A 51,871-nucleotide genomic window follows, 5' to 3' on the forward strand; every position below is an offset into this window, starting at 1 on the left:
CTTGATTTCGTCAACCAGGGCTTCTCAGAAGCGAACTTCCTCGCCGCCAGCGGCGCACCGCCCTCGTTGTTGAGGCGTATATAGGCCCCACCCTCTCAAACTGTCAACGCCAATCTGCTCCCCGTTTGAACTTTTTACGACACAAAGCGCATAACCCAGCAAAACCTTGCGGAAGGTCGGAGCGGGCCGCAACTTATCCCCAGCGGGGCCCACGCCGAGCCCTAATGCAGCCCCAATCGAGGTCTCTCTCTTACCTAACGCAGGTCAATTTCCGGCCTCGCGCGCGTTCCTTGATTGGGGGACCGCTTCTATAAGGAGCGCCAACGGGGGGAGCTTTCGTTGACTTACACCGCCGCGGCAGGCAATTGTCGCGGCCATAAGTTTGAACCGGTGCGATCAGGGACGGGATAAGCCACCGCTCTTCATGCAGGATGTGGACAAAGCCATAGCCGAACTCGGCAATGAGTCGCCGCTGATCGCGGACGGCCGCAGTGGACCGCCCGATCGGCGCGAGGTCTCTGCGCGTTGGCTGTCGGGCACTTTCCTGACGGGCGTGACCTCCAGCGTCCTGATGGGCGTGGCGCTGTTTGCCGCCCTCGACGGCCGCGAGCAGCTGGCAACCCCGCCCGAGATCGCCGAACTTGCGGCCATGAGCACGGGTAGCGACGACGGCGGCCAGAACGCCAAGGCCGATCGCCTCGTCCAGCCGCGCCAGATCGCCCGGGCGAAAGACCGCCGGCGCATGGAAGTCTCCATGTCCAGTCGTATCGGCGACCGCGACGTGGTCCGCACCGTTCCCTTCGTCCAGATCAAGATGGCGCTCGCCGCCGGCTACAAGACCAGCCGCTCCTATCCGCCCTTCGATCCGCTCGACGTCTTCGCCGAGGACGGCGCGGCCCAGACCGCAGCCCCCGCCGGACAGATCTACGGCGTGAAGGTCGAAAGCGAGATGAGCCTGAAGACGGTGGATTTCCCGATGGAGTCCGCCGCCTTCGACGAAAAGAGCGATCTCTCTGCCGACGAGGTGGAAGAAGTCGTGCGCACCACCGGCGCCATCCTCACCGATGGCGACGTGCAGGTGGCCGCCCTTCACTATGTCGACCCCGAGCGATTCGGCGATTCGCTCGCCACGCAGGCGCTGACCGGTTCCTATGGCGTGCGCATAGTTCCGGAGAACGTCTCGGTCACCAAGCGTAGTGCTGCCGACGATTCGGCAATGGCCTATGCCGAGGAGATCATCCCCTTCTCCGCCGAGCGCGAGATCGAGGATGCGCTGGCCGATTCAGGCTACACCGGCCAGGACGCCGCCGACATGGCCGAGGCCATTTCCAAGATGATGAACGGCTCGACGCTCAAGGCCGGCACCGTGCTTCGCGTCGGGCTGGAAGTGCGCGGCGACGAGGCCTGCATCGTGCGCACCAGCGTCTATGACCGCACCCAGCACATATTGACCATCGCGCTGAACGATCAGCACCAATATGTGACGACCAACGAGCCCGACCCCAATCCGGAACTGCTGACCGCCTTCGACGATTCGGCGCCGACGGTTGCGCGCGGCAATCTGCCGAGCGTCTATGACGGCATCTATCGGGCGGCCTTCTCCTACGGCATGTCCAAGGACATGACCAAGCAGCTCATCAAGCTTTTGGCTTCGGATGTCGACTTCCAGTCGCGCCTCAATTCGTCCGACCGGCTCGAAGTGCTTTTCTCCGAGCCCAATGGCGACGACCAGGCTTCCGACGATTCGCAACTTCTCTACGTGTCCGCCACCTTCAGCGGCACGACGCGGAACTTCTACCGGTTTCAGCTGAACGACGGCAGCTTCGACTATTTCGACGAGGAAGGCCGCAGCTCCAAGCAGTTCCTGCTGCGCAACCCCCTGCCCAACGGCACCTTCCGCTCGGGCTTTGGCGCGCGGCGCCATCCTATCCTCGGCTACACGCGCATGCATACCGGCGTCGACTGGGCAGCCCCCACCGGCTCGCCTATCATCGCCGCGGGCAACGGCGTCGTGGAAAAGGCCGGCTGGGCCGGTGGCTATGGCAAGCAGACCATCATTCGTCACCCCAACGGCTACGAGACCTCCTACAACCACCAGAGCGGTTTTGCCTCCGGCATCGTGCCCGGCGCCAAGGTGCGGCAGGGCCAGGTTATCGGCTATCTCGGCTCGACGGGCCTGGCGACCGGCCCGCACCTGCACTACGAGCTGATGGTCAACGGCACCAAGGTTGACCCGATGCGTGTACGCCTTCCGCTCGGCAAGGTGCTGAAGGGCGATGACCTCGTTGCATTCAAGGGCGAGCGCGAACGCATCGACGACCTGCTCAAGGAAGACAAGAAAACCGCCTCGCTGAAAGTGGCAAGCGCCAAGACCAGCGAGTAGAGCGCTTCAGCTCTTGCGATCCGGCCATGAAGGCTGCGTGAGCCAGGCCACCGCCACCGATGCCGCGCAAAGTGCGGCCGACACCCAGGCGATCACCTCAAAAGCCCGATTGGTCGCCTCGACCCGCAGGGCCTCGGTCTCGGGAGCCAGCGCTACTTGCGGCGCCGCGCCGAACTCCACGCCCGCCACCGGAGCGCCGAGCACGCCGGAAAACACCAGACCGGCAACCGCGCCAAGTGCGGCAACCGCCATCAGGCCGGCAGCGCGGGCAACCGCATTGTTCACGCCCGAGGCCAGGCCGGTATCGTCGTCCGAAACGGCCAGCATGACCGCCGCCGAAAGCGGCGAGACGATAATCGCCATGCCGAGCCCGTTGAGCAGAAGCACCGGAAAGGTGATCTCCCACAGCCGCATCATCGGCATGGTCAGCCCCAGCAGCGCATAAGACACGGTCATGATCGCCGCCCCCAGCGTCAGCGGCAGGCGCGGGCCCCAGCGATCCGCCAGCCGCCCCGAATATCCCGACAGCAGCGCGATGAACAGCGACAGCGGAAGGAACAGCAGGCTTGCCTGCCACTCCTTCGCGCCCCAGCCGGTGATCACCGTCATCGGCAGGAAGAACAGCACCGCGGTGAAGGCGAAGAATAGGAGCAGCGTGTAGACATTGGCGCCGGAGAAGATGCGTGAGCGGAAAAGCTGGAGTTTCACCATCGGCTGCCGCGTATGGCTTTCCCAGAGAATGAAGCCAGCAAAGAGCAGTGCTCCAATCAGCAGCCAAGCGCCGGGGCTGAGCAACTGCCCCTCGCTGGGAACGCCGAAGCTGGTCATCCCCCAGGCCAATATGCCCAGGCTAACGGTCGCCAGAATGGCGCCCGGTATGTCGAGCCGCCGCTTGGCCGAAGGCCGGTCGGCCGGCACGCGGGTCAGCAGCATCGCCAGCGTCACGATGCCGATCGGCACGTTGATGGCGAAGATCAGGCGCCACATCCAGGGTTCGCCGAACGACAGCACGACACCGCCGATGAACGGTCCCATAGCTGTAGCCAGCGAGGAATAGGCAGCCCACTGCCCGATCGCGGCGCCGCGTATGTCGGTCGGGTAGGCCTTGGCGATGATGGCGAGGCTGCCGGGCACCATGAAGGCCGCGCCGATTCCTTGCGCGGCGCGCATCAGGATCAGCGTCTCGGCATCGGCCGAAATCGCGCAAAGCAGCGACGTGACCATGAAGATGGCTATGCCGCCGGCAAAGATGTTGCGCACGCCAAAGACGTCGCCGGCCACCCCGCCGAGCAGCACCAGCGCGGATAGAAAGAGCATGTAAGCGTTGCTTATCCACTGCGCATCGATCAGCGTTGCGCCGAGATCGCTGCGGATGACCGGCATGGCGAGCGAGACGACGGAGCCGTCGATGAAGCCCATGCTCGATGCGAGGATCGCCGAGAGCATGACGAACCGGCGGCCTTGCGGCGGGCAAAAGGTTCGGGCCACCGCCGGCGCGGTGTCCATGGTCGAATCGGATGATCCCCGTGCAGACATCGCCGAAGTCTATGTCGGCGCAATTGTCGCTACTAGCCCCGCCATCCAGGCCTTTTTCGGCCTGGCGGCGTAGGAAAAACTCTATTCGGTGAACTCTACCGGCACGCCGGGGCTGACCAGCTTTGCGAGCTGCTCGGCATCCCAGTTGGTCAGGCGCACACAGCCATGGCTTTCGGTCTTGCCGATCTTGGATGGATCGGGCGTGCCGTGGATGCCGTAGGTCGGCTTGTCGAGCGCGATCCACACCGTACCGACCGGGCCGTTCGGCCCCGGCGGGATGGTGAGGATCTTGTCGTTGTTGCCCTGCTTGAAGTTCAGCTTGGGATTGTAGGTGTAGTTGGGGTTCAGCGCCACGCGGGTCACCGCATGGGTGCCCGTCGGCGACGGCGTGTCAGACGAGCCGATGGTAGCCGGGTAGGCTACAACCAACTTGCCGGCATCGTCATAGGCGCGGACCTGCTTGCGCGCCTTGTCGGCGATGATGCTTGCAACCTTGCTCGCGGCCTGCCGCTTCGTATTCGCCACCCGGATGATGGTGCCGGGGCGATTGAAATTCGCCCCCGGATTGAGCGCCTTCAGGTAGCCCTCGTCCATATGGAAGCGCGCGCCCAGCATTTGGAGCACCGAGGTGTAGCTCAGGTGATCGAGCTGTGCCTTCTGGCTGTAGTCGGAAGGCACCGACGCGACGAACGGGCCGGCCGCGTCTTCGGGCGTGATCGTGTAGTTGACGAACGGATCGCCGCCGGTGGCCGCGAGCTGCGCCTTGATCTCGGCCGTATCGGTCGATTTCAGGCTGACGCCGGTGATTTCGCGATAGGCAAGCAGGGCCTTGTCGACATTGCTGCCGAACTTGCCGTCGACGACGCCCGGCGAAGCCCCTGCCCTGTCCATCAGGATCTGGATGGAGGCCACGTCCTCGCGCGCCGTAAACGTCGTGGGCGGTTCGGTCACTGCGTTATCGTCGGCCGAAGGCGCCTCGATGATGGTCAGCTGCTCGGAATTGTCCGGCTGGCTCGCATCCGGATCGCCGAGCGGCGCACGCGTCACCGGTTCGCGCCGCACCACCTGCGGCCGCTGCGGATAGTTCGGATAGGACTGCTCGTCCGGGAATGCGCCGGGCGGCGGCGGGAAATGGTCCTGCCCCAGCGAATAATCCTGGTTGTCGTCCTCATAGGCCGGCGCGTCGGGATAGCGCTCGCGATAGCGACCGCGCGGCTGGCTGTCGGTCTCGTAGGAATAGTCGTCATAGTTGCGCTCGCGCGGCTGCGGGCGCACCGCGCGCTGGCCGTTGCGGCTGCCGATCACGCCACGCGGCGGCTGAACGGCGATGATCTCTCCGGTATAGGAATCAACGATGATGCGGTTGCCCTTGCCGTCGAAATAGACCTGGACGTCGCCCGACTGCGCCAGCTGCACGCCTGCATCGGCTCGTTTGCTGATTCGCGCCGCCTCGACGACGCGCATGTCAGGTGCCGCGGCTTCGGCGGCATAGGCCCAAAATCCGGCCGCAACCGCCGCAAGAAAACCAATCCTGCTGATCATATTCGCCAAATTTCCCCGGTACGAAGCTGCTCCCTCGGCAGCCCTCCGCATATAATTCGATTGTCCAATCGCCCGCCTAACGGTTCTCACATGAACCGGGCATGAAAATGGCCGCCCGGAGGCGGCCATCTGTCTGCGATTATCCGCCTGGCCTCAGGCGGCCTTTTCTTCTTCCACCGGCTTTGCCGCCTTGGTGCGGAAGTTCAACCTGTCGGAGCCGGCGGTGATCTTCACCGTCGATCCGTCGAGGATGTCGCCCATCAGGATCTTCTCGGCCAGCGGATCCTGCAGTTCCTTCTGCATCACTCGCTTCAGCGGCCGCGCGCCATAGGCCGGGTCGTAACCCTTGTTGGCCAGCCACTCGATCGCCTCGTGATCGAGCTGCAGCGTGATCTTGCGGTCGACGAGCAGCTTCTCCAGCCGCTTGAGCTGGATCTCGACGATCTTGTCCATGTCCTGACGGCGCAGGCGGTGGAACAGGATCACCTCGTCTATGCGGTTGAGGAACTCCGGCCGGAACGACGACCTGACCACGGCCATGACCTCGTCGCGGACCTTGTCGACATCCTCATGCTCGCCAAGGCCGACCAGATATTCGGCACCCAGGTTGGAGGTCATGATGATCAGCGTGTTGCGGAAGTCGACCGTGCGGCCCTGTCCGTCGGTCAGGCGACCGTCGTCCAGCACCTGCAAGAGCACGTTGAAGACATCCGGATGCGCCTTCTCGATCTCGTCGAATAGCACGACTTGATAGGGCCGGCGCCGCACCGCTTCGGTGAGCACGCCGCCTTCCTCATAGCCGACATAGCCCGGAGGCGCGCCGATCAGCCGGGAGACCGAGTGCTTCTCCATGAACTCCGACATGTCGATGCGCACCAGCGCGGTGTCGTCGTCGAACAGGAAGGAAGCCAGCGCCTTGGTCAGCTCGGTCTTGCCCACGCCCGTGGGGCCGAGAAACATGAACGAGCCGATCGGCCGGTTCGGGTCCTGCAAGCCGGCGCGGGCACGGCGAACCGCCTTGGACACGGCCTGCACAGCCTCGCCCTGGCCGACGACGCGCTTGGCCAGCTCGTCTTCCATCCTGAGCAGCTTCTCGCGCTCGCCTTCCATCATCTTGTCGACCGGAATGCCGGTCCAGCGGGAGACGATGTGGGCGATCGTGTCGGGCGTCACGGTTTCCTGCACCATGCCGCCCTTGCCGTCCTTGTCCTGCGACTCGGCTTCCTGCAGCTGGCGTTCGAGATCAGGGATCTTGCCATAGGCAAGCTCGCCGGCGCGCTGGAACTCGCCCTTGCGCTGGGCAATCGCCAGTTCGTTGCGCGCATCCTCGAGCTGCTTCTTGAGGTCGGCGGCCAGGCCGAGCTTCTGCTTCTCCGCCTGCCATTTGGCAGTCAGAGCGTCGGATTCTTCCTCCAGCGAGGCCAGATCAGTCTCGAGCCGGGCGAGCCGGTCCTTGGACGCCTCGTCTTTTTCGACGCGCAGCGCCTCGCGCTCGATCTTCAGCTGCATGATGCGGCGGTCGATCTCGTCCAGCGCCTCGGGCTTGGAATCGACCTGCATCCTCAGCCGCGACGCGGCCTCGTCCACCAGGTCGATCGCCTTGTCGGGCAGGAAGCGGTCGGAGATGTAGCGATTGGACAGGGTCGCTGCCGAAACCAGCGCCGAGTCCGAGATCCGCACCTTGTGGTGCTGCTCGTACTTCTCCTTCAGGCCGCGCAGGATCGAAATTGTGTCCTCCACGGTCGGCTCGTCGACGAACACCGGCTGGAAGCGGCGGGCAAGCGCCGCATCCTTCTCGATATATTTGCGATACTCGTCGAGCGTGGTTGCGCCCACGCAGTGCAACTCGCCGCGCGCCAGTGCGGGCTTCAAGAGGTTCGACGCATCCATCGCGCCGTCGGCCTTGCCGGCGCCGACCAGCGTGTGCATCTCATCGATGAACAGGATGATGCCGCCGGCAGCCGAGGTGACTTCCGAAAGCACCGCCTTCAGGCGCTCCTCGAACTCGCCGCGATATTTCGCGCCGGCAATCAGCGCGCCCATGTCGAGCGCCATCAGCTGCTTGTCCTTCAGCGATTCGGGCACGTCGCCATTGACGATGCGCAGCGCGAGGCCTTCGGCGATCGCCGTCTTGCCGACGCCTGGCTCACCGATCAGCACGGGATTGTTCTTGGTACGCCGCGACAGCACCTGGATGGTGCGGCGGATTTCGTCGTCGCGGCCGATGACCGGGTCGAGCTTGCCGGCGCGGGCGTCGGCGGTCAGGTCGCGTGCATATTTCTTCAGAGCGTCATAGCCCTGCTCCGCGCTCGCCGAATCGGCGGTGCGTCCCTTGCGGATCTCGTTGATCGCCTGGTTCAGCGCCTGCGGCGTCACACCGGCCTTGGCGAGAATCTCGGAGGTCTTGGCCGACTTCTCCATGGCGAGCGCCTGCAGCAGGCGTTCGACCGTGACAAAGCTGTCGCCGGCCTTCTGGGCCAGGTCCTCGGCAGTCGAAAAAACCTTGGCGAGCGGCTGGGCCATGTAGAGCTGGCCATTTCCGCCCTCGACCTTCGGCAGCGCGTCGAGCGCTGCTTCGACGCCGAGCTTGGCGTCGCGGACGCGGCCGCCGGCGCGCTCGATCAGCGACGCGGCAAGGCCTTCGTCTTCATCGACGAGCACCTTCAGGATATGCTCAGGCGTGAACTGCTGGTTGTTTCGGGAAAGGGCAAGCGTCTGGGCCGACTGGATGAATCCCCGCACCCGCTCGGAATATTTCTCTAAGTTCATATCTGTCTCCTTCCATCACCGGCCCGCTTTGCGGCACCGGATCAGATTGCGGTGACGAACCCCCTCCGGAGAGCCGGGCTCATTTCCAGCCAGATATGGGTATGCGCGGAATTTCCTCAAGACGGATTTTCTGGCCGCGCAAACAAAAACGGCGGAGACCTGATTCTCCGCCGTTCATCGTTCTGATTATCCGTACCGGATCAGCCGTTGGCGGCTGCCAGAGCCGTGTCGTCACCCGAACCATCGGTTGCCGCAGCTTCGCCGCCGGCAGCTTCGGCCGCCTGCTCGCGGCGCGGACGACGGCCGCGACGCGGTGCTGCGGCCTTTTCCTCGGACGGCTCTGCGGTCTCGGCCGTGCCGCCGTTAGCTTCCGCCGCCGTTTCCGGCTGCGGCTGATCGACGGGCTGGGACTGTGACTGCACCTGCATGGGGCTAGGGCGGCGCCCGCGACCACGGCCGCGGTTGTCGCCACGATGGCCGGCATTGTCAGCCGGCACTTCGTTGCTGAGCGCGACCTCGGCGGGCATGCCTTCAATCACCGGCTGCGGGCCCGAACCATTGTTCACGACCGGCGCTGCGACCTGCTCCGGCGCCGCTGCCGGGGCGCTTTGCTGCTGCCCACCGCTTGGTTGAACGCTGCCGGCATTGTTGCCGTCAAACTCTTCGCGATCCTGATCGTCGTCGTCGAAGTCGTCGTTGCGATTGTTCTGGAACTGCTGCACCTGCGCCTGTGCGGCTGCGATGATGCGGTTGTAGTGCTCGGCGTGCTGCAGATAGTTTTCCGCCATCACGCGGTCGCCGGCGCTTTGCGCGTCCCGGGCGAGGGTCGCGTATTTCTCGGCGATCTGCTGGGCGGACCCGCGAATCTTGACGTCCGGACCGTTGCTCTCGTAGTTGCGCGTAAGCGGATTAGGTCCTTTGCGGCCATTGTTGTTGTTATTGTTATTGTTGCCGCCGCCGCCATTGTTACGGCCGCGCATACGCCTGTTCTGCTGTTGTGGCCTCATCCGACTCTCTTCATTTTGAAAAAGTTCCGCGAGCGGGGCGCGTCAGCGGCCAGCCGTCTCGTGGTGTTCCGACGGTATTCGCCCGCATTGCTTGCGTTGGCGTCACGTACCATTCCGTTCCGGTCTCATGTCACTTGCCGGGTGATCCCCGCACGAAGCAAAAGCGTCGTCTACGCAAGAAGGCAGTTTTGTTCCAAGGGAACCGAATCGATAACAGCACTGCCTGCTTCGTCTCATCCGGTATTTCGAACCTAGCGGCATTCCCGAGAGTTGCCAAGTACTTTTTCGATCTACTACAACGCTTTGATTCGGCGCTGGAAAAACAACGTCCGATCATTTCCCGCAAGGTCATTTCCAGCTGCGAGAAGTTCAAATCCGGCCAGGCCGAAAATGTCCGTTACACTTGTTCTCTGATCGAACCCGATTTCCAAGGCGACTTTGCCGCCAGCTTCCAGATATGCCGCAGCCCCGGCGGCGATCACGCGATAAGCGTCGAGACCATCATCCCCACCATCAAGGGCAAGAACCGGATCGAAGCCCCGCACTTCGCGCTGGAGAGCGCCAATATCCGTGTTCTTTATATAAGGCGGGTTTGAGACGATTAAATGGAAACGCCCGGAAATTTTTGAGAACCAGTCAGATTCGACCGTTTCAAAGCGATCGGAGAGCCCAAGCTGCTCGGCATTGCGCCGCGCGGTCGCCAGCGCGCCCGGGGCGACATCGGCGCCGACGGCCGTTGCCTGCGGTACCTGGCTCAGAAGCGCGAGCGGGATGGCTCCCGTTCCGGTGCCGAGATCGAGGATGCGGCAAATGCCCTCCCGCTCCGCCGTCTCGTGCACGAAAGGCAGCACCAGATCGACGAGTGTCTCGGTATCGGGGCGCGGCTCGAGCGTCTCCGGCGACAGGAAGAGCTTCAGGCCATAGAACTCGCGGAAGCCCAGGATGCGATGCACCGGCTCGCCCGCAATGCGGCGGGCAAGCGCTGCTTCGATTTCGGCCAGGACGGATGGCGTGAGCTCGCGGTCGGGTGAGGTGATCGCGTCGGTGCGGGTCGTGCCGGTAAAATGTTCGACGATCAGCCGCGCATCGAGTCCGGCGTCTTCGATACCGGCGGTGGCGAGCCGGAGCCGCGCGGCGCGCAGCAGTCCGCCCAGGGTAGCCGGGGTAGCCGTCGCGCCGGTCTCGGTCATATGCGTTGCCTTGCTCAGCTTTCCGAAAACTCGGCCAGGAGCTTCGACTGGTGGTCGGAAATCAGCGCGTCGACGATCTCGTCCATCTCGCCCATCATCACCCGGTCGAGCTTGTAGAGCGTCAGGTTGATGCGGTGGTCGGTCACGCGGCCCTGCGGAAAATTGTAGGTACGGATGCGCTCGGAGCGGTCGCCCGACCCCACCTGCGCCTTGCGCGATTCGGAACGCTCGGCATCGGCCTTCGAGCGTTCCATGTCGAACAGGCGGGCACGCAGGATCTGCATGGCGCGCGCGCGGTTCTGGTGCTGCGATTTTTCCGCCTGCACCACCATGATGCCGGTGGGCAGGTGGGTAATTCGCACCGCCGAATCGGTGGTGTTGACGTGCTGGCCGCCCGAGCCCGAGGCGCGCATCGTGTCGATGCGGATGTCCTCCGCCCGGATCTCGATGTCCACCTCTTCGGCTTCCGGCAGCACGGCCACCGTCGCCGCCGAGGTGTGGATGCGGCCGCTGCCTTCCGTTTCCGGAACGCGCTGGACGCGATGCACGCCCGATTCATATTTCAGCTTGGCGAACACGCCCTTGCCCGAAACGGTGGCGATGATTTCCTTGAAGCCGCCCACCTCGCCCTCGCTGGTCGAGGCCACTTCCATGCGCCAGCCCTGCTCGGCCGCGAAGCGCTCATACATGCGGAACAGATCGCCCGCGAACAGCGCGGCCTCGTCGCCGCCGGTGCCGGCGCGGATTTCGAGGATGGCGTTCTTCTCGTCGGCCGCGTCCTTGGGCAGCAGCAGGATCTGGATCTCCTTCTGCAGCCCTTCGATCTTGTCCTCCACCGCCGGCAATTCGCCTTCGGCTAGCGCGCGCATCTCGGCATCGGTGCCCTTGTCGGAGAGCATCGCCTCGAGGTCGACCACCTCCTGCTCGGCCGCGCGCAGCTCGCGGATCTTGCCGACCATCTCCTGGATGTCCGCATATTCCGAAGCCATCTTCACATAGGCATCCGGATCGGGGCCGGCCGCCATCTGCGCTTCGAGCATGTCGAAACGCTTGACTACCTGGTCCATGCGGTCGCGGGGCAGATTGATCATAGGCATTGATACTCGACTGGATTCACGTCAGCAGGCCGTCCTCACGTGAATCTCAAAGCGGGATGGCGTGGTCGTCGGCAAAGGTCTGCAAGAGCGCGCGCATCGGCAGGTCTACGCGCGGCCCGCCGAGATTGTCCTCGAGGAACGCCTTGATCTCGTTCACCGGCAACTCGGTCAGCATCGCCTTCACCGGGCCGATCGCGGCCGGCGACATCGAGATGGCGCGGTAGCCGAGCCCGATCAGGGCCATGGCCGAAATCGGCTTGCCGGCAAGCTCGCCGCACAGCGTCACCGGCGTATGGTTGCGCCGGCCGGCATCCGCGATGTGCTTCAGCACGCGCAGGAACGGCACCGACAGCGGATCGAACCGGTCCGCAAGCTGGGTGTTGCCCCGATCCGTCGCCATGACGAACTGGAACAGGTCGTTCGAGCCGACAGAGACGAAATCCACCGACTTCATCAGCTCGTCGATCTGCCACAGCAGCGAAGGCACCTCGACCATGGCGCCGACCTTGAGGCTGGTCGGCAACAGATGCGCAAAGCGGGAGAGATGGCGCACCTCGCGGTCGATGATTTCGCGCGCCTGCGCGATTTCGCCAAGCTCCGTCACCATAGGCAGCATCAGCTTGAGCTCGCGCCCGCCGGCCGCTTTCAGCAGCGCGCGAACCTGCGAGCGCAGCAGGCCAGGCCGGTCGAGCGTCAGGCGGATGGCGCGCCAGCCGAGTGCGGGGTTTTCCTCATGCGCGGTGTTCTTGAAGTAGGGCAGCACCTTGTCGCCACCGATATCGATGGTGCGGAAGGTCACGGGCTTGCCCTCCGCAGCGTCGAGCACGTCTCGATATAGCCCCTCCTGCGCCTCGGCGCGTGGGAAGGTCGAAGCCACCATGAACTGCAGCTCGGTGCGGAACAGGCCGATGCCGCCCGCGCCGGCTTCCGCCAGCTGCGGCAGGTCGACCATCAGCCCGGCATTGATCAGGAGGTCGACATGCACGCCGTCCTTGCTCTTGGAAGGCTTGGTGCGCAGCTCGCGATAAAGTTCCTGCCGGCGGGCGCGGAACCGCACCTTCTCGGCATAGGCAGCCTCGACATCCGCCTGCGGACGCAGGTGCAGCGTGCCGTCCTCGCCGTCGACGATGATGGCGTCGCCGTTTTCGGCCATCGACACCGCGCCCTTGGCCTGACCGACCACCGGAATGCCCATGGCGCGCGCGACGATGACGACATGGCTGGTGGCCGCGCCGTCCTCAAGAACCAGGCCGCGCAGCTTGTCGCGCGGATAGTCGAGCATTTCGGCCGCGCCCATCGAGCGCGCGATGATGATCGCGTCCTTGGGCAGCATGGCAGCGACGTCTTCCGGCGCGCGGCCCATCAGCTGGCGCAGCAGCCGGTTGGCGAGATCGTCGAAATCGCTCATCCGCTCGCGCAGATAAGGATCGGTCATGTGGATCATGCGCGCGCGGGTGTCGCTCTGCACCTTTTCCACGGCCGCTTCTGCCGTCAGGCCGTTGCGGATCGCCTCTTCCAGCCGGCGCACCCAGCCGCGGTCGTTGGCGAACATGCGGTAGGCTTCCAGCACCTCGCGGTGCTCGCCCTCGAAGGCCACTTCGCGGCGCTCCAGCATGTCGTCGATCGACAGCCTGAGCGAGCCGAGCGCCAGCTCGAGCCGGCGCAGTTCCTGCTCGCTGTTCTCGTTGAACAGGTTCGTCACCACGATGCGCGGCTCGTGCAGCACTACGTGGCCGAGCCCGACGCCATCGTTGAAGGCGTGACCCTTGATGGTCGCCGAACGCCGCAGGTCGAGCTCCAGGCCACCGTAGCGTGACAGCCGCGCCAGATCGCCGGTGGCGATCATCTCGGCGATCACCATGGCGGTGGTCTCCAGCGCCTCGACCTCCTCGTCGCGATAGTGGCGCTTGGTGCGGTTCTGCACGACCAGAACGCCCAGCGTGCGCCCTGCCCTCAACACCGGCACGCCGAGGAAGGCATGGTAGATCTCCTCGCCCGTTTCGGGGAGGTAGGCGAAGGCCGGGTGTTCCTGCGCGTTGGAAAGGTTGAGCGGTCTTGCGCTTGCGGCGATGGTGCCGACCAGGCCCTGGCCGAGCCGCAGCTGGGCAAGGTGGACCGATCCGGGATTGAGGCCTTCGGTGGCGTAGAGTTCGAGCACCGAGTCGGCGCGCAGCACGTAGAGCGAGCAGACTTCCGCCACCATGTTCTGGGCAATGTCGCGCACGATACGGTCGAGCCGCTCCTGCGGCTCGAGCGGCTCTGCCATGAGCTCGCGGAGCCGTTTCAACAGAACGCGGGGACCGCCAGCCGTGTCACGCATCAGGCGTCGCTCCAAAATATTGTTGGCCGGCGTGCATTGTGCCACACGCCGGTTAACACGCGGGACGAAAAATCGTCTGTCTACTGCTTATCGAGCCCGTAGACGGAATGCAAAGTACGAACGGCGAGTTCAGTATAGGGGCCGTCGATCAGGATCGAGATCTTGATCTCGGAAGTGGTGATCGCACGGATGTTGATGCCCTTGTCGGCCAGCGCCTTGAAGGCGGTGGCGGCAACGCCAGCGTGGCTGCGCATGCCGATGCCGATGACCGACACCTTGGCCATGCCCTCGTCGTGCTGCACGGCGTCGAAGCCGATCTCGGAATTGATCTTCTCGAGCACGGCCAGCGCCTTGGAGACATCGCCCGACGGCACGGTGAAGGTCATGTCGGTCGACTTGCCGTCCTCGGAGATGTTCTGGACGATCATGTCGACATTGATGTTGGCTTCGGCCAACGGACCGAAGATGCCGGCGGCGACGCCCGGCCGGTCGGCGACGCGGCGCAGCGAAATCTGGGCCTCATCCTTGGCGTAAGCGATTCCGGTGACGACCTGCTGTTCCACGATTTCTTCCTCGTCGCAAATAAGCGTTCCGGGCGGATTGTCGAAATCCCCCATTCCAGGCGCATTCGGGTCCTCGAAGGAGGAGCGCACGAAGGTGCGCACGCGGTGCACCATGGCAAGCTCGACCGAGCGCACCTGCAAGACCTTGGCGCCGAGCGAGGCCATTTCGAGCATTTCCTCGAAGGAGATCTTGCTCATGCGCCGCGCCTTGGGCTCGATGCGCGGGTCGGTAGTATAGACCCCGTCGACATCGGTGTAGATATCGCAGCGGTCGGCCTTCACGGCGGCGGCGATCGCCACCGCGCTGGTGTCGGAGCCGCCGCGGCCGAGCGTGGCAATGCGGTTGTCGGGCCCAATGCCCTGGAAGCCGGCGATGACGGCGACCTGGCCCATCTTGAAGCGCTCGACCAGGAACGAACCGTCGATATCGAGGATGCGGGCGGCGCCATGGGCATTGTCGGTGCGGATCGGGATCTGCCAGCCCTGCCAGGAGCGGGCGTCGACGCCGATGTTCTGCAAGGTAATTGCCAGTAGACCTGCGGTGACCTGCTCGCCCGAGGCGACCACGGCGTCATATTCGCGCGCGTCGTGCATCGGCGAGGCTTCACGGGTCCAGGCAACCAGCTCGTTGGTCTTGCCGGACATGGCCGAAACGACCACGGCAACCTCGTGGCCGGCATCGACCTCGCGTTTGACATGGAGGGCCACATTGCGGATGCGGCTGATGTCGGCGACGGAAGTTCCGCCGAATTTCATCACAATACGCGCCATGGAAACCGGTCGCCCTTCACACTGTCCCCAGGGCCTGTCACAGGCACCGGAAAATCCAAACGATAGCGCCGCGGAATCCGGGGCGCCAAGTCGCGGCCTCCATAGCCAAAAGCTCGCTGTTTCGCAAGTCGCGCATTGCCGCGGCCGATATGCGGCAAAGCATTGCACGGGCAGTCACCGCAGCGCCCGTCACCTCCCCCGCAAAGGCGCGTTTCATGTCGGAACCCGCGGCGCTAAATCGTCTTTCAAAGGTTCGAGATCAGATAGGGAGCAAACGCGATGGAACACCCGGTCGTGCATTTCGAAATCATCGGCAAGAACCCGGCCAGGCTGCGCATTTACTATGGCAATCTGTTCGGCTGGCAGTTCGATACCAGTTCGCTCGTTGCCGAGGCGATTTCCGAACCGTCGGACTACGGTTTCATCCAGCGCATCGCCACCAGCGACGGCGCCGGCATTGCCGGCGGGATCGGCGGTGGCAGCGGCTATGAAGGCCATGTGATCTTCTATGTCGGCGTGCCCGATGTCGAAGCTGCGCTGCAGAGGGCCGAAAGCCTTGGCGGCACGCGCCGCCTGGGTCCGATCCGCTCGCCCAACGGCACTCTTGTGGTTGGTCACTTTGAGGACCCCGAAGGACACTTGATCGGGGTCGCCGGCCCGGCCTGATCGGGCAATACCCGCCGCCACCACTTCGTCATCCTCGTTGCGCCGGCCCGCCCCACTTCGTCATCCTCGGGCCGGAGCATGAGCGCAGCGAAGTGCGCAGGACCCGGGGATCCATGCCGGTCGATTGAAGCTGCCACGGCGGCGCAGACACTGCCGCCCCCGATCGCAACACGGTTTGTGGATGAATTCACGGCACTGCCTGCGCCAACCATTTGAAATCATTGATCCGCAAACAAAACCGCAGCCTCTTTCATCCCCCACTTTCCCACCTCCCGCATAATCACGCGCATCGGCCTCAGCGGGAACACGGGTCATGAACCGGATGAGCGTGGAGGGCGACGATGTCCGGGCTGGTGGCGCTAACGGTGGCGCTGCTGGGCGATGAGCCCCCAAGTCCGGGCCTAGGGAGCGGCTGGCCGCGCGAATGCGGAGGCGAACGAACCGGGCAAGCGCATCGAACGGGCGGTCGTGGAGACCGCAGATACTACTTAGATGAGCGCGTTTCCCGACCGCCCGTCTTCCCAGGTTCTTTGAAATGGCCAGACGGTGAAAACCGGGCGTGGCGATGAATAGGTGCGTCCTTCGAGACGGCGCTTCGCGCCTCCTCAGGATGAGGAAGGCCGGCGCCACCGCAACCCCGGGAGGCGGGTGCCTCATGGTGAGGTGTGAGCCCGCAGGGCGAGCCTCGAACCACGAGGGCGGGCTGAAACGCGCGACTATTCCTGCCCCAGGAAAGCCGGGCGGCCGCCACAAAGCACCCCGCAAAAAATGGTGCCTTGACAATCCGCGTCGCACCGCCGACTTCCTTGGAGTGAAGGAGACGAGACATGCCCGAAGCAACACGATCGACGATCGACACCGCAGAGGTGGAACGCTTTTCGGCCCTCGCCGCCGAATGGTGGAACCCCAACGGAAAATTCCGCCCGCTGCACAAGTTCAACCCCGTGCGGCTGGCCTATGTGCGCGACCAGGTGGCCGCGCGTTTTGGCCGTGATTCGCATCAGGCGCGCCCGTTCGAGGGCCTGCGCATCCTCGACATCGGCTGCGGCGGCGGCCTATTGTGCGAACCGATGGCCCGGCTGGGCGCCGAGGTCGTGGGCGCCGACGCCTCCGAGACCAATATCGAGGTGGCCAAGCTGCACGCGGCCGAATCCGGCGTGAAGGTGGACTATCGCGCCACCACGGCCGAGGCGCTGGCCGACGCCGGCGAGAAATTCGACGTCGTGCTCAACATGGAAGTGATCGAGCACGTTTCGGACCCGCAGCTCTACATCACCAAATGCAGCGAGCTGGTGAAGCCGGACGGCATCATGTTCGTGGCCACCATCAACCGCACGCTGAAGGCGCTGGGCCTGGCCATTTTGGGCGCCGAATATGTCCTGCGCTGGCTCCCGCGCGGCACGCACCAATACAGCAAGCTGGTGCGGCCCGAGGAACTGGAGCAGTACTTGTCCAATGCCGGCATGATGATCATCGACCGCGCCGGCGTCTCCTACAACCCGCTTGCCGACCGCTGGCAGCGCTCCAGGGACATGGACGTCAACTACATGGTGCTGACGGAAAAGCGGCGGGTTGCCTGACAGGTTCCGGCTACGTTAGGCCGCCCGCAACTGCGCTTTGGTGGTCATGACCAGCCCGATGGAGATCAGCACCGCTCCAAGCCAGGTTTCGAGCCGGTAGCTTTCGCCCAGGAACAGCATGCCGGAGATCAGGCCGATTGCCGCGGCGACATAGCCGATCTGACTGAGATAGACCGGCCCGCCCACCGCCTGCAGGCGGAAGAAGACGGCAAACATCGCCGACGAGACGATCACCTGCGCCACGACCAGCCAGGGCACGACGGCGAGCGGGGCGAAAAGACCGCTGCCGGCGCTGGACGCGGCCGCTACGAAAAGCATCACCGCCGCCGCAAGATGGCTCCCCGCAGCAAGCTGGATCGGCCCGCTGCCCTTCGGCCAGTCCACCGTGCGATAGACATTGCCGACCGCCAGGCTGACCGGGATGAGCAGGCCGGCGGCAACCCAGATCGGGTCGGCGGGCTGGCTCGCCTCCCCGCGCGTCGTGGCGACCACCAGCGCCCCGACGAAGCCGACGCCGATGCCGGCAAGGCCCAGCATGCTCGGCCGGCGCAGTTTCAGCATCAGCGAAAACGCCAGCGTGAACAGCGGCGACATGGTGAACATGATGCCGGTGAAGCCGACGCCGAGATGCGGGATGGAAGCGAAGAGCAAGAGGTTCGGGATCGCATAGGACACCGCCGCCACCACGACGAAATAGCGAAGCTTGCGTCGGTCCAGCCCGAGGCTGCCGCCGTTCATCAGCAGCGCCGACAACAGCACCGCGCCCGCGCCGAAGGAAATGACAAAAGCCCAGATGGCCGGCGGAATCCCGGCCGCCGTCGCCAGTTTGCCGAACGGCAGGGTGAGACCCAGCAACAAGCCGTTGACGAGCAGGAGGCCGATGGCCGAGTTCCACAGAGCTTTCATCGCGCGTCCCTAATCAATTTGAGCGCGATCTGACGGGAAAAACGGCAGAGACGAATGCGCCAGAAGGCGGGAATGTGAGGGGCAACGAAAGTGGCCCGCCCGGAACCCGAGGTCGGGCAAGCCAGCCGGCATGAGCTCAGTTGCGGTCGTCCGGGAAGACCGGCAGCGGCATGAAGTCCACGCCGTCGTCGGCAAGGCTCTTGGCCTCCTCCGGCGTTGCCTCGCCATAGATGCCGCGCGCCTCGGTCTCGCCGAAATGAATCTTTCGCGCCTCTTCGGCGAACTTCTCGCCGACATAGTCCGCATTCTCGCGGACCTTTTCCGACAGCGCCTTGAGCTGCGCCAACGCCTCGCGCTGCTGCGCATTTACGGCAAGCGCGATCTTCTCCTGCTTGCGGCTGGTGGAAACGGCAGGCGCCATCAGCGCCTTTTCGATCCTGTGCGAGCCGCAAACCGGGCAGCCGACGAGCTTGCGCTTCTTCTGCGCCTCGAAATCGTCATTGCTGCGGAACCACCCTTCGAACTCGTGGGCGCTCTCGCAGGTAAGCGAAAAACTGATCAAGACGCGGCTCCCCGCAGCGGCTCTCCCTCGCCCGCCGTCACGGAACTGACGGAGAACTCGCGTGCATTCTTCAGATTGGGGATCTTGCCGCGCGCGGCGGCCGACAGCGAGGTGTCGATCTCGGCGACGATCACGCCCGGCTCTTCATGGTCGGCCTCGGCGAGGACCCTGCCCCACGGATCGACGATGATCGAATGGCCATAGGTCTCGCGGCCGTCTTCGTGCTTGCCGCCTTGCGCGGCTGAGATCATGTAGGCGCCGTTCTCGATGGCGCGGGCGCGCTGCAGCACATGCCAATGCGCCTCGCCGGTCTGGCGCGTGAAGGCGGCCGGAGCGGTGATCACATTGGCACCGGCCAGGGCCTCGGCACGGAAGAGCTGCGGGAAGCGCACGTCGTAGCAGATGCCAAAGCCCAGCTTTGCGAACGGCAGGTCGGCGACGACCGCCTGCGTGCCCGGCTCATAGGCGGAGGATTCGCGCCAGCTCTCGCCATTGTCGAGATCGACGTCGAACATATGGATCTTGTCGTAGGTGGCAACGGTCTTGCCTTCGGGCGAAAGCAGCAGCGCCCGGTTGGCCAGCTTGCCGTCCTCGCGCACGATCGCGGTGGAGCCGACATGAATGTAGATGCCAAGTTCGCGCGCAAGCCGCGCGGCGGTTGCGGCGATGAGATCCTTGTCCTCTGTGGTGAAGGCCGCCTCCCGGGCTTCGGCGTCGCGCACCATTGCCCCGGTCATTTCCGGCGACTGCACATAGGTCGCGCCCTTGGCGGCCGCCTCTCGCACCAGTGCCTCGAACGTCTCGGCATTCTTCTTCGGATCGGTGCCCGACCGCATCTGGATTGCGGCTGCCTTGAATTTGCTCATGATCGTCTCCTCGGGGATCGGCGCTTATGCCAGCGTTCCGGTGGCAAGCAGGCTGTCGAGCCGCCCCTGCGCATCCAGGTCATGCAGATCGTCGCAGCCGCCGACATGGAAGCTACCGACAAAAATCTGCGGGAAGGTAAACCGGCCCGAGCGCTCGATCATTTCCTGCCGCAGTTCCGGCGCGGAGGTCGCATCGCGCTCGTCAAAGGCGACACCCTTCTTTTCGAGCAAACGCTTGGCGGCGCTGCAATAGCCGCACATGGCACGGGTATAGATCGTTACATCGACCATCATCAACGTTCCCGGCGCATTCCGTCCTGTTCGAGGGTTCCCTCCGATCAAGCGAAAATGCGCAAACAAATCAAGCCACCGGCGCGCGACATGCCCTGAAAGGGAGCATCCCGCGCGCCGGCTATCGAGAGTCTATATAGTCTCTGCCTTGCCGGGCCGGAAGTCCCCCGGCAGAACGCGCGCGAAAGTCAGCACATCGACAGCGCTGGCCCCACCCTTCTTCAGCGCCTTTGCCACGGCGCCGACGGTCGCCCCGGTGGTGTAGACGTCGTCGATCACCAGAACCCGCCGACCCCGGACCTCGATGTCGCGTTCCGGCGGCACGCGGAATGCGGCACGCACATTGTCCTCGCGTTCGGACCCTGCAGCCCCACCTGCTGGCGCGTGACCTTGACGCGGACCAGCGCCATCGGCGCAAAAGGCAGGTCCGAGAGCTTTGCCACCACGCGGCCAAGCTCGGCCGACTGGTTGAAGCGCTGATGCAGGAAGCGTCGCCAATGCAGCGGCACCGGCACCACGACATCGGCATCGGCCACCAGTTCCGCGCCGGCGCGCAGCATCCAGCGCGCCATCCATGGCGCCAGATGCGTGCGGTCGGAATATTTCAGGCCCTGCACCAATTGGCGCGCCACCCCCGAATAGGAAACGGCGGCCCGCGCCCGCTCGAAAGGCGGGGGATTGGCAATGGCCTCGGCAGACAGGAATCCAGCCCCCATATCATGGGTGAAGGGCGTGCCCATCACCTCGCACCAGGGCTTTTCGAGAAAGCGTAGCTGCGGCCAGCAATGCGCACAGAGGGAGCCCGGCTGCGAGACATGCCGCCGGCAGCCGGCACAGACCGGCGGAAACAGCAGGCGCGCCGGCCAATCCAGCGCAGCAAGGGCAAGGCTCTTGAATTGCGGCATCGGATCGGCCACGAGGTTCAGGCTGCTTTACCGACCATAGGCCGGGGGCAACCACAACATCAAGGATTTCGGCATTGCAACCGCTGTTCGACACCAAGCTCCTGATCGCGCGCAAGCGCCGAGCCCTCGCGCGTCCCGTTGCTGGCGCCGACTTCCTGCTGGCTCGCGTGGCAGAGGAGCTTTCCGACCGGCTGGCAACGGTCGAGCGCCGCTTCGAAAATGCCGTTGCCACATTCTGCGTCACGCCCGCTGCGCGCGATGCGATGCTGGCGAGCGGCAAGACAGAAAATGTGCTGCGCATCGAGGCCGATGCGGCCTTTCTGGGAACGGATGACGGGCTGGTCGCGACGCCTGAAACCTTGCCGCTCGAGCCTGAGAGCGTCGACCTGGTGGTTTCGCTTCTGGCATTGCAGGAAGTGAACGACATTCCCGGCATGCTGATCCAGACGCGCCGGGCGCTGAAGCCGGACGGGCTGTTCCTAGCGGCCATGGCCGGCGCCGACACGCTGACGGAACTGCGCGAAAGCCTGCTTGCGGCCGAAACCGAGCTGTTCGGTGGAGTGAGCCCCCGTGTCAGTCCCTTCACCGACGTGCGCGACGCTGGCGCGTTGCTGCAACGCTCGGGCTTTGCGCTGCCGGTCGCCGACATCGATACGGTGACGGTGCGCTACGACCACATGTTCGCGCTGATCAGGGATTTGCGTGCCATGGGCGCAACCAATGCCTTGATCGACCGCTCGCGCCGGCCGGCAACGCGCGCGCTTTTCGCGCGTGCGGCCGAAATCTATTCCGAACGCTTTTCGGATCCGGACGGGCGCGTGCGCGCCACCTTCTCTTTCGTATGGTTGTCGGGCTGGGCTCCGCACGCCTCGCAGCAGAAGCCGCTCAAGCCGGGATCGGCGCAGGTTTCGCTGGCTCAGGTTCTGGACGAACGCAAGGAGAAGTGAGCCGCAAGAGCGGCCCGGGCCTACTAGCCGCCGCTGCCAAACGCCTCGACGAGCTTGCTGTCAGTGTTGGTGAACAGGAAGTCTATCGCGTCGCTGGCTTTGCCGACCCCGGCAACGATCGTCAGCGACAGGACCGCGACAATCAACCCGTATTCGATGGCGGTGGCGCCGCGCTGGTCTTTTAGGAATCGCCTGATGAATGATCGCATCGGTTCTCTATCCCTTTGCCGCGACCATAAGGACAAGCCATTAAGAAAGGTTAACGGAACAGCCTTAACGGTGGGTGAACCAGCAAAAATCGCCTCTAGGAACATAAAAAGTTTCGCGTACTTGTGAAAGATCCGTCAGCAGTTGCCGCGGCGGGCGTCGTTCTCGCGAATGATGCAGACGGCGTTAGGCGAGGCTTGCAGCACGCTGCGCCGGATCGTGTATTTGGTGGTACCTCCGCCGATCGAGCCGGTGGTGGTCATATCGAGGTTGGCTCGCGCTACCCGCGTGCGCATGCGGGAGTCCAGCAAGGGAACTGCCAGCAGGGCAAAGGCGACCGCGGCGGAACCGAACAACAGGGCAACACGCAGGGCTCCCATGCCGGCTTCCTCGATACTGAAACCGCGACCGCCGCGAACCAGTTCCCACTGCTCCTCGGGTTTCATCCGATCATCCCCTTGCGCCAGTCGCCGGCCATGCCAGCGTTTGGCTCAATCTTTCACGATCGGTTAAAGATTCGCTTAACGCTTTGCCTGAACAGCCGCGTCGGCCTGCGTCGCCGCTTCCGAGGGCCGCGCCAGCCAATTGTAAGCCGCGCCTGCAGCCATAAGCACGGCAGTGCCCAGAAACACGGCGCGCATCCCGATGTGGCCGCCGATGAAGCCGCCTGCGAGCGGACCCACGACCTGCCCGACATATTGCGCCGAGGTGGAGATGCCGAGCACGTTGCCGGCGATCCGGTTTGGCACGTTGTGCCTGATGACGCTGGCGATGCAGGGCAACAGGCCGCCCAGCGCCAGACCCATGAGGAAGCGCAGGCCCACCAGCTGCCAGCCGGACGTGACGAAGGCCTGCGGAACCAGAAGACCCGCGGAAAGGCCCAGACATCCGGTTATGACTGCCCAGTGGCCGATCCGATCGGCCAGCTTGCCGAGCCGCGAAGCCGACAGGATGGCGCCGAGCGCTGCCGCTGACATGGCAAGCCCCGACACCATGGTGACATGGGCTGCATCCTGCACAAGCTGCGCGACATAAACAGTGATGATCGGCTCGATCGACATGGTGGCGACCATCAGCAACATGCCGGTGGCCAGCATGGCCAGGATCGGTCGCTTGTCTGGGATGGCGGCCCAACCGCCCTGCTCTTTCGCCGCCTTCTTGTGCCGCGGCCGCGCCTCCTCCCGGATGAGGAAGGTAGTCGCCAGGAAGGTGATGAAGATCACGCCGCCGGCCAGCAGAAAGGTCTCGCGAATGCCGATGAGCTGCGGCAGGGCGCCGCCGATCAACGGGCCGACCAGATTGCCGGCCATGACGCCCGACGACAGCATACCCAGCGCCCAGCCCGAGCGCTGCTTTGGCGTCTGCGTGGCAACGAGGATGACGGAGCCTGAGGCATAGCCTCCGGCAATGCCAGCAAACAGCCGCAAGCCCACCAGCTGCCACACATTCTGCGCCATGCCGATGAGCGACATCGACACCGCCATGCCGAGGCTGGCGCGGACCAGCATCGATTTTCGGCCATAGCGGTCGCCGAGCTGGCCCCAGAGCGGTGCCGTCAGCGCAGCGGAAAAGAAGGTCGCGCCATAGGCGATGCCCGACCACTGCACGATCGCCGCATGGTCGGTGACACCGAGCTGCTCGACATAGAGCGGCAGGAACGGCAACAGCAGCGTCATGGCGACGATGGTGGTGAAGGAGCCCAGCAGGCAGACCACGAGATTTCGCCGCCAATGAACAGATTGGCCGTCCTCGACGGCCGGTTCGTCGACCGTCGGCGCCTTCTGTATTCCGCTGTCCATGATCAGGCCTTTCCGATTATCGCGAAGCCGCGCGCCCTGAGGCCGCGGCGATCCTCTTCCAGCGAGGCCAGGAGGCGGTCGCGCGTGTCGCGTATGTGCTCGCAGACAGTCTGTGCCGCCGCATCGGCGTCGCGACGGCGGATGAGATCGAGCAGCTGCCGATGCTCAGCCCAGGCATGGTCGCGCGATTGTTCGGTGCGCAGTTCCAGCCAGCGCGCCCGCGACAGCCGCGTCATGGCGCCTGCCACCGCCTTGACCAGGAATTCATTCCCCGAGAGCCGCGCCACCTCGACATGGAAATCGGTGCCGACCCGATGCCACTCCTCGCGTGGCGCATCCATTTCGCAGGCGTCGAGCAGCTCGGCAACCGCATCGATATCGGCTTCGGAGGCGCGCTGGCAGGCCAGCCGTACAGCGCTTGCCTCCACCGCCTCGCGGAATTCGGCAAGGGCTGCGATCTCACCCAGCTCGATCGGGGCGACCATCCAGTTGCGGCCGTGGCGACGCACCAGTTCTTCCGCCTCGAGCCGCACGAGTGCTGCACGCACCGGCGTGCGCGATCCGCCAAAGCGGCTTTCGAGCCAGCGCTCGGTCAGCCGCTCGCCCGGGGCGAGTTCCAGCGACAGGATCATTTCCCGCAACTGGTCGTGGATCTGCTGCATCTGCGACATGGGCGCTCCAATCGGCCACGCGGCCGCATCAATCAAAGCTTGGATACCATCTTGGGATACCAATTTGGTATCCCATAACAATGCCTTCAGGAGTGAGCAAGTCCCGTCCGGCACGGCGTGCGCAAAAACGTTTGTGGACATGGCTTGACCCGCCATAAATTCAACCGAAACCGGAAGACGATCCGCGTAGTACGGGCCACGGGATCGACCTATGCAGCGACACGCGACAGGCACTTACCCACCCCTCAACACGTTGAAGCCGGTCTGCGACAATGTCTGGATCGTTGACGGCCCGATCATCCGCTTCGGCCTGCCCTGGCCGAAGATGCACTTCCCGACGCGCATGACCGTCATACGCGTAGGCGCCGAACTGATGATCCATTCGCCGACGCCGCTGGTGCCCGAACTCAAGGCCGAGATCGAGGCGATCGGGCGCCCACGCTGGATCATCGGCCCAAACCGCATTCACTACTGGTGGATCCCGGAATGGCGGGCGGCCTTTCCGCATGCGAGCGTCTATCTTGCGCCGCGCGTCGACGAACAATCGCACGGGCGCATCGCCTTCGAGCATTTCACGCTCGATCGCGATGGCGGCTATCCCTGGGACGCCGACATAGTCACGTTACGTGTGACCGGGAGCTACATGACCGAGGCCGAATTCTTCCACCGGCCGAGCCGCACGCTGGTGCTCACCGATCTCGTCGAGAATTTCGAGCCCGGCAAGCTGAACTCATGGTTCATGCGGCTTTTGACCCGGCTCGGCGGCGTGCAGGACCCGGATGGCCAGATGCCGAAGGACATGCGCCGCACCTTCAGGCCACGCCGCCAGCAACTCAAGGAAGCGGTGCAGACGATGCTTTCCTGGAATCCGGAACGGGTGATCCTCGCGCATGGCCGCTGGTACGAACGCGACGGCGCCAAGGAACTGCGCCGGGCGTTTCGCTGGCTGCTAGACTGAAGCGAGAGCTTCGCCTGGCCGGGATTACCTGGCGAAGATCAGAGCAGGTCGATCAGGAAGGGGATCAGCGGCTCATCGGCCGGCGGCATGGGGTAGTCGCGCATCTGGCGCGGGCGCACCCATTTCAGCACTTGCCCCTCATGCGGATGCGGCGTGCCCTCGAAACGGCGGCAGACATAGAGCGGCATCAGCAGATGAAAGTCTTCGTAAGAGTGGCTGGCAAAGGTCAGCGGCGCCAGGCACGCCACCTTGGTCTCGATGCCGATCTCCTCGCGCAATTCGCGGATCAGCGTCTCCTCCGGGGTTTCGCCGGGCTCGACCTTGCCGCCGGGAAATTCCCACAAACCGGCCAGCGCCTTACCCTCGGGCCTCTGCGCCAGAAGCACCCGGCCATCGGCGTCAACAAGCGCGCAGGCCGCCACGAGAAGGATGCGCTTGCTCATGCCTTGACCTCCGGCGGTCTGCGATAGTGATAGCGGTACACTTCGTCAAAGCCGAGCGTCTCGTAGAGATGGCGGGCGGGGTCGTTCGAGGCGTCAACCTGGAGCCATGCCTCGCGCGCACCGCGCAGCCGCGCCCATTTCAGGGCCGAGCGGATGAGCCGGCGGCCATGGCCCTTGCCGCGCTCTGCAGGATCAGTCGCGATTTCGAACAGACCGGCAAGGTCGCCGTCATGCACGCAGATGGCGGTGGCGAGCGGCCGACCATCCTCCTCCAGCACGAACAGGCCAGCCTCGGGCCGGATCGCGCCGATGATTTCGGCCAGGCCGTCTCCCTGCTTTTCCCACGTTGCGTGGACTTTGGCCGAAGCGGCGACAAAACGGCCTACATCCTTGAGCGGGATCTGGTCCAATGCGTTTTCCACCCCCGCCTGTTCGAGCGGCAGCCGCATGACCATCGATTCCTCGAAGGTGCTCCAGCCCTTGCCGTCGAGATGTCGCGACAGCTCTGATCCCGAGAGCGGAGAGATGCGGAAGGTCAGCGGCCGGCCGCTGGCGTCGAAGCGCTGGGCCGCACGCGCGATGCGCTCGTCGAGATTGCCGACGTCGCTCGGGTCGAGCGGATTGACCGAGTTCAGCCGCTTGGCCGAATGCCCGTCCGTGAGGCGCACCAGCCATGTGCCGTCATAATGGACAGTGGCAGCCGGCCAGGCGCGAAAGCCCGCCGCCTCGAGGCGGCGCACTTTCGCCAATACCGGCGTCGGGCGCTGTTCGTCTGCCACGCGGGGTTTTAGCTCCGATAGTCGCCGTTGATGGCGACATATTCCTTGGTGAGGTCGCAAGTCCACACCGTGGCCTTGCCGCGACCGATGCCGATATCGGCGCGGATGCTGATATCGTCGCGCTTCATATAGGCAGAGGTTTCCTGTTCCGAGTAGTCCGGATCGCGCTCGCCATCGACAGCCAGACGATTGTCGCCGAACCAGATAGACAGGCGGTCGCGGTCGGCCGGCTCGCCGGACTTGCCGACGGCCATGACGACGCGGCCCCAATTGGCGTCCTCGCCGGCAACCGCGGTCTTGACCAGCGGCGAATTGGCGATCGACAGCGCGATGCGCTTGGCCGAACGCGCGGACTTGGCGCCGGTGACGGTCACTTCCACCTGCTTGCGGGCGCCCTCGCCGTCGCGAACCACCTGCAACGCAAGGTTCTTGAGGATCTTGTTCAGCGCGCGCTTAAACTGCGCCAGTCGCGCGTCCTTGGCATCGGTGATCTTCGGCGCGCCGCGCTTGGCGGCAGCGCCGGTGGCGAACAGGAGCAGCGTGTCGCTGGTCGAAGTGTCGCTGTCCACCGTCACGGAATTGAAGGTCGGGGCGACGCCCTTGGAAAGCAGCGCCTGCAGCGCCGCCGCGTCGATCGGCGCGTCGGTGGCGATGAAGGACAGCATGGTGGCCATGTCGGGCGCGATCATGCCGGCACCCTTGGCGATGCCGTTGATGGTTACGTCGACATCGCCGAGCTTCACGGTTGCGGTGGCCACCTTCGGATAGGTGTCGGTGGTCATGATCGCCTTGGCGGCCTCGGTCCACACCTCGGCCTTGGCGTCCTTCACCATGCCGGCCAGGAGATGGCTGAAGCGGCAGGCGTCGAGCGGCTCGCCGATCACGCCCGTCGAGGCCTGGAACACCTCGCCCGGCGTGCAGCCGGCGGCTTCCGCCGCGGCCTTGCCGGTCATGCTCGTGGTCTCGCGACCCTTCTTGCCGGTGAAGGCATTGGCGTTGCCGGAGTTGACGACCAGCACGCGTGCCTTGCCGCCCGAAAGGTTCTCACGGCAGACATCGACCGGCGCCGAGGGGCACTTCGAACGGGTGAACACGCCGGCAACCGCGGTGCCCTCGTCGAACACCATGGCCAGAAGGTCGGTGCGGTTCTTGTACTTGATGCCGGCTTCGGCAGTTGCGATGCGCACGCCTTCAATGGCCGGCATCTTGGGATATTTCTTGGGCGCGAGGGGGGAAATCGTCTCGGACATGGGACCTCGTCAGGCGTAGAGCGCAAACCGAGGCCCCGTTTGCCCGATAGCGCGAAACCGCGCAAGGCGTTTTCGCGCAAGATCGCCTAGCAGCGCTGGGGATTGATGAAGCCAGCGAACAGTTTGTGCACGCCGGGAATGAGCCCCCAGACCATCGACGTCACCATGATGGGCACGATGATCAGCGTGCGCTGCCAGATCGACCAGCCTTCGGTCAGGGGAGACACGACGTAGAGCAGCGTTGTGATGAGCGGATAGACCCCGAGCAAGACGAGCAGCGCGAAGCGCGGGCGGGAAAAGCGGGTGGGGACAGAAGCGTTCATGACAATCTCCATCGAAACGGAACGTTCCGTTAAATAGAACGGACCGTTTCGTTTCGTCAAGCCCCTGTGCTATGCTGGCGCGAAAGAAAATGAGGGGGCTCGGCAAATCCGGGCGCAATGACATGACCGAAACCGCAGACGAAACCCGCCGCTCCATCGGCGCCCGGCGCAACCCGGCCAGCGCCGACGCCATTCGCGAGGCGGCCGAGGCCGTGTTGCTGGAGGCTGGCTATGCCGGCTTCTCCATCGAGGCGGTGGCGCGCCGCGCCCGCGCCGGCAAACCCACCATCTATCGCTGGTGGCCGAGCAAGGCGGCCCTGCTGATCGACGTCTACCAGCGCCAGAAACGCGTCGACAATCCCGACACCGGCAATCTCGAGGACGACCTGGTGCAGTTTCTGCAGTCGCTGTTCCAGCATTGGCGCGACACGCCGGCCGGCAGCATTTTCCGCTCCGTCATCGCTGAGGCGCAGACAGACGAGACGGCGGCGACCGCATTGACCGAATATGCACACAACCGCCGCGCCCACACCGGGCGCATGGTGGCCCGCGCCATAGAGCGCGGCGAGGTGCGTGCCGATATCGAGCCGACAGTGGTGGCCGACCTTGTCGCCTCCTATGCGTGGGTGCACCTCCTGACCGGCCGCATCAATGAGGACGGGGCGACCACCCGAGTCGCCATTCGCGCCATCGTTCGCGGCATCCTCGCCACGCCGGCAAGCTGACGCCAATCCCAAAACTGGACCCGCCTTTTCCGGCGGACTGAAACATTGCGCGCGAGTGGCCTTCAGGCCAACCCTTCCCCTTTCAATTCAAGGATCATCTCATGACAGAACTGTCGGAACGCGCCGAAACGGGATGGGCTGACCTGCTGGCGGACGGGAGGCTGCCGCGCTTTGCCCTGATCTGCCTCGGGATCTGGCTGAACGCCGCCGACACGCTGGTAACCGCCACCATCATGCCGAGCGTGGGCGCCGAGCTTGGCGGCTATGCCTATTTCAGCTGGGCGGTGGCGGGTTTCCTGATCGGCGCGATCCTGGCCGGTGCAAGCGCCGGGCGTCTTTCCGAAATCCTTGGCCTGCGCCTTGCCACCACCATAGCCGGCCTGGTGCTGGCCTTCGGCTGCGTGCTCAGTGCCGCCGCGCCCGACATCGGCGTCTTCCTCCTCGGCCGCCTCCTGCAGGGCATCGGCTGCGGCTGGATCGCAGGCTTTGCCATGGTCGCCATCGCGGTTCTGTTTCCAGAGCGGCATCTGGCGCGGGTATTCGCTTCGGTCTCCGGCGTCTGGGGCATCGCCACCGTGCTCGGCCCGCTGGTCGGCGGTCTGTTCGCCGAATCCGGCAACTGGCGCTCGGTGTTCTGGATGTTCGCCGCGCAAGCGCTGATCTTCGGCGCCGCCGCACCTTTCCTGCTCAAGGGCACGGTGAAATCAAAGGGGCATACCGGCGTGCCCTGGCTCCAGCTCATCACGCTGGGTCTCGGCGTCAGCGCCATTTCGCTCGCCGACACCATTCCCCTGCCGGCGATCACCATCGCGCTGGTCGCGGTCGGGCTCGTCATCCTGGCGCTCGTCCTGAAGATCGACGGCAAGGCCAAAATTCGCCTGCTGCCGCACCGCGCCGGCGACCTCCGCACCATCTGCGGCTCGGGCTATGCGGCCATCTTCGCGCTGACCGCGTCCTCCATGGGACTGACCGTCTATGGCCCGGCGATCCTGCAAACCTTGCGCGGGCTGTCGCCACTGGCCGCCGGCTATGCGGTGGGCGTGCAGGCCCTGTCATGGACGCTCGCAGCCTTCACCGTGGCGGGCGTGACCGGCGGGCAAGGCGAGTTGCGCTGGATCCGGCGCGGCGCCGCCTGCATCCTTGTCGGCGTCATCCTGCTTGCCCTGCTGATGAAGAGCGCCCCGCTTGCCCTGGTGATCGCCGCCGCAGTGGTGGTCGGTGCGGGCTTCGGCTTCTCTTCCAGCCTGATGAACCGGCGCATCCTGGGCGCCTTGTCCAATGAGGACCGCGCCATCGGCGCTTCGGCCTTCATCGCCGTGCGCCAGTCGGGCGGCGCGGTCGGCGCGGCGATTGCGGGCGCAACGGCAAATCTCGTCGGCTTCGGTGCCGGGCTGACGGTCGCCAGCGCGGAAGCCACGGCTGTGTGGGTGTTCGTCACTGCCCTACCGATGGCGATCGCCGGCTTCTTCGCCGTCCGGCGATTGACCGGATCAGCCGTCAAGGCCTGACCCAACAGGGAACCAAACAAAAAAGGCAGCGCACGTGGCGCTGCCTTTTTTGTTTTTCTTGCCGGGACATCGCCCCGGCAAATAATTTACTTCGACTTGTCGATCTGATCGACGGCCTTCTTGAGGTCCGGATCGGTCACGTCGACCTTGGCGTTGCCGCGCAGCGACTTGACCAGCTCGAAATACTTGTCGCGCAGCAGGAGCGAACGCACCTGGGCCTTCACCTGGTCGAATGCCGGCGGCTGCTGGGTGCGCTTGTCCTCGACCTTGATCACGTGCCAGCCGAACTGGGTCTTCACCGGCTCCTTGGTGTAGGTGCCCGGCTCAAGCGCGAAGGCGGCCTTCTCGAATTCCGGCACCATCTGGCCGGGGCCGAAATAGCCGAGGTCGCCGCCATTGGCGCCCGAACCCGGATCGCTCGACTTTTCCTTGGCGAGATCTTCGAACTTCGCGCCGCCATCGAGCTGCTTGATGATCGCGTCGGCCTCTTCCTTGGTTTTCACCAGAATGTGACGGGCGTGAACCTCGTTGACCGGCGGTGCGGCGGCGATTTCCTTGTCGTAGCGGGCGCGGACCTCATCGTCGGTGATCGCCTTCGACACTTCCTTCTCGACGACCTCGCTGTGCAGCGCGCGGTCCTTCAGGAACTCCATGCGGCGCTGGAAATCGGGATCCTTGTCGAGGCCCTTGGACTCGGCCTCGCCAGCCAGGAGACGAATTTCGATGACGGCGGAAAGAGCGGCAGCACGGCGCTGATCGGCCGGAAGCCGCGCAAATTGCTGGTCCAGATCGCTTTCAGCGACCTGAAGGTCGCCTTCGGTGATGGACTTGCCATTGACGGTGGCGACGACGGCAGCGGGGTCGACGGGCTTGGCCGGCGCCTCGGCGGCGGGCGGCGTCTCCTGCGCAAAAGCCTGCATGGCAGCCGGCGCAGACAGCGCAAGCATCACGCCCAGGCCGGCAAGCGAGGCGCGTCGGAACGATAAGGGCATCAGAAATTCTCCAGTGGGAATGGAAGAAACCTTCAAGTCAGCACAAATATGGCCGAATTCGGCGCGGGCAAGAGCAACGCTGCCACGTTGACATCGCTTGAGGCCCCTCTTATCTGTCCTTCGACTTCGCGTCCAGAACCCTTTTCCGGACGCTTTTCGGTGTTACCTTCTAAGATGAACCTTGGCGGGTTCCGCCGGCACCCTGTCGGCAAGTTTCGAACTGAAAGGCCTTTTGATGGTCAGTCTCGGCGGCATCGCCCGTAAGATTTTCGGCTCCTCCAACGATCGCCGTGTGAAGGCGACGCGGCCACGCGTCGTGGCCATCAATGCGCTCGAGAACGAGATACGCGCGCTTTCGGATGAAGAGCTGCGCGCCCGCACCACCCAGTATCGCGAAGAACTCGCCAATGGCGCGAATATCGACGACTACGTGGTTCCGGCCTTTGCAATAGCGCGCGAAGGCGCCCGCCGCGCGCTCGGCCTGCGGCCCTTCGATGTGCAGCTGATCGGCGGCATGGTCCTGCATGACGGCGGCATCTCCGAGATGCGCACCGGCGAAGGCAAGACGCTTGTGGCCACCCTGCCCGTCTACCTCAACGCGTTGACCGGCAAGGGCGTCCACGTCGTCACCGTCAACGACTACCTCGCCAAGCGCGACGCCGAGTGGATGGGCCGCATCTACAAATTCCTTGGCCTCACCGTCGGCGTGATCGTGCATGGCATGAGCGACGAGGAGCGCCGCGCCGCCTACGCCTGCGACGTGACCTACGCCACCAACAACGAGCTCGGCTTCGACTATCTGCGCGACAACATGAAGTATGAGCGCGCGCAGATGGTGCAGCGCCCGCACAATTACGCGATCGTCGACGAGGTGGACTCGATCCTGATCGACGAGGCGCGCACGCCGCTCATCATCTCCGGTCCGCTCGAGGACCGTTCCGAGATGTACAACACGGTGGACACCTTCCTTAAGACGCTGGTCCCGGCCGACTACGAGGTCGACGAGAAGCAGAAGACGGCGATCTTCACCGAAGAAGGCACCGAAAAGATCGAGAACCTGCTGCGCGACGCCGACCTGCTCAAGGGCGAGTCGCTCTACGACGTCGAGAACGTCGCCATGGTTCACCACGTCAACAACGCGCTGAAGGCGCACCGCCTGTTCCAGCGCGACCGGGACTACATCGTCAAGGACAACGAGATCGTCATCATCGACGAGTTCACCGGCCGCATGATGCCCGGCCGCCGCTATTCGGAAGGCCTGCACCAGGCGCTCGAGGCCAAGGAGCACGTGACCATCCAGCCGGAAAACCAGACGCTGGCTTCGGTTACCTTCCAGAACTACTTCCGCATGTATGAGAAGCTGGCCGGCATGACCGGCACGGCCGATACGGAAGCCGAGGAATTCGGCAACATCTACGGCCTGGAAGTGACCGTGGTGCCGACCAACCTGCCGGTGCAGCGCATCGACGAGGACGACGAGGTCTACCGGACCGTCGAGGAGAAGTACAAGGCGATCGTTCGCGAGATCCGCGAGGCCCATGGCCGCGGCCAGCCGACGCTCGTCGGCACCACCTCGATCGAGAAGTCCGAGCATCTGGCGGCGCGCCTGCGCAAGGAAGGCTTCAACAATTTCGAAGTGCTGAACGCCCGCCACCATGAGCGCGAGGCGTCCATCGTCGCCCAGGCCGGCAAGCCGGGCGCCATCACCATCGCCACCAACATGGCCGGTCGCGGTACCGACATCCAGCTCGGCGGCAATGCCGAGATGCGCATCGCGGAAGAGCTGGGCGATATGCCGGAGGGCTCGGAGCGCGCCGCGCGCGAACAGGCGATCCGCGACGACATCGTCAAGCTCAAGGAAAAGGCGCTGACCGCCGGCGGCCTTTACGTCATCGCCACCGAGCGCCACGAAAGCCGCCGCATCGACAACCAGCTTCGCGGCCGTTCTGGCCGTCAGGGCGACCCCGGCCGCTCAAAATTCTTCCTGTCGCTGCAGGACGACCTGATGCGCATCTTCGGCTCCGAGCGCATGGACGGCATGCTGCAGAAGCTCGGCCTGAAGGAAGACGAGGCCATCATCCATCCCTGGATCAACAAGGCCCTCGAAAAGGCGCAGAAGAAGGTCGAGGCGCGCAACTTCGACATCCGAAAGAACCTGCTCAAGTATGACGACGTCCAGAACGACCAGCGTAAGGTCGTCTTCGCCCAGCGTCTCGAATTGATGGACGGCGAGAATCTTACAGAGACCGTCGCCGAAATGCGCCAGGACGTGATCGACGATCTCGTTGCCAAGCACATTCCGGAAAATGCCTATGCCGAGCAGTGGAATGCCGAGGCCCTGAAGCAGGAGGCGCAGCAGTTCCTCAATCTCGACCTGCCGATCGAGGAGTGGGCGCAGGAAGAAGGCATTGGCGAGAACGACATCCGCGAGCGCATCACGGAACGGGCGAACTCCGTAGCCACCGACCGCGCCGAGCGTTTCGGCCCCGAGGTGATGGCCTATGTCGAGCGCTCGATCGTTCTGCAGACGCTCGACCATCTGTGGCGCGAGCATCTGGTCAATCTGGAGCATCTGCGCTCGGTGGTCGGCTTCCGCGGCTATGCCCAGCGCGATCCGCTCAACGAATACAAGTCCGAATCTTTCGAGCTGTTCCAGGCCTTGCTCGGCAATCTGCGCCAGGTAGTGACCGCACAGCTGATGCGCGTCGAGCTGGTGCGCGAGGCCGCCGACGCTCCGCCGCTGCAGGCGCCTGAAACCTTCGGTCAGCATATCGATGCCACCACCGGCGAGAACGATTTCATCGATGGCGACGGCGGCCTTGCAATGGCCGTTCTGGAAGACACCCGCGTGGTGGCTGCCGAAGATCGCGACCCGAAGAACCCCGAAACCTGGGGCAAGGTTGGCCGCAACGAGGCGTGCCCCTGCGGCTCGGGCAAGAAGTACAAGCACTGCCACGGCGCTTTCGCCTGAGGCATTTGAAAGCTGAAAGTTCGAAACGGCGGTCCGGTGGCCGCCGTTTTCGTTTCCGGACCCGCGTCAGATGTGCTGGTAGTTGCCGATCTCGGCTCTGATGTCGTTCTGCGCCAGGAATTCCTGCGGATTGAAGTTCATCTCGCGCTGCATCGCCTGGACATTGAACTTCGCCGAAGCGACAGCTCCTTCATCCTCCCACTCGACGATCGTCACGATACGGTGCTCTCCACCGGCATGCTGCTCGAGCAACATGTCCTGCAGAAAGCCGGGCTGAACGCGCAGCACCTCATGCGTCTGCCGCACCTTGTCGAGAAATTCCGCTTTTATGGAATTCGGGACCACGAACCTGTCTACCCTGTAGACGTGCTGCGCCTTGTCTGTATTCCCAAACATAAATCTCTTCCTCTCATCACGTTGACGGAGAAGGGCTGTACGACCTCAAGTTAAGTTGAGGTCAAGAGGAGATTTCTACTCGTGACAGGTTCGGTGCTCCAGCGAGCCCGAACCGTTTCTTAAAGAGTTTGGCGTATCGCGGACGGGATATGTGGAAGATCGGAGAGTAGTGCGTGCGCTTTTCCGCGGCAACGACGGCTGAGCGTCTCCTGCCCGCGCCGCTGGTGCTGCGCGCGCGGCCGCTGCTTATCCGCATCTACGCTACCTTGGCCGGCGTGGCATTCTTCGTGCCCGTCAGACAAGCGCAGGAGGCCCACTGATGGTGGCAATCCCCCTTCTGGAGGAAACCAGCGGCGGCCCCGCCGGCGCGATCATCTCCGGCTTTGTCGGCCTCGGAAGCCGGGCCGTCGATCCGGCGCATGAGGAGCTTTTGGCCAACAATCGCCCGCAGCGGCGGCTGGCGATCTATTCGGCCTCCGCCGGCTTCGACCTGATCGAAGAGCTGGACTATCTGTGCGCGCGCACGATCGAGCCCAACGTCTTCTTCAACCCGCGCTTCCTCGCCCCGGCCATGCCGCGGCTGGAAGACCGCGAGGTGCGGCTCGCCGTAATGCGGGACGGCAACGAAAATCGCAGCCGCCTGCGGTTGCTGCTGCCCTATTCCATCGAAAGGCCGAACGTTCCGCTTGGCGTTCCGATCCTGCGCACCTGGGCGAATCCCTTCGGGCCGCTCGGCACGCCGCTCGTCGACCGCGACAATCCCGAAGGCGTGCTGGAAGACTTTTTCGACATGATGGCGCGGCCGCACCTGAAACTGCCGAAGGTATTCGCGCTGCCCGACATGATGCTTGACGGCACTTTCGCCAGCGTGCTGCGCCGTGTAGCCGAGACGCGTGGCCTGACCATCACCACGGCCAACGAGGTCGAGCGCGCGTTCCTGGAAAGCGAGCTCGAAGGCGACGACTATCTCAAGGCTTCGCTCAGGCAGCACCATTACCGCGAGTTCCGCCGGCTGAAGCGCCGGCTGGCCGAGCAGGGCAAGCTCGAGCATGTCGTGGCCAGAGGACCGGACGAGATCCGCGAAGGCGTCGAAACCTTCCTGACCATCGAGGCGGCCGGCTGGAAGGGCCGCCGCCGCACCGCCATGGCCATCGACCGCTTCCAGGCCGCCTTCGCGCGCGAAGCCATGCATCGCCTGGCCGAACGCGATCTCGCCCGGGTGCATTCGCTGAAACTCGACGGCGAGACCATCGCCTGTCTGCTCGTCTTCATCGAGGCCGGCGTGGCCTATACCTGGAAGACCGCATATGACGAGCGTCTCTCTGCCTTCTCGCCGGGCACGCTGCTTATGATCGAGGTGACCAAGCAGCACCTCGACGATCCCAACATCATGACGACCGACTCCTGTGCGAGACCTGATCATCCGATGATGGACCGGCTGTGGTCGGAGCGGAAACGGATAGGAACCATCCTCGTCGGCCTGACCCCTGACGCCGACCGCGCCACGCGCCAGGCGGCCTCCCAAATGCATCTCTATCGGGAAACGCGGAATATCGCGCGCCTGCTGCGCAATCGGGTGCGCGGTCTGCTCAAGCGGCGGTGACGCTGGCCTCGCTCAAAGCCCGGCTTCGCGCCGGGCGCGATCGCGGAATATTCGCCGGATGACCTTGCCGCTGGTAGTCAGCGGCATCGAGTCGACGAACTCGACCTCGCGCGGATATTCATGCGCCGAAAGCCGCTCGCGCACCCAGAGCCTGATATCCTCGGCCAGCCCGGCACTGCGCGGAAAACCTTCCTTCAGCACCACATAGGCCTTCACGATCTCGGTGCGCAGTTTGTCGGGCTTGCCGACGACGGCCGCCAGCGCCACCGCAGGGTGGCCGGTCAGACAATCCTCGATCTCGCCGGGGCCGATCCGGAAGCCGGCCGAGGTGATGACGTCGTCGTCGCGGCCGAAAAAGCAGACATAGCCGTCGCTATCCTCGATGCCCTGGTCGCCGGTTGTCATCCACTCGCCGATGAACTTCTTCGACGTCGCTTCCGGATTCTGCCAATATTCGAGGAACATCACCGGGTCCGGCCGGCGCACGGCGATCTGACCGACCTCGCCGGGCGCGACGCGACTGCCCTCCCCGTCGATGATCGCAACGGTGTGGCCCGGCACCGCCTTGCCGATCGCGCCACCGCGCGACACGCCAATGCCCGCACAGGAGGAAAGCACGAGATTGCATTCGGTCTGGCCGTAGAATTCGTTGACGGCAAGACCAAGCTCGCTCCGCGTCCAGTCGTATGTCTCGCGTCCCAGCGCCTCGCCAGCCGAACCGACGCTGCGCAAGCCGAGCCGGAAGCGGCTTCCGATGCCGCGCACGCTCTTCAGCATCCTGAGCGCCGTGGGCGGGATGAAGGCGTTGCGCACCTTCATCCGCTCCATGAGAATGAGAGCCGCCTCCGGATCGAATTTCTCGAAGCGGCTCGCCACCACCGGCACGCCGAAATAGAGCGCCGGCAGCAGGGCATTGAGCAGGCCGCCGGCCCAGGCCCAGTCAGCCGGCGTCCACATGAGGTCGCCCGGCTGTGACAGGAACTCATAGGCCATCTGCGCCCCTGGCAAATGGCCGAGCAAGACGCGATGACCGTGCAGCGCGCCCTTGGGCGGCCCTGTCGTGCCGGAGGTGAAGATCATCAGCGCCGGATCGTCGGGAGAGGTGTCCTCCGCCGCGAAGGCGGCAGGCTGGCGGGCTAGCAGGCGGTGATAATCCAGCGCGCCATTCTGGGCACCGTCGATCGAAACGATGGTCTCCAACTCGCCCAATCGGCCGGCGATCTGCACAAGCTTGCCGCAGCCGGCGGAGTTGGTGACGACCAGCTTCACCCCTGCGGTCTGCAGCCTGTATTCGAGCGCCTCGACGCCGAACAGCAGCGCCAGCGGCACTGCGATAGCGCCAAGCTTGTAGATGGCAAGATGCGCAATCACCGTCTCGAAGCACTGGGGCAGAAGCAGCGCGACGCGATCGCCGCGCCGGACGCTGAGGCCGCGCAAGGCATTTGCGAAGGCGTTGGATCTTGCCGCAAGCGCGCCGAAGCTCAGGCGCTCAACGGTGCCGTCGGCAGCATAGTCGAAAAGCGCCGGACGATCCGGCTCACGCGCGGCCCAGTGATCGGACACGGCCACGCCGATGTTGAAGCGTTGCGGGATCTTCCAGCGAAAATCGCCGTAGAGGCTCGCATAGTCGTCGCGCCGTTCGAGCATGAATTTCTTGTCTGCGCCCGTGGATGAGCCGGCTTTGTCTCCGGCACGCGCAGATAAGGACGGCATGGCTCGGGCGTCAACCGGAGCACGTCATTTCCATGCGCACCCACAAGAATCAAAGACCCGGTGCCAAGGGCCACCTTTTGGGAAAAGGCGCTACCTTGGGCCACCGGGTCTTCGCGCCGGCGCGGGGGACGGGCGCGGGCGGGAATAGGACCGTTAGCGGCCAGTCCTATTCCATAGCGAATGCTGCTTACTTGGCTGGGGCAGGCACCACCACCGGTGCTACCGCTTCGGGTATCGGCAAGAGACAGCCGTAGAATCCGCCGAAGCCATAGGCCCCGGTGCTGCCGGGCATGCAGAAGGAGAAGGGACCGCCGCCGTTTCGATCGCGTTGATTCAGATTGATCACCCGCTCCGGCGTGGGCTCCGGCTTGGGCGGCTTGGGCGGCTTCGGGTGATGCCCGTGATGGCCATGGTTTCCATTGCCATTTCCGTTGCCGTTGCCATTCCCGGAATTGCCGTTGCCGTTGTTGTTACCGTTGCCGTTTCCGGAATTGCCGTTCCCGTTATCGTTGCCGTTACCGTTTCCGGAATTTCCGTTGCCGTTGCCGTTGCCGTTGCCATTTCCGGAATTGCCATTGCCGTTGTTGTTACCGTTGCCGTTTCCGGAATTGCCGTTGCCATTCCCGTTGCCGTTGTCGTTGCCGAGATTGCCATTTCCATTGCCGTTACCGTTGCCGCTCCCGCTGCTGCTCCCGTGGCCTTCACCGCCAGCGGAATGGACAGCCGTGAGGAGTGGGGCAGACAAGAACAACGTCGTCACCAGAACAACTGGCAAGCGTTGTATGGCGATAGGAACTCTATACATCTTCGCCTCCTGCAATTTTCGCGGCGATTACTCACCTATTTCCGTTATTGTTACCGTTATTGCTACCAACGTTGCCGTTGCCATTGCGGGAACCACCATTGTGGGTGCCGTTGTGGTCACCGACATTGCCGTTGCCGTTATGCGACCCGCCGTTGTTCCAGCTGCCGTTGCTCGAACCGATGTTGCCGTTGCCATTGTGAGAGCCGCGGTTCTTGCTACCGTTCCAAGAGCCGATATTGCCGTTGCCGTCGTTCGACCCGAAGTTCCAGCTGCCGTTGTTGGAGCCAACGTTGCCGTTACCGTTCTTCGAACCACGGTTCTTGGAGCCGTTCCACGAGCCGACATTACGGTTGCCGTTGTTCGAGCCCGCGTTCCAGCTGCCATTGTTGGAGCCTGCGTTCCAACTGCCGTTGGAAGAGCCGTTGTTGTAGCTACCGTTCAGGCCGCCGACGTTGCCATTGCCGTTGGACGAGCCGTTGTTGTAGCTGCCATTCACGCCGCCGACGTTTCCGTTGCCGTTGTTCGACCCGTTGTTGTAGCTGCCGTTCATGCCGCCGACATTGCCGCTACCGTTGTTCGACCCGTTGTTGAAGCTACCGTTGTAGGCGCCGACATTGTTGTTGCCGTTGTTGGCGCCGGTATTGCCGACGCCGTTCATGGCACCGACGTTGCCGTTACCGCCATTGAACGCGCCGATATTGCCGGAGCCGGTATTGCCGTAGCCCCAATTGGCCCCGCCTTGGGGCCCGCCCACCCTGGCGGCCTCGGCCATCACGCCCGACACATCGACCGCCGAGGCGGTTCCAATGGACGCCAGGCAGGCGGCAGCGACAGTTAGGCTGACAAAAGATGCTTTCACATAATTCATGACACACTCCTGAGGCTGAGCGCAGCGGCAGGCCACTGCGTCACTGCATAGAATTTTGGCTGAACGTGTTCGGGGCCGCCGTCACACCGAACCAGAGGCGGCGACCCCGATCGCAGGCTGATTAGTTGTCCTCGCCGTTGTAGTTGCCGTTGTACCAGCCGCGATTCATGTTGCCGTTGTAGTTGCCGTTCCAGGAACCGCGGTTCCGGTTGCCGTTCCACCAACCGTTGTACCAGCCCGAGTTGGCATTGCCGTTGGCGTTGCCATTGCCGTCGCCCCAATTGTCGATGCCGTTCTTGTTGCCGTTCCACGACCCGGAATTGCTGTTGCCGTTGCCGTTGCCGTTGCCACTGCCCCAGTTTCCGTTGCCGTTGCCGTTGCCGTTGTGCGACCCGGAATTGCCGTTACCGTTGCCGTTGCCGTTGCCACTGCCCGAGTTGCCGTTGCCGTTCCCGTTGCCGTTATGCGACCCGGAATTGCCGTTACCGTTACCGTTGCCGTTGCCGCTGCCCGAGTTGCCGTTGCCGTTTCCGTTGCCGTTATGCGACCCGGAATTGGCGTTACCGTTGCCGTTACCGTTTCCGTCGCCGTGATTGCCGTTGCCGTTATTGTTGCCGTTGTCGGAACCGGAATTGGCGTTGCCGTTGTTGTTGCCGTTGTTGCTGCCAACGTTGCCGTTGCCATTGCCGTTGCCGTTACCGCTACCGCCATTGCCGCCGCCACCGCCAGCAGCGGCGAGGGCAGTCATGGCGACAAGCGCAGTCGCTGCGAGTAGGATCTTTCTCATGACGGATTCCCTTCAGTGTCAGTTAATTGAGAGGATTCTCAATAGATAAATTGCCCTACAAAGCCAGAGTTACTGGAGCTTCGTCCGCAATTCTGCCATCGTTGCTTCTAAGCAGATGAATAACAATTCGGGATAAATACGTTTATCTGTCAGGCAGAGGACGAATTCATACTTCGTCGCAGCGCCGACCGGTCAGGGAAAAACCTGACAAGGGGGATCAAAGATAATGGAATGGAAGAATGCGGTTTGTCCCGCATTCAATTGTGGAACTCCTGAGCTATAATCGGGTTATCCAGAAATCAGGTGCTTTTGAGCGAAAAGTTGTTTGGATCAAGCAGGGGCGGAGGGTCCTAGGAACACGGGCGGTCGGCGGGGACCGCGACGCATTCCATGATCGCCCCACGGCATCGGAGCCATCGATATATGGCTTCGCCTAGGAAAGAGGGTGCTTGTAATGTCGGAGACATTCCGCTTTCCCGACCTGCGCGGCATGGATCCTGCACGGAACCTCGGCGGCCGGCAGAAGCTGATCGCCAGCCTGACCTTGACCATCGGTTTCACCGTCCTCATCAGCAAGGTTCTCTGGGTCAGCTTCCTGTCGCCGACCTATCAGCGCTATGGGGAGGAAGATTGGCTGCTGATCTTCGCCCTGTCGCTGATCGTCATGCTGGTCTTTGCCCTGGTTCGCTCGGCGGGCCGGGTGGCAGCGGCGGAAGCCGAGTGGCAGGACGTGCAGCGCGCCCTGCAGGAAAGCCAGGCGAGGCTTCATGCCGTCGTGCGCAGCCTGCCAGTCGGCGTCGCGGTCGCCGAGGCCTCGAGCCGCCGCGTCGTGCTCAGCAATGACCAGTTCCGCCACCTCTGGCGCGTCAGCGACAGCGAGCAGGTGAGCATCGCCAGCGGCGCCGACCTCGGCTATCGCCCGGACGGCCGCGCCTACGAGACCAAGGACTGGCCGCTGGCCCGCGCGCTCGAACACGGCGAAGTCACGCTCGACAAGGAAATCTGGATAAAGCGCGGCGACGGCACGCGCGGCTGCGTCTCGACCAATGCGGCCCCGATCCGGGACGAGAATGGCGAGATCAGTGCGGCCGTCATCGCGCTCACCGACATCACGGACCGCAAGGCTGCAGAAGCCGAGCGCGACCGGCTCACACGCCGGCTGCTCAAGGCACAGGAGGAAGAACGCCTGCGCATCGCCCGGGAACTGCATGACGAGCTGGGCCAGGATCTGACGGCACTGTCACTCGGCCTGAAGAGCCTGGAGCCCGTGCTGCAGGAACAGGCAATGTTGACGAAATTGGCCGAGCTGCGGTCGATAGTCGAGCATATGAGCGTCGAGGTCCACAGCACGGCCTCTTCGTTGCGCCCGACCTCGCTGACGGATCTCGGCCTGCGCCAGGCGCTGGACTGCCTAGTCGCCTCCTGGGCCGAGCGGCTGGGCATCGCCGCCGACGCGCATCTCGAAGCGCTCGACGAGCGGCTGAGCGACGAGGGACAGGTCGTCATCTATCGCGTCGTCCAGGAGGCCCTCACCAACATAGCCAAGCACTCCGGCGCGAATTCCGTCAGCGTCACCGCCCAGTGGGCAGACGGCATCGTAAGGGTGACCGTCGAGGACGACGGTCGTGGCTTCGACCCGGCTGAACCGGCGGCCAATGATGACAAGCAACTGAGCCGTCTCGGCCTTTCAGGCATGCGCGAGCGCCTGGCGCTCGTCGGCGGCTATCTGAGTGTCGAAACGGCACCCGGACAGGGCACCACTGTTTATGCGGCACTCCCGACCTCCCCATCGTTCCAACTTTGAGCTAGCCAATGACTCAGTCGCAACAAAAACGTGTCTTTCTGGTCGACGACCACCCCGTGGTTCTGGCCGGCGTGAAAGCAATGGTCGAAGCCCAGCGCGATCTCAAGGTCGTCGGCTTGGCAGGTGAAGCCGACAGCGCCATGCGGGGCATCGAGGAAACCGGCCCGCATATAGCAGTGGTCGACGTGTCCTTGCCGGGAACCAACGGCGTCCTACTCATCGAACGCCTGCGCCAGCGCTTTCCGGCACTGGCGGCCCTGGCGCTGACGGTGCATGAGGAGTCGGCCTATGTTCACCAATTGCTGCAGGCCGGCGCGCGCGGCTTCATCCTCAAACGGTCCGCCGCCGAAGAGCTGATCCACGCTATCCGCTCGGTCCTTGCCGGCGGCATCTATATCGACCCGGTGATGGCGGCCAAGATCCTCAGCACGCCCAAGACCCCGATCGCCAACACGGAGTCGCTGAGCGATCGCGAAGTCTCGGTCATCAAGCTGGTGGCGAAGGGCTATAGCAACAAGGAGGTCTCGGCGCAGCTGTCGCTCAGCGTCAAGACGATCGAGACCTACCGGGCCAGGGCCGCCGAAAAGCTTGGCCTGCGCACCCGGGCGGCGCTCGTCCGCTATGCGACGCTGGAAGGCTGGATGGTCGAGTAGCCGCCGCCATCCTCATTCGCCGTCATTTCGCGGCAGCTGCGCGGTTTGCCTTTTTGGAGGCTGTGGCGGCACTTTCGGCTCTTTTTGCGGCGCGCTCGCAGAGCGACCGGAATTCCTCAACCTCCTCCTCGGCAAGATGTTCGATGCCGATGAAGCGGTTTTGCCCCGCGCCGACCCGGATGAGCTCGTCGAGCTTGGCTTGAATGGCGGCACTGTCGCGGTTCTGAGTGTTCTGGATCAGGAACACCATCAGGAAGGTGACGATGGTGGTGCCGGTGTTGATGATGAGCTGCCAGGTATCGGAGAAACCGAGCAACGGCCCTGTCGCCGCCCAGACCACGATCACAAGGCAGCACACGATGAAGGTCGCCGGCATGCCCGCTGTGTGCGCGACCTTGTTGGCAACGGAGGAGAAAAATCTGTTCGATGTCATTGCCGGCGATTCCGAAAGAATACGCGCGCCAGCGGATGCCGCAGGCTGTCCGATAAAAACGGAGCGACCACCTAATCGTTCCTGAGGGGAATTTGGCGGCAAGAATCGGATTTTCAATCGGAGAGCGGAGTGCAAGGATTCTGGCAGGTACCGATACGACAGCATACGAGGAGACCTGCCCATGAATGCCCCACCAAAACCGATCCTCGCCGATCAGACGACCAGGTCCGCCGAAGACCGTATCGCTGCCCAGGACTGGGCCGCGCTCGCCACCGAGCTGGACAATTTTGGCTGCGCCGTCATCGAAGGGTTGCTGACGCCCGAGGAGTGCGCGGAAATCGCTTCCCTTTACCCGCATGAGGAGCATTTCCGCAGTCACATCCACATGGCGCGGCATGGCTTCGGAAAGGGAGAGTACCGCTATTTCAGATATCCCCTGCCCGACCTGATCGCCGGGGTGAGGACTGCGCTATATCCCCGCCTGGCACCAATCGCCAATGGCTGGAACGAGCGCATGGGGGTAGATGCCCGTTATCCGCAAAGCCATGCCGATTTCCTGAAACTTTGCCATGACGCCGGCCAGAGCCGCCCCACGCCGCTGCTGCTGCAATATGTGCCGGGCGACTTCAACTGCCTGCACCAGGACCTCTACGGCGATCTGGCCTTTCCCTTGCAGGTGGCCATTTTGCTCTCCGAGCCGGGTCGCGATTTCACCGGCGGCGAATTCGTGCTGACCGAGCAGCGCCCGCGCATGCAGAGCCGTGCCGAAGTCGTCCCGCTCAGGCAGGGCGATGCGGTCGCATTTTCCGTGCACAACCGGCCCGTCAATGGCACCAGAGGCGCCTATAGGGTCAACCTGCGCCACGGCGTCAGTCGCCTGCGCTCGGGCCGGCGGCATACGCTCGGCATCATCTTCCATGACGCCAAATAGGATGCGAATGACAACCAGCAGCCAAGCCACAAGACAGGTTGCGCTGGTCCTCGAGACGCTGGACACACCGCTGGGCGGCTTCATGGTCGCGACCGATCGGGATGGCCTGTTGCGGGCCTCAGAGTTCGCCGATCGCCGGCACCGTCTGGACCGGTCGCTCGGCCTGCGTTTCGCCCGCGGCGACTTCGAACTCGTGGAAGGCGCAACGCCGCCGAATATCAGCTCGGCGCTCCGGGACTATTTCGGCGGCGACGCCGGCGCCATAGACCGCATTCCCGTCGTCCTCGACGGCACGGAGTTCCAGAACAAAGTCTGGAACGCGCTACGCACGGTGGAAGCAGGCAACCCGATCCCCTATTCGACGCTTGCCGCCCGCATCGGCAAGCCCGAGGCGGTGCGGGCGGTCGGCACGGCCAACGGCGCCAATCCATTCTCCGTCATCATTCCCTGCCATCGGCTGGTGGGCGCCAATGGCGCATTGACCGGCTATGGCGGCGGCATCGAGCGCAAGCGCTGGCTGATTGATCACGAGGCATCGAGACAACGCCTGCGCTGACCGATCAGCCTCAACCCTCGCCCGTTCACGACCCCGTCGCGGCCATGTCGACCGGCTGGGCTGGTGCGACGCGGAAAGGCCGAAGCGTCTGGCCACGCGGATCCCGTGCCAGATGCAGGGTACGCGTAAAGAAGTGCCCGTTGGTCCCGCGACCGATATTGATGATGGCGGCGTCGGCCAGGTAGCTCTCGAGCAGCGCGAAGATACGGTGACGCGCATCGCTTTCCAGCATGTCCAGCGCTTCGTCGATCACCACCCAATCCGGCTTGTGCAGGGCCAGCCGGGCGAAGGAAATCAGGCGCTGTTCGCTGTCGACAAGTTCCCGGTCCCAGCGCGCTGTGCGGTCGAGGGACTCAATCAGTCTGCCCAACCCCGAATCCACCAGAATCGCCGTCAGGTCGGCCTGCGTGAACGTTTCGGAGCTTCGCGGATAGCACAAAACCTCGCGCAGCGTGCCCGGCGGCAGATAGGGCGTGCGCGGCACGAAGATCGGCGGCTTGCCCGACGGCAGGCCGATGCGCCCGTTGCCCCAAGGCCAGAGCCCTGCGACCGCGCGGAAGAACAGCGTCTTCCCCACTCCCGGGTCGCCGGTGACCAGCACCCGTTCGCCGGGCAATATCTCAACATGCTTGTCGACCAGCCTCGTGCAGCCGCTGGGCGAGGCGACCTCAAGACCGTCGAACGTCATGCGTTCGCCATCCAGCGGCACCAGCTCGATGCGCTTTTCCATATCGTGCAGATCGTCGGTCTTGAGCAGACCCATCCGGAAGGCCGTAACGCGCAGCAGAGTGGCGCGCCAGTCCGCGATGTTGCTGATGTTGTCGATGAACCAGCGCAGCGAAGCATGAACCTGGTTGAAGGCTCCGACCGCCATCATCAGCCCACCGAAACTTATATCCCCGTGAAAGTAGACCGGAGAGGCAACGATGATCGGCGCGATCACCGTAAGCCAGCCATAGCTCGCGGTGACCCAGGTAAGCCGCGTGGTCGCCACAACGATGTTGCGCAATGCCGACAGCACGCTCCCGAGATCGAACTCCAGCCGCCGCTTCTCATCCGCTTCGCCTGCCGCAAGCGATATCGCGTCGATGTGTTCGTTGACACGCATCAGAGAGAAACGCAGGTCGGCCTCGCGCGCATAGCGGTCGCCATTGAGCTTGATCAGCGGGCGGCCGACCAGCCAGCTCAGCCACGAGCCTGTCCCTGCATAGATGATCGCCGCCCAGACCATATAGCCCGGGATGGTGATCGCCTTGCCGGCCACATGAAAGGAAAATCCGCCGGAGAGCGACCACAGCACGCCGATGAAGCTCAATAGCAGAACCGAGGCCTGGAACAGGCCGACGCCGAGGTCGGTGGAAAGCTCGCTGAGGTGGCGAGCATCCTCGTGCAGGCGCTGGTCCGGATTGACGCCGATAGCCCCGGCATTGGCCAGGCGAAAGGCGCGGCGCGGGCGCATCCACTCGGTGATCAGATCGAGCGTCAGCCCTTCACGCAGCTTCAGCCGAAGCATCTGGTTGAGCCATGTCTGCGCGACGTTGAGCAGCAGAAGGAAAACCGCGATGTAAGCGAAGACCGAAAGCTGGTGGAAGAACTCGTGCAGGTCCCGCCGTTCCAGCGCGTCGTAGAAAGGCCGGTTCCATGTGACGAGCAGGACCTGTCCATACGCCGTCGCGGTGACGACGATGATCATTCCCGCCATCAAGCCGAACAAGACGTAGCGGACGGGCGAAGCCATGAAAGCTCGCCACATCATCATCAATTGCCGGGCAAGGCTTTCTTCGATGCCGGCGGGCGGTTGGGTTTTCGACTTGCCTTGTGCCTGATCCGCCATCGGTGCAGATCCTTTCCTCGCAGCATGCACTAAGGAAATATAGTGCGTCGCAAGGCGGCCCCTTTACCAGCCCCTCTTAAGCAAATGTCTGGTAGCGTGTCGTGATCTGGACGGGGAAGGTCATGGCGCGGAAACTTGTACGTCACCACGCCTGAAGGAATGGCCTCGCCCCGCAAAAGGCGAGGGCCATGATGCACGAATTACTCGTGGATCGTGTAGTCGCCGAGATCGCAAAGGTTCTGAGTGTCGGTCGTCGTGGTGAGATCGGAGTCCTCGGTGAACTCGAAACGCATGTCGTAGTTGCAGACCGAGCGGCCGTCGGAGATGGTCACAGTGGCGCTTTCGCCCGGATTGAGCACGTCGCGGCCCAGAACGTCGGCCTCCCAATTGTCGACGCCGGTCGGCGACGTATAGAACTCGGTCAGCACCGAACTCGTACCGTTGGTCAGCGTGAAGACCAGATCTTCGGCCTTGGCGGAAACTGCCGAGGCCAGACAGACCGCCACAGCGCCGGCAGCAATTGCACGAACGTTAAATGTCATGGAAATGTTCACCCCTGCCCGTAATTGGGCCGGATTTCGATAACAGCAGTGCGTGAACATGGGAATATGACGGGACTAGGCGCCCTGAAATATTTGAACCCGCTTGGTAAACTGGCGGCATTCGCGACCGCCATCCGCAGGCGACCGGTTCAGACCGCCCTCTCCCCACAGGCCGCCTGCCTCCCCGTGATGTGCTCGATCCAGATGCGATAGAAGAGATGGTCGGAATGGCTGGATAGCAGCGGCTGATCCGGCGTCAGGGCGCCCGGCTCCCACCAGTTGGCATGCTGCTGCAGCAGCGACCAGCCATAGTGCCGATCGCGCGGGCCGGTTAGTTCCTCGTAGACACCGTCGACCACCACGCTGCGCCAGCCCAGATGCTTCGAGCAGTCGTCGATCTGCACGCAGACACGCGGGTTCTCGCGCATCCACAACAGCTTCTTTCCGGGCATGGAAAAGCTGTAGAGGTGATGGCCGTCGAAGGCGTAATAGATCGGAACGACATAGGGCTGGTCATTGTAGGAACAGGCCAGCCTGCCCAGCCGGCATGCCCAAAGCAGGGCCGTGCAATCGGCTCGTGTCATTTCCTTCACGAACATGGGCGCGCTCGGGTACTCACCCCTCCCCGCGCTGCAAATCTAATACGCCGACATGCGCCGAGCAAACGTCTCGCTATGGCAAATGGTCGAACGCTCGAACTGGACAGGCGTCCGACTCGGTTCCTGCGTCGCGCCGCCGAGGCGGTAAATCCACTCACTGATTGTTCGGGTCATCCAATTGAAATACCACGATATTCCTCGTTTACAATTAAGTAATATCTTATGCATAGGCTGCCGTCATTAAATATTGACGTATTAAGTTCGGAGCATTCCTCCGATGTATTTTTTATAAAGCTAAAGTATCAAATTTTATAAGGTAGTCGGCCAGCGATACGCTCTGGGCCAAAGCTTCTCATCTGACTCTAGTTTCATCATAGGAAGTCGTCTCCGGCCTCGCGTCGGGCGTCTTTATTTCACAACCCGCATGTTCACACGGTGCGAAGCTAAAGGCTTTTCACCGCGCAGCCGGACTTTTCCCGGCGGCGACGGCCTGCAGGAACGCGACATTTCTAATTACGTATTTTTAAGGAAATCCGATGAGTTCCATCCCATTCGATGCAGTTTCCGCGCCGCAGGTCAGCACCCGGTCGCAGAAACGGAGTCTCTCGCTCGCCAATCTCAGCATCATGCGCAAATTGGTCCTGGCCTTTTCGGTCATCATGATCATCAGCGTCGCGGTGGCGCTTCTCATGTCGAGATCCCTCTCGACCGTCGAACATGCGAGTGCTGAATTCGAGGCGGCAAGCCGTCTGCTGACGCATCTGGGCAAGGCGGAAGCCCTGCATCTCGACCGCGTGAACCTTGCTGGGCAATACACGCTCGCGCAGAAGCCCGACGTGCTCAAGCTCTATCGCGAGACCACGCAGCTCTTCGAAGAGCAGATCGCAAATGCGAAGACTGAGGCCAAGGACAATCAGGCACTCGTCTCGGTCATCGAAAAGTTCCACATGACGGCGCGGCAATGGCGGCTCGATGCCGGCGACCCGATGGTCGAGCTTGCCAGCAATCCTGAAACCGTGTTCCAGGCCCGCGAGCTTGCGGTGTCCGATCGCGCAGCGCAGGCGCAGCAGGCCGTGCGCCCGGCGGTTGTCGAGGTGCAGAAGCAGGTCTCCAACTGGCTCGAAGGCATCCGCACGCTCAAGGACGATGCGCTGACCTCAGCCGATCATCTCCAGGTCGCCGGTGGGGTTATCACGGTCGCCGCTCTTGCCCTTATCGCCTGGATCCTGTCGCGCCAGATCGCGAAGCCGGTGAGCCAGATGACGGGGGCGATGCGCAACCTCGCCGCCGGCGACCATAACATCATCATCCCCGCGGTCGGCCGCCGCGACGAGGTCGGCCAGATGGCGACCGCGGTGCAGAGCTTCAAGGACGCGGCGATCGAGAAGCTGCGCCTCGAAACCGAGGCCGAGGACAGCCGCCGCCGCGCCGAGGCCGAGCGCGCCGCACGCGAGGCCGCCAAGGCCGAGGAAGACCGCCAGGACCAAGTGGCGATCTCAGCCCTTGGCGAGGGGCTCGACCGGCTGTCGAGCGGCGATTTGGTGTTCCGCATCGACGCGCCGTTTCCTGACAAGCTCGTCAAGCTGCGTTCCGACTTCAATGAATCTGTGGAGAAGCTGCAGCAGACGATGCTCAGCATCACCACTTCGGTGAAGGCGATCCATGCCGGCAGCGGCGAGATCTCGTCGGCCGCCGACGATTTGTCGCGGCGCACCGAGCAGCAGGCGGCGAGCCTCGAGGAAACCGCCGCCGCGCTCGACCAGATCACCGCAACGGTGAAGAAGACCGCCGAGGGCGCCAGCCACGCCCGCGAGGTGGTGTCGTCGGCCAAGGGCGACGCCGAGACGTCCGGCACCGTGGTGCGCCAGGCGATCGCGGCAATGGGCACGATCGAGAAGTCGTCCGAGCAGATCGGCCGCATCATCGGCGTCATCGACGAGATCGCCTTCCAGACCAACCTCCTGGCGCTCAACGCCGGCGTCGAGGCGGCGCGCGCCGGCGACGCCGGGCGCGGCTTTGCCGTCGTCGCCTCCGAGGTGCGGGCGCTGGCGCAGCGCTCGGCGGAAGCGGCGCGCGAGATCAAGAACCTGATCTCGGCCTCGTCGACCCAGGTCGGCGAGGGCGTCAAGCTGGTCGACGCCACCGGCAAGGCACTGGAGCGCATCGTCGTCCAGGTCGCCGAGATCAACGCCGTGGTCACCAACATCGCGGCATCAGCGCAGGAGCAGTCGGCAGGCCTCGATCAGGTCAACACGGCGGTCAACCAGATGGACCAGGTGACGCAACAGAACGCGGTGATGGTCGAGGAATCGACCGCCGCCAGCCACTCGCTGGCGCAGGAGACCGAAGAACTGTCTCGGCAGATCAGCAGCTTCCGACTGGGTAAGCTGGCGACTGTCGAAACGATCCGCCCGGCGACTACAAAGCCCGCGCAACGTGGCAAGCCCGAGCTTCGGGTTGCCAGTGGCGGTTATGGCGCAGCCGCCCGCGCCGCCACCCCGGCCGCCGACGGCTGGCAGGAGTTCTAGGATCGGTTTCCGCCCACAAGCCGGGGCCAGATACCGAAGGTTGTAGTGCCGTTACGGCATCATTCCAAAGCGTGCGCTCCGGTAGGTTGCGCAGACAGGAGGTGAGACAACCACAGATACGAAGTTCCGCCCTTCAGGATCGGGCAGGTGCTATCTATGTGTAAACTAACGGGAATATTAGGGGTCTTTACGTTTCAGTAATGCGCGGTGTGCTTACCCTTGAGTCATGTCAGGGGCAGGTCACGACAGGAGTGATCGAACATAAGCGCATCGATGAGCGGAACAGGCTGACGAAGCCGAAAACTCATCACGGAATATAGCAGGTACTGAAACGCCGCCGGCGGATCCGCCTCCTTGACGAGGCATGCCGGCAATTTCGAAGCCCCCAACTTCCCTTTTACAACCCGCAAAGTTGCCCAAGGTGCAAAGGCGCAGGCCCTTCACCGCACGACAGAACGCGCCCCAACGGCCGCTTTGCGGGAGCACCCCCGAATCCTAATCCGATGCCAAGGAAACAACCGATGAGTTCCCTCCCATTCGACGCGGCAGCGCCTGCGCCCCACCTCCAAGCCCCGGGGCGGAGACGAGGCTTTTCGCTCACCAATCTCAACATCACGCGCAAGCTGGCGCTGGGTTTCTCGGTTGTGATCCTGATCAGCGTCGTGGTGTCATTCCTGGTGATGCGGTCCGTCGTCACGATGGAAGCCGCCGGGAAGGACTATGAGATCGCCAACCGCCTGCTGACCAATATCGGCAAGGCGGAGGCCGTGAACATCGATCGGATGAACCTCGCGCGTCTCTATTTGCTGTCGCTGCGGGACGATATCCAGAAGCGCTATTACGCAACGACCAAAGACTTCGACAGAGCGATCGACGCTGCGAAGAAGGACGCTGCCGGCGATCAGCTGCTCCAGGACTCCATCGAAAATATTCGCACCATGGCACGTCAGTGGACCTCCGAATACGGCGATCCGGGGATCGAATTCGCGTCAAAACCAGATACCTATGCTCGAGGACGCGAGCTGATCACCTCCTCGGCAGGGTCGGAAAAGGTAGCCATGGCACGCTCGGCGATTGCAGAGGTGCAGGCCAAGATCGCTAGCTGGCTGGATGACGTCGCGGTGCAGAAGAACGACGCCGCATCTGTCGTCAAGGATGTCCAGCTTGGCGGTTCGATCGGTATCGTCGCTATCCTCGTTGTGATTGGCTGGTGGCTGTCGTTGCAGATTGCGCGGCCGGTGAGCCGGATGACCGAGGCGATGCGCAAGCTGGCGGCGGGCGAGCACACGGTG

General features: G+C 63.7%; 47 protein-coding genes and 1 pseudogene. 17 read left to right on the forward strand and 31 right to left on the reverse strand.

The window, feature by feature from the left end:
- The first annotated feature begins 424 nt into the window (after window positions 1-424).
- The gene (locus M2281_RS28685; protein ID WP_280824619.1) at window positions 425-2,383 is read left to right on the forward strand and encodes a M23 family metallopeptidase; all 1,959 of its coding nucleotides are present in this window, start codon (window positions 425-427) and stop codon (window positions 2,381-2,383) included.
- Between the two features lie 6 nt (window positions 2,384-2,389).
- On the opposite strand, the gene M2281_RS28690 is transcribed toward M2281_RS28685, so the two are convergent.
- A complete protein-coding gene (locus tag M2281_RS28690; protein WP_280824620.1) occupies window positions 2,390-3,802 on the reverse strand; it encodes an MFS transporter in 1,413 nt (470 codons plus the stop codon).
- Here M2281_RS28690 and M2281_RS28695 point away from each other — a divergent pair.
- Complete coding sequence (locus M2281_RS28695) at window positions 3,792-3,992, forward strand: hypothetical protein (RefSeq protein ID WP_280824621.1); 201 nt, start codon at window positions 3,792-3,794, stop codon at window positions 3,990-3,992. The genes M2281_RS28690 and M2281_RS28695 overlap by 11 nt on opposite strands.
- Before the next feature lie 8 nt (window positions 3,993-4,000).
- On the opposite strand, the gene M2281_RS28700 is transcribed toward M2281_RS28695, so the two are convergent.
- The 7 genes from M2281_RS28700 to M2281_RS28730 all read right to left on the reverse strand — a co-directional run bounded on the left by M2281_RS28700 (window position 4,001) and on the right by M2281_RS28730 (window position 15,178).
- Window positions 4,001-5,461 (reverse strand): L,D-transpeptidase family protein, encoded by a 1,461-nt coding sequence (locus M2281_RS28700; RefSeq protein ID WP_280824622.1) that lies wholly within the window; start codon window positions 5,459-5,461, stop codon window positions 4,001-4,003.
- 153 nt (window positions 5,462-5,614) lie between these two features.
- The gene (gene clpB, locus M2281_RS28705; RefSeq protein WP_280824623.1) at window positions 5,615-8,230 is read right to left on the reverse strand and encodes an ATP-dependent chaperone ClpB; all 2,616 of its coding nucleotides are present in this window, start codon (window positions 8,228-8,230) and stop codon (window positions 5,615-5,617) included.
- Between the two features lie 200 nt (window positions 8,231-8,430).
- The gene (locus M2281_RS28710) at window positions 8,431-9,237 is read right to left on the reverse strand and encodes a DUF4167 domain-containing protein (RefSeq protein ID WP_280824624.1); all 807 of its coding nucleotides are present in this window, start codon (window positions 9,235-9,237) and stop codon (window positions 8,431-8,433) included.
- A gap of 293 nt (window positions 9,238-9,530) precedes the next feature.
- Complete coding sequence (gene prmC / locus M2281_RS28715) at window positions 9,531-10,427, reverse strand: peptide chain release factor N(5)-glutamine methyltransferase (protein ID WP_280824625.1); 897 nt, start codon at window positions 10,425-10,427, stop codon at window positions 9,531-9,533.
- A 14-nt stretch (window positions 10,428-10,441) separates the two neighbouring features.
- On the reverse strand, window positions 10,442-11,518 hold the full coding sequence (gene prfA / locus M2281_RS28720) for a peptide chain release factor 1 (protein WP_280824662.1): 1,077 nt from the start codon (window positions 11,516-11,518) through the stop codon (window positions 10,442-10,444).
- 52 nt (window positions 11,519-11,570) lie between these two features.
- Window positions 11,571-13,844, reverse strand: a complete 2,274-nt coding sequence (gene ptsP / locus M2281_RS28725; protein ID WP_280824626.1) for a phosphoenolpyruvate--protein phosphotransferase — start codon at window positions 13,842-13,844, stop codon at window positions 11,571-11,573.
- Between the two features lie 80 nt (window positions 13,845-13,924).
- Complete coding sequence (locus M2281_RS28730; protein ID WP_280824627.1) at window positions 13,925-15,178, reverse strand: aspartate kinase; 1,254 nt, start codon at window positions 15,176-15,178, stop codon at window positions 13,925-13,927.
- A gap of 279 nt (window positions 15,179-15,457) precedes the next feature.
- Here M2281_RS28730 and M2281_RS28735 point away from each other — a divergent pair, with 279 nt between their 5' ends.
- Both M2281_RS28735 and ubiG read left to right on the forward strand, forming a co-directional pair.
- The gene (locus M2281_RS28735; protein ID WP_280824628.1) at window positions 15,458-15,844 is read left to right on the forward strand and encodes a VOC family protein; all 387 of its coding nucleotides are present in this window, start codon (window positions 15,458-15,460) and stop codon (window positions 15,842-15,844) included.
- Between the two features lie 827 nt (window positions 15,845-16,671).
- Window positions 16,672-17,424 carry a bifunctional 2-polyprenyl-6-hydroxyphenol methylase/3-demethylubiquinol 3-O-methyltransferase UbiG gene (gene ubiG, locus M2281_RS28740; RefSeq protein ID WP_280824629.1) on the forward strand — a complete coding sequence of 251 codons (753 nt, stop codon included), beginning with the start codon at window positions 16,672-16,674 and terminating at the stop codon, window positions 17,422-17,424.
- 15 nt (window positions 17,425-17,439) lie between these two features.
- Here the strand turns inward: ubiG and M2281_RS28745 are convergent, their stop codons facing one another.
- The 5 genes and pseudogenes from M2281_RS28745 to M2281_RS28765 all read right to left on the reverse strand — a co-directional run bounded on the left by M2281_RS28745 (window position 17,440) and on the right by M2281_RS28765 (window position 20,966).
- The gene (locus M2281_RS28745; protein ID WP_280824630.1) at window positions 17,440-18,330 is read right to left on the reverse strand and encodes a DMT family transporter; all 891 of its coding nucleotides are present in this window, start codon (window positions 18,328-18,330) and stop codon (window positions 17,440-17,442) included.
- Between the two features lie 136 nt (window positions 18,331-18,466).
- Window positions 18,467-18,892 (reverse strand): DUF1178 family protein, encoded by a 426-nt coding sequence (locus M2281_RS28750; RefSeq protein WP_280824631.1) that lies wholly within the window; start codon window positions 18,890-18,892, stop codon window positions 18,467-18,469.
- Window positions 18,889-19,758, reverse strand: coding sequence for a carbon-nitrogen hydrolase family protein (locus tag M2281_RS28755; protein WP_280824632.1), 870 nt, complete (start codon window positions 19,756-19,758; stop codon window positions 18,889-18,891). The genes M2281_RS28750 and M2281_RS28755 overlap by 4 nt, the downstream gene beginning before the upstream one ends.
- 24 nt (window positions 19,759-19,782) lie before the next feature.
- On the reverse strand, window positions 19,783-20,049 hold the full coding sequence (gene grxC, locus M2281_RS28760; protein ID WP_280824663.1) for a glutaredoxin 3: 267 nt from the start codon (window positions 20,047-20,049) through the stop codon (window positions 19,783-19,785).
- A gap of 132 nt (window positions 20,050-20,181) precedes the next feature.
- Window positions 20,182-20,966: pseudogene (locus tag M2281_RS28765) on the reverse strand (ComF family protein).
- Between the two features lie 62 nt (window positions 20,967-21,028).
- Here M2281_RS28765 and M2281_RS28770 point away from each other — a divergent pair.
- Window positions 21,029-21,901: a methyltransferase domain-containing protein gene (locus tag M2281_RS28770; protein ID WP_280824633.1), complete on the forward strand. Its 873-nt coding sequence runs from the start codon at window positions 21,029-21,031 to the stop codon at window positions 21,899-21,901.
- A gap of 23 nt (window positions 21,902-21,924) precedes the next feature.
- Here M2281_RS28770 and M2281_RS28775 read toward each other — a convergent pair whose 3' ends face one another.
- The 4 genes from M2281_RS28775 to M2281_RS28790 form a co-directional block, all read right to left on the reverse strand.
- Window positions 21,925-22,110 (reverse strand): Flp family type IVb pilin, encoded by a 186-nt coding sequence (locus M2281_RS28775; RefSeq protein ID WP_280824634.1) that lies wholly within the window; start codon window positions 22,108-22,110, stop codon window positions 21,925-21,927.
- A gap of 135 nt (window positions 22,111-22,245) precedes the next feature.
- Window positions 22,246-22,554 (reverse strand): hypothetical protein, encoded by a 309-nt coding sequence (locus tag M2281_RS28780; RefSeq protein ID WP_280824635.1) that lies wholly within the window; start codon window positions 22,552-22,554, stop codon window positions 22,246-22,248.
- A 75-nt stretch (window positions 22,555-22,629) separates the two neighbouring features.
- Window positions 22,630-23,907: a multidrug efflux MFS transporter gene (locus tag M2281_RS28785; RefSeq protein WP_280824636.1), complete on the reverse strand. Its 1,278-nt coding sequence runs from the start codon at window positions 23,905-23,907 to the stop codon at window positions 22,630-22,632.
- 2 nt (window positions 23,908-23,909) lie between these two features.
- Window positions 23,910-24,578, reverse strand: a complete 669-nt coding sequence (locus M2281_RS28790; RefSeq protein ID WP_280824637.1) for a GntR family transcriptional regulator — start codon at window positions 24,576-24,578, stop codon at window positions 23,910-23,912.
- Window positions 24,579-24,789: 211 nt separating this feature from the next.
- Here M2281_RS28790 and M2281_RS28795 point away from each other — a divergent pair, with 211 nt between their 5' ends.
- The gene (locus M2281_RS28795; RefSeq protein WP_280824638.1) at window positions 24,790-25,536 is read left to right on the forward strand and encodes a DUF4336 domain-containing protein; all 747 of its coding nucleotides are present in this window, start codon (window positions 24,790-24,792) and stop codon (window positions 25,534-25,536) included.
- 38 nt (window positions 25,537-25,574) lie between these two features.
- Here M2281_RS28795 and mutT read toward each other — a convergent pair whose 3' ends face one another.
- From mutT to M2281_RS28815, 4 genes are all read right to left on the reverse strand, one after another.
- Window positions 25,575-25,979: an 8-oxo-dGTP diphosphatase MutT gene (gene mutT, locus M2281_RS28800; protein WP_280824639.1), complete on the reverse strand. Its 405-nt coding sequence runs from the start codon at window positions 25,977-25,979 to the stop codon at window positions 25,575-25,577.
- The gene (locus tag M2281_RS28805) at window positions 25,976-26,758 is read right to left on the reverse strand and encodes a GNAT family N-acetyltransferase (RefSeq protein WP_280824640.1); all 783 of its coding nucleotides are present in this window, start codon (window positions 26,756-26,758) and stop codon (window positions 25,976-25,978) included. The genes mutT and M2281_RS28805 overlap by 4 nt, the downstream gene beginning before the upstream one ends.
- An 8-nt stretch (window positions 26,759-26,766) precedes the next feature.
- Window positions 26,767-28,008, reverse strand: coding sequence for a bifunctional glutamate N-acetyltransferase/amino-acid acetyltransferase ArgJ (argJ, locus tag M2281_RS28810; RefSeq protein WP_280824641.1), 1,242 nt, complete (start codon window positions 28,006-28,008; stop codon window positions 26,767-26,769).
- 86 nt (window positions 28,009-28,094) lie between these two features.
- On the reverse strand, window positions 28,095-28,331 hold the full coding sequence (locus M2281_RS28815) for a hypothetical protein (RefSeq protein WP_280824642.1): 237 nt from the start codon (window positions 28,329-28,331) through the stop codon (window positions 28,095-28,097).
- Window positions 28,332-28,453: 122 nt separating this feature from the next.
- Here M2281_RS28815 and M2281_RS28820 point away from each other — a divergent pair, with 122 nt between their 5' ends.
- Together M2281_RS28820 and M2281_RS28825 are read left to right on the forward strand one after the other, a co-directional pair.
- On the forward strand, window positions 28,454-29,056 hold the full coding sequence (locus M2281_RS28820; protein ID WP_280824643.1) for a TetR/AcrR family transcriptional regulator: 603 nt from the start codon (window positions 28,454-28,456) through the stop codon (window positions 29,054-29,056).
- 101 nt (window positions 29,057-29,157) lie between these two features.
- Window positions 29,158-30,564 (forward strand): MFS transporter, encoded by a 1,407-nt coding sequence (locus tag M2281_RS28825; RefSeq protein ID WP_280824644.1) that lies wholly within the window; start codon window positions 29,158-29,160, stop codon window positions 30,562-30,564.
- 86 nt (window positions 30,565-30,650) lie between these two features.
- Here M2281_RS28825 and M2281_RS28830 read toward each other — a convergent pair whose 3' ends face one another.
- Window positions 30,651-31,556: a peptidylprolyl isomerase gene (locus tag M2281_RS28830; RefSeq protein ID WP_280824645.1), complete on the reverse strand. Its 906-nt coding sequence runs from the start codon at window positions 31,554-31,556 to the stop codon at window positions 30,651-30,653.
- A gap of 235 nt (window positions 31,557-31,791) precedes the next feature.
- On the opposite strand from M2281_RS28830, the gene secA reads away from it, so the two are divergent.
- Window positions 31,792-34,527 (forward strand): preprotein translocase subunit SecA, encoded by a 2,736-nt coding sequence (gene secA, locus M2281_RS28835; RefSeq protein WP_280824664.1) that lies wholly within the window; start codon window positions 31,792-31,794, stop codon window positions 34,525-34,527.
- A gap of 66 nt (window positions 34,528-34,593) precedes the next feature.
- On the opposite strand, the gene M2281_RS28840 is transcribed toward secA, so the two are convergent.
- The gene (locus tag M2281_RS28840; RefSeq protein ID WP_280824646.1) at window positions 34,594-34,923 is read right to left on the reverse strand and encodes an antibiotic biosynthesis monooxygenase; all 330 of its coding nucleotides are present in this window, start codon (window positions 34,921-34,923) and stop codon (window positions 34,594-34,596) included.
- Window positions 34,924-35,096: 173 nt separating this feature from the next.
- Here M2281_RS28840 and M2281_RS28845 point away from each other — a divergent pair, with 173 nt between their 5' ends.
- Window positions 35,097-35,243, forward strand: a complete 147-nt coding sequence (locus M2281_RS28845; RefSeq protein WP_280824647.1) for a hypothetical protein — start codon at window positions 35,097-35,099, stop codon at window positions 35,241-35,243.
- Complete coding sequence (locus tag M2281_RS28850) at window positions 35,243-36,526, forward strand: GNAT family N-acetyltransferase (protein WP_280824648.1); 1,284 nt, start codon at window positions 35,243-35,245, stop codon at window positions 36,524-36,526. The genes M2281_RS28845 and M2281_RS28850 overlap by 1 nt, the downstream gene beginning before the upstream one ends.
- Before the next feature lie 12 nt (window positions 36,527-36,538).
- Here M2281_RS28850 and M2281_RS28855 read toward each other — a convergent pair whose 3' ends face one another.
- The 4 genes from M2281_RS28855 to M2281_RS28870 form a co-directional block, all read right to left on the reverse strand.
- Window positions 36,539-38,173, reverse strand: a complete 1,635-nt coding sequence (locus tag M2281_RS28855) for an AMP-binding protein (RefSeq protein ID WP_280824649.1) — start codon at window positions 38,171-38,173, stop codon at window positions 36,539-36,541.
- A gap of 253 nt (window positions 38,174-38,426) precedes the next feature.
- A complete protein-coding gene (locus M2281_RS28860) occupies window positions 38,427-39,059 on the reverse strand; it encodes a hypothetical protein (RefSeq protein ID WP_280824650.1) in 633 nt (210 codons plus the stop codon).
- Between the two features lie 16 nt (window positions 39,060-39,075).
- The gene (locus M2281_RS28865) at window positions 39,076-39,912 is read right to left on the reverse strand and encodes a hypothetical protein (RefSeq protein ID WP_280824651.1); all 837 of its coding nucleotides are present in this window, start codon (window positions 39,910-39,912) and stop codon (window positions 39,076-39,078) included.
- A 121-nt stretch (window positions 39,913-40,033) separates the two neighbouring features.
- The gene (locus tag M2281_RS28870) at window positions 40,034-40,699 is read right to left on the reverse strand and encodes a hypothetical protein (protein WP_280824652.1); all 666 of its coding nucleotides are present in this window, start codon (window positions 40,697-40,699) and stop codon (window positions 40,034-40,036) included.
- A gap of 454 nt (window positions 40,700-41,153) precedes the next feature.
- Between M2281_RS28870 and M2281_RS28875 the strand changes: the two genes are divergently transcribed.
- Both M2281_RS28875 and M2281_RS28880 read left to right on the forward strand, forming a co-directional pair.
- Entirely contained in the window at window positions 41,154-42,503 is a 1,350-nt protein-coding gene (locus M2281_RS28875; protein ID WP_280824653.1) for a PAS domain-containing sensor histidine kinase, read from the forward strand.
- An 8-nt stretch (window positions 42,504-42,511) separates the two neighbouring features.
- The gene (locus M2281_RS28880; protein ID WP_280824654.1) at window positions 42,512-43,156 is read left to right on the forward strand and encodes a response regulator transcription factor; all 645 of its coding nucleotides are present in this window, start codon (window positions 42,512-42,514) and stop codon (window positions 43,154-43,156) included.
- A 22-nt stretch (window positions 43,157-43,178) separates the two neighbouring features.
- Here M2281_RS28880 and M2281_RS28885 read toward each other — a convergent pair whose 3' ends face one another.
- The gene (locus tag M2281_RS28885; protein ID WP_280824665.1) at window positions 43,179-43,589 is read right to left on the reverse strand and encodes a low affinity iron permease family protein; all 411 of its coding nucleotides are present in this window, start codon (window positions 43,587-43,589) and stop codon (window positions 43,179-43,181) included.
- A gap of 181 nt (window positions 43,590-43,770) precedes the next feature.
- Between M2281_RS28885 and M2281_RS28890 the strand changes: the two genes are divergently transcribed.
- Window positions 43,771-44,520 (forward strand): 2OG-Fe(II) oxygenase, encoded by a 750-nt coding sequence (locus M2281_RS28890; protein WP_280824655.1) that lies wholly within the window; start codon window positions 43,771-43,773, stop codon window positions 44,518-44,520.
- A 7-nt stretch (window positions 44,521-44,527) separates the two neighbouring features.
- Window positions 44,528-45,076, forward strand: a complete 549-nt coding sequence (locus tag M2281_RS28895) for a methylated-DNA--[protein]-cysteine S-methyltransferase (protein ID WP_280824656.1) — start codon at window positions 44,528-44,530, stop codon at window positions 45,074-45,076.
- A gap of 25 nt (window positions 45,077-45,101) precedes the next feature.
- On the opposite strand, the gene M2281_RS28900 is transcribed toward M2281_RS28895, so the two are convergent.
- From M2281_RS28900 to M2281_RS28910, 3 genes are all read right to left on the reverse strand, one after another.
- Window positions 45,102-46,910, reverse strand: a complete 1,809-nt coding sequence (locus M2281_RS28900) for an ABC transporter ATP-binding protein/permease (RefSeq protein WP_280824657.1) — start codon at window positions 46,908-46,910, stop codon at window positions 45,102-45,104.
- 200 nt (window positions 46,911-47,110) lie between these two features.
- A complete protein-coding gene (locus tag M2281_RS28905; protein WP_280824658.1) occupies window positions 47,111-47,452 on the reverse strand; it encodes a hypothetical protein in 342 nt (113 codons plus the stop codon).
- A gap of 149 nt (window positions 47,453-47,601) precedes the next feature.
- Complete coding sequence (locus tag M2281_RS28910) at window positions 47,602-48,051, reverse strand: pyridoxamine 5'-phosphate oxidase family protein (RefSeq protein ID WP_280824659.1); 450 nt, start codon at window positions 48,049-48,051, stop codon at window positions 47,602-47,604.
- A gap of 536 nt (window positions 48,052-48,587) precedes the next feature.
- Here M2281_RS28910 and M2281_RS28915 point away from each other — a divergent pair.
- Both M2281_RS28915 and M2281_RS28920 read left to right on the forward strand, forming a co-directional pair.
- Window positions 48,588-50,579 carry a methyl-accepting chemotaxis protein gene (locus tag M2281_RS28915; protein WP_280824660.1) on the forward strand — a complete coding sequence of 664 codons (1,992 nt, stop codon included), beginning with the start codon at window positions 48,588-48,590 and terminating at the stop codon, window positions 50,577-50,579.
- Between the two features lie 644 nt (window positions 50,580-51,223).
- A partial coding sequence (locus tag M2281_RS28920) for a CHASE3 domain-containing protein (protein WP_280824661.1) occupies window positions 51,224-51,871 on the forward strand: 648 nt, incomplete at its 3' end.

Source organism: Pseudaminobacter soli (ex Li et al. 2025) (genome assembly GCF_029892515.1).
Lineage (GTDB): Bacteria > Pseudomonadota > Alphaproteobacteria > Rhizobiales > Rhizobiaceae > Pseudaminobacter > Pseudaminobacter soli_A.

What these genes read in the sequence shown, in the direction of transcription:
- M2281_RS28700 (WP_280824622.1), bottom strand. Translation starts at nt 5,461, where the DNA reads ATGATCAGCAGGATTGGTTTTCTTGCGGCGGTTGCGGCCGGATTTTGG.
- M2281_RS28880 (WP_280824654.1), top strand. Translation starts at nt 42,512, where the DNA reads ATGACTCAGTCGCAACAAAAACGTGTCTTTCTGGTCGACGACCACCCC.
- secA (WP_280824664.1), top strand. Translation starts at nt 31,792, where the DNA reads ATGGTCAGTCTCGGCGGCATCGCCCGTAAGATTTTCGGCTCCTCCAAC.
- M2281_RS28780 (WP_280824635.1), bottom strand. Translation starts at nt 22,554, where the DNA reads ATGAAACCCGAGGAGCAGTGGGAACTGGTTCGCGGCGGTCGCGGTTTC.
- mutT (WP_280824639.1), bottom strand. Translation starts at nt 25,979, where the DNA reads ATGAGCAAGCGCATCCTTCTCGTGGCGGCCTGCGCGCTTGTTGACGCC.
- M2281_RS28865 (WP_280824651.1), bottom strand. Translation starts at nt 39,912, where the DNA reads ATGAATTATGTGAAAGCATCTTTTGTCAGCCTAACTGTCGCTGCCGCC.
- M2281_RS28855 (WP_280824649.1), bottom strand. Translation starts at nt 38,173, where the DNA reads ATGCTCGAACGGCGCGACGACTATGCGAGCCTCTACGGCGATTTTCGC.
- M2281_RS28900 (WP_280824657.1), bottom strand. Translation starts at nt 46,910, where the DNA reads ATGGCGGATCAGGCACAAGGCAAGTCGAAAACCCAACCGCCCGCCGGC.
- M2281_RS28775 (WP_280824634.1), bottom strand. Translation starts at nt 22,110, where the DNA reads ATGCGATCATTCATCAGGCGATTCCTAAAAGACCAGCGCGGCGCCACC.
- M2281_RS28895 (WP_280824656.1), top strand. Translation starts at nt 44,528, where the DNA reads ATGACAACCAGCAGCCAAGCCACAAGACAGGTTGCGCTGGTCCTCGAG.
- clpB (WP_280824623.1), bottom strand. Translation starts at nt 8,230, where the DNA reads ATGAACTTAGAGAAATATTCCGAGCGGGTGCGGGGATTCATCCAGTCG.
- M2281_RS28915 (WP_280824660.1), top strand. Translation starts at nt 48,588, where the DNA reads ATGAGTTCCATCCCATTCGATGCAGTTTCCGCGCCGCAGGTCAGCACC.
- M2281_RS28695 (WP_280824621.1), top strand. Translation starts at nt 3,792, where the DNA reads ATGAAGCCCATGCTCGATGCGAGGATCGCCGAGAGCATGACGAACCGG.
- ubiG (WP_280824629.1), top strand. Translation starts at nt 16,672, where the DNA reads ATGCCCGAAGCAACACGATCGACGATCGACACCGCAGAGGTGGAACGC.
- M2281_RS28785 (WP_280824636.1), bottom strand. Translation starts at nt 23,907, where the DNA reads ATGGACAGCGGAATACAGAAGGCGCCGACGGTCGACGAACCGGCCGTC.
- M2281_RS28745 (WP_280824630.1), bottom strand. Translation starts at nt 18,330, where the DNA reads ATGAAAGCTCTGTGGAACTCGGCCATCGGCCTCCTGCTCGTCAACGGC.
- M2281_RS28910 (WP_280824659.1), bottom strand. Translation starts at nt 48,051, where the DNA reads ATGTTCGTGAAGGAAATGACACGAGCCGATTGCACGGCCCTGCTTTGG.
- M2281_RS28710 (WP_280824624.1), bottom strand. Translation starts at nt 9,237, where the DNA reads ATGAGGCCACAACAGCAGAACAGGCGTATGCGCGGCCGTAACAATGGC.
- M2281_RS28890 (WP_280824655.1), top strand. Translation starts at nt 43,771, where the DNA reads ATGAATGCCCCACCAAAACCGATCCTCGCCGATCAGACGACCAGGTCC.
- M2281_RS28905 (WP_280824658.1), bottom strand. Translation starts at nt 47,452, where the DNA reads ATGACATTTAACGTTCGTGCAATTGCTGCCGGCGCTGTGGCGGTCTGT.
- argJ (WP_280824641.1), bottom strand. Translation starts at nt 28,008, where the DNA reads ATGTCCGAGACGATTTCCCCCCTCGCGCCCAAGAAATATCCCAAGATG.
- M2281_RS28735 (WP_280824628.1), top strand. Translation starts at nt 15,458, where the DNA reads ATGGAACACCCGGTCGTGCATTTCGAAATCATCGGCAAGAACCCGGCC.
- M2281_RS28885 (WP_280824665.1), bottom strand. Translation starts at nt 43,589, where the DNA reads ATGACATCGAACAGATTTTTCTCCTCCGTTGCCAACAAGGTCGCGCAC.
- M2281_RS28820 (WP_280824643.1), top strand. Translation starts at nt 28,454, where the DNA reads ATGACCGAAACCGCAGACGAAACCCGCCGCTCCATCGGCGCCCGGCGC.
- grxC (WP_280824663.1), bottom strand. Translation starts at nt 20,049, where the DNA reads ATGGTCGATGTAACGATCTATACCCGTGCCATGTGCGGCTATTGCAGC.
- M2281_RS28790 (WP_280824637.1), bottom strand. Translation starts at nt 24,578, where the DNA reads ATGTCGCAGATGCAGCAGATCCACGACCAGTTGCGGGAAATGATCCTG.
- M2281_RS28870 (WP_280824652.1), bottom strand. Translation starts at nt 40,699, where the DNA reads ATGAGAAAGATCCTACTCGCAGCGACTGCGCTTGTCGCCATGACTGCC.
- prfA (WP_280824662.1), bottom strand. Translation starts at nt 11,518, where the DNA reads ATGATCAATCTGCCCCGCGACCGCATGGACCAGGTAGTCAAGCGTTTC.
- prmC (WP_280824625.1), bottom strand. Translation starts at nt 10,427, where the DNA reads ATGACCGAGACCGGCGCGACGGCTACCCCGGCTACCCTGGGCGGACTG.
- M2281_RS28840 (WP_280824646.1), bottom strand. Translation starts at nt 34,923, where the DNA reads ATGTTTGGGAATACAGACAAGGCGCAGCACGTCTACAGGGTAGACAGG.
- M2281_RS28730 (WP_280824627.1), bottom strand. Translation starts at nt 15,178, where the DNA reads ATGGCGCGTATTGTGATGAAATTCGGCGGAACTTCCGTCGCCGACATC.
- M2281_RS28795 (WP_280824638.1), top strand. Translation starts at nt 24,790, where the DNA reads ATGCAGCGACACGCGACAGGCACTTACCCACCCCTCAACACGTTGAAG.
- M2281_RS28685 (WP_280824619.1), top strand. Translation starts at nt 425, where the DNA reads ATGCAGGATGTGGACAAAGCCATAGCCGAACTCGGCAATGAGTCGCCG.
- ptsP (WP_280824626.1), bottom strand. Translation starts at nt 13,844, where the DNA reads ATGCGTGACACGGCTGGCGGTCCCCGCGTTCTGTTGAAACGGCTCCGC.
- M2281_RS28815 (WP_280824642.1), bottom strand. Translation starts at nt 28,331, where the DNA reads ATGAACGCTTCTGTCCCCACCCGCTTTTCCCGCCCGCGCTTCGCGCTG.
- M2281_RS28875 (WP_280824653.1), top strand. Translation starts at nt 41,154, where the DNA reads ATGTCGGAGACATTCCGCTTTCCCGACCTGCGCGGCATGGATCCTGCA.
- M2281_RS28690 (WP_280824620.1), bottom strand. Translation starts at nt 3,802, where the DNA reads ATGGGCTTCATCGACGGCTCCGTCGTCTCGCTCGCCATGCCGGTCATC.
- M2281_RS28830 (WP_280824645.1), bottom strand. Translation starts at nt 31,556, where the DNA reads ATGCCCTTATCGTTCCGACGCGCCTCGCTTGCCGGCCTGGGCGTGATG.
- M2281_RS28755 (WP_280824632.1), bottom strand. Translation starts at nt 19,758, where the DNA reads ATGAGCAAATTCAAGGCAGCCGCAATCCAGATGCGGTCGGGCACCGAT.
- M2281_RS28825 (WP_280824644.1), top strand. Translation starts at nt 29,158, where the DNA reads ATGACAGAACTGTCGGAACGCGCCGAAACGGGATGGGCTGACCTGCTG.
- M2281_RS28850 (WP_280824648.1), top strand. Translation starts at nt 35,243, where the DNA reads ATGGTGGCAATCCCCCTTCTGGAGGAAACCAGCGGCGGCCCCGCCGGC.